The sequence below is a fragment of the Pseudoalteromonas sp. Z9A5 genome, from assembly GCF_011378875.1.
Taxonomy (GTDB): Bacteria; Pseudomonadota; Gammaproteobacteria; order Enterobacterales; family Alteromonadaceae; genus Pseudoalteromonas.
Genome location: NZ_WTLC01000034.1, coordinates 1 through 56,520, shown reverse-complemented (window position 1 = coordinate 56,520; position 56,520 = coordinate 1). Strand labels below are relative to the sequence as shown.

The 56,520-nt window shown below is 38.4% G+C and carries 53 protein-coding genes; 31 read left to right on the top strand and 22 right to left on the bottom strand.

The features are described from left to right. Positions 1–104: 104 nt before the first annotated feature. The 5 genes from GQR56_RS16070 to GQR56_RS16050 all read right to left on the bottom strand — a co-directional run bounded on the left by GQR56_RS16070 (position 105) and on the right by GQR56_RS16050 (position 6,682). On the bottom strand, positions 105–1,946 hold the full coding sequence (locus tag GQR56_RS16070; RefSeq protein ID WP_166113268.1) for a methyl-accepting chemotaxis protein: 1,842 nt from the start codon (positions 1,944–1,946) through the stop codon (positions 105–107). A 170-nt stretch (positions 1,947–2,116) separates the two neighbouring features. After that, positions 2,117–3,397, bottom strand: a complete 1,281-nt coding sequence (gene hemL, locus GQR56_RS16065; protein WP_166113265.1) for a glutamate-1-semialdehyde 2,1-aminomutase — start codon at positions 3,395–3,397, stop codon at positions 2,117–2,119. Between the two features lie 35 nt (positions 3,398–3,432). Then, a complete protein-coding gene (locus GQR56_RS16060) occupies positions 3,433–4,449 on the bottom strand; it encodes an aspartate carbamoyltransferase (RefSeq protein WP_024611927.1) in 1,017 nt (338 codons plus the stop codon). A gap of 98 nt (positions 4,450–4,547) precedes the next feature. Then, a complete protein-coding gene (locus GQR56_RS16055) occupies positions 4,548–4,982 on the bottom strand; it encodes a CopD family protein (protein WP_024611928.1) in 435 nt (144 codons plus the stop codon). Positions 4,983–4,999: 17 nt separating this feature from the next. Next, positions 5,000–6,682, bottom strand: coding sequence for a chloride channel protein (locus tag GQR56_RS16050; RefSeq protein ID WP_024611929.1), 1,683 nt, complete (start codon positions 6,680–6,682; stop codon positions 5,000–5,002). A 324-nt stretch (positions 6,683–7,006) separates the two neighbouring features. On the opposite strand from GQR56_RS16050, the gene erpA reads away from it, so the two are divergent. Next, entirely contained in the window at positions 7,007–7,345 is a 339-nt protein-coding gene (erpA, locus tag GQR56_RS16045) for an iron-sulfur cluster insertion protein ErpA (RefSeq protein WP_007376119.1), read from the top strand. A gap of 48 nt (positions 7,346–7,393) precedes the next feature. On the opposite strand, the gene GQR56_RS21535 is transcribed toward erpA, so the two are convergent. Further along, positions 7,394–7,582, bottom strand: coding sequence for a hypothetical protein (locus tag GQR56_RS21535; protein ID WP_166113261.1), 189 nt, complete (start codon positions 7,580–7,582; stop codon positions 7,394–7,396). Between the two features lie 437 nt (positions 7,583–8,019). Between GQR56_RS21535 and GQR56_RS16035 the strand changes: the two genes are divergently transcribed. Further along, a complete protein-coding gene (locus tag GQR56_RS16035) occupies positions 8,020–8,259 on the top strand; it encodes a helix-turn-helix transcriptional regulator (RefSeq protein ID WP_024612650.1) in 240 nt (79 codons plus the stop codon). Between the two features lie 69 nt (positions 8,260–8,328). On the opposite strand, the gene GQR56_RS16030 is transcribed toward GQR56_RS16035, so the two are convergent. The 4 genes from GQR56_RS16030 to GQR56_RS16015 are packed head-to-tail and all read right to left on the bottom strand — an operon-like array spanning position 8,329 to position 12,072. Beyond that, complete coding sequence (locus GQR56_RS16030; RefSeq protein WP_166113257.1) at positions 8,329–9,708, bottom strand: MFS transporter; 1,380 nt, start codon at positions 9,706–9,708, stop codon at positions 8,329–8,331. Positions 9,709–9,753: 45 nt separating this feature from the next. Continuing rightward, complete coding sequence (locus GQR56_RS16025; RefSeq protein WP_024612648.1) at positions 9,754–10,374, bottom strand: peptidylprolyl isomerase; 621 nt, start codon at positions 10,372–10,374, stop codon at positions 9,754–9,756. Between the two features lie 2 nt (positions 10,375–10,376). Further along, a complete protein-coding gene (locus GQR56_RS16020; protein WP_166113254.1) occupies positions 10,377–10,931 on the bottom strand; it encodes a YajG family lipoprotein in 555 nt (184 codons plus the stop codon). Between the two features lie 7 nt (positions 10,932–10,938). Next, positions 10,939–12,072: a methyltransferase gene (locus GQR56_RS16015; protein WP_166113251.1), complete on the bottom strand. Its 1,134-nt coding sequence runs from the start codon at positions 12,070–12,072 to the stop codon at positions 10,939–10,941. Between the two features lie 45 nt (positions 12,073–12,117). On the opposite strand from GQR56_RS16015, the gene GQR56_RS16010 reads away from it, so the two are divergent. The 11 genes from GQR56_RS16010 to nqrM all read left to right on the top strand — a co-directional run bounded on the left by GQR56_RS16010 (position 12,118) and on the right by nqrM (position 22,043). Continuing rightward, positions 12,118–12,720 carry an alpha-ketoglutarate-dependent dioxygenase AlkB gene (locus tag GQR56_RS16010; RefSeq protein ID WP_166113248.1) on the top strand — a complete coding sequence of 201 codons (603 nt, stop codon included), beginning with the start codon at positions 12,118–12,120 and terminating at the stop codon, positions 12,718–12,720. Between the two features lie 68 nt (positions 12,721–12,788). Continuing rightward, positions 12,789–13,094, top strand: a complete 306-nt coding sequence (locus GQR56_RS16005; protein ID WP_024612644.1) for a BolA family protein — start codon at positions 12,789–12,791, stop codon at positions 13,092–13,094. 130 nt (positions 13,095–13,224) lie between these two features. Further along, positions 13,225–14,418, top strand: a complete 1,194-nt coding sequence (gene fabV, locus GQR56_RS16000; RefSeq protein ID WP_166113245.1) for an enoyl-ACP reductase FabV — start codon at positions 13,225–13,227, stop codon at positions 14,416–14,418. A 371-nt stretch (positions 14,419–14,789) separates the two neighbouring features. Further along, on the top strand, positions 14,790–16,133 hold the full coding sequence (locus tag GQR56_RS15995) for a Na(+)-translocating NADH-quinone reductase subunit A (RefSeq protein ID WP_024612642.1): 1,344 nt from the start codon (positions 14,790–14,792) through the stop codon (positions 16,131–16,133). A gap of 4 nt (positions 16,134–16,137) precedes the next feature. Beyond that, on the top strand, positions 16,138–17,340 hold the full coding sequence (locus GQR56_RS15990) for an NADH:ubiquinone reductase (Na(+)-transporting) subunit B (protein ID WP_024612641.1): 1,203 nt from the start codon (positions 16,138–16,140) through the stop codon (positions 17,338–17,340). Continuing rightward, positions 17,333–18,085 (top strand): Na(+)-translocating NADH-quinone reductase subunit C, encoded by a 753-nt coding sequence (locus tag GQR56_RS15985; RefSeq protein ID WP_024612640.1) that lies wholly within the window; start codon positions 17,333–17,335, stop codon positions 18,083–18,085. The genes GQR56_RS15990 and GQR56_RS15985 overlap by 8 nt, the downstream gene beginning before the upstream one ends. Further along, complete coding sequence (locus GQR56_RS15980) at positions 18,085–18,717, top strand: NADH:ubiquinone reductase (Na(+)-transporting) subunit D (RefSeq protein WP_008169732.1); 633 nt, start codon at positions 18,085–18,087, stop codon at positions 18,715–18,717. The genes GQR56_RS15985 and GQR56_RS15980 overlap by 1 nt, the downstream gene beginning before the upstream one ends. A gap of 10 nt (positions 18,718–18,727) precedes the next feature. Next, a complete protein-coding gene (nqrE, locus tag GQR56_RS15975) occupies positions 18,728–19,336 on the top strand; it encodes an NADH:ubiquinone reductase (Na(+)-transporting) subunit E (RefSeq protein WP_024612639.1) in 609 nt (202 codons plus the stop codon). A 19-nt stretch (positions 19,337–19,355) separates the two neighbouring features. Beyond that, complete coding sequence (nqrF, locus tag GQR56_RS15970) at positions 19,356–20,585, top strand: NADH:ubiquinone reductase (Na(+)-transporting) subunit F (protein WP_024612638.1); 1,230 nt, start codon at positions 19,356–19,358, stop codon at positions 20,583–20,585. Positions 20,586–20,695: 110 nt separating this feature from the next. After that, on the top strand, positions 20,696–21,727 hold the full coding sequence (locus GQR56_RS15965; protein ID WP_024612637.1) for an FAD:protein FMN transferase: 1,032 nt from the start codon (positions 20,696–20,698) through the stop codon (positions 21,725–21,727). 103 nt (positions 21,728–21,830) lie between these two features. Further along, positions 21,831–22,043 (top strand): (Na+)-NQR maturation NqrM, encoded by a 213-nt coding sequence (gene nqrM, locus GQR56_RS15960; RefSeq protein WP_007376137.1) that lies wholly within the window; start codon positions 21,831–21,833, stop codon positions 22,041–22,043. An 899-nt stretch (positions 22,044–22,942) separates the two neighbouring features. On the opposite strand, the gene GQR56_RS15955 is transcribed toward nqrM, so the two are convergent. Then, on the bottom strand, positions 22,943–24,505 hold the full coding sequence (locus GQR56_RS15955; protein ID WP_166113242.1) for an alpha/beta hydrolase-fold protein: 1,563 nt from the start codon (positions 24,503–24,505) through the stop codon (positions 22,943–22,945). Positions 24,506–25,274: 769 nt separating this feature from the next. Between GQR56_RS15955 and GQR56_RS15950 the strand changes: the two genes are divergently transcribed. From GQR56_RS15950 to cyoE, 6 genes are all read left to right on the top strand, one after another. Further along, positions 25,275–25,694, top strand: a complete 420-nt coding sequence (locus tag GQR56_RS15950; protein ID WP_024610683.1) for a hypothetical protein — start codon at positions 25,275–25,277, stop codon at positions 25,692–25,694. Positions 25,695–26,005: 311 nt separating this feature from the next. Beyond that, positions 26,006–26,965 (top strand): ubiquinol oxidase subunit II, encoded by a 960-nt coding sequence (gene cyoA / locus GQR56_RS15945; protein ID WP_024610682.1) that lies wholly within the window; start codon positions 26,006–26,008, stop codon positions 26,963–26,965. Between the two features lie 2 nt (positions 26,966–26,967). Continuing rightward, positions 26,968–28,986: a cytochrome o ubiquinol oxidase subunit I gene (gene cyoB, locus GQR56_RS15940; protein ID WP_024610681.1), complete on the top strand. Its 2,019-nt coding sequence runs from the start codon at positions 26,968–26,970 to the stop codon at positions 28,984–28,986. After that, positions 28,983–29,618: a cytochrome o ubiquinol oxidase subunit III gene (gene cyoC, locus GQR56_RS15935; protein ID WP_166113239.1), complete on the top strand. Its 636-nt coding sequence runs from the start codon at positions 28,983–28,985 to the stop codon at positions 29,616–29,618. Before cyoB ends, cyoC begins: the two co-directional genes overlap by 4 nt. After that, positions 29,618–29,968 carry a cytochrome o ubiquinol oxidase subunit IV gene (gene cyoD / locus GQR56_RS15930; RefSeq protein WP_024610679.1) on the top strand — a complete coding sequence of 117 codons (351 nt, stop codon included), beginning with the start codon at positions 29,618–29,620 and terminating at the stop codon, positions 29,966–29,968. Before cyoC ends, cyoD begins: the two co-directional genes overlap by 1 nt. Positions 29,969–29,977: 9 nt before the next feature. Continuing rightward, on the top strand, positions 29,978–30,862 hold the full coding sequence (gene cyoE / locus GQR56_RS15925) for a heme o synthase (protein WP_024610678.1): 885 nt from the start codon (positions 29,978–29,980) through the stop codon (positions 30,860–30,862). A gap of 100 nt (positions 30,863–30,962) precedes the next feature. Here cyoE and GQR56_RS15920 read toward each other — a convergent pair whose 3' ends face one another. From GQR56_RS15920 to GQR56_RS15905, 4 genes are all read right to left on the bottom strand, one after another. After that, complete coding sequence (locus tag GQR56_RS15920; RefSeq protein ID WP_010555183.1) at positions 30,963–31,628, bottom strand: hypothetical protein; 666 nt, start codon at positions 31,626–31,628, stop codon at positions 30,963–30,965. Positions 31,629–31,835: 207 nt separating this feature from the next. Next, positions 31,836–33,818 (bottom strand): phytase, encoded by a 1,983-nt coding sequence (locus GQR56_RS15915; RefSeq protein ID WP_166113236.1) that lies wholly within the window; start codon positions 33,816–33,818, stop codon positions 31,836–31,838. Positions 33,819–33,829: 11 nt separating this feature from the next. Further along, complete coding sequence (locus GQR56_RS15910; protein WP_024610676.1) at positions 33,830–34,804, bottom strand: metallophosphoesterase; 975 nt, start codon at positions 34,802–34,804, stop codon at positions 33,830–33,832. A 61-nt stretch (positions 34,805–34,865) separates the two neighbouring features. After that, a complete protein-coding gene (locus tag GQR56_RS15905; protein ID WP_166113232.1) occupies positions 34,866–37,169 on the bottom strand; it encodes a TonB-dependent receptor in 2,304 nt (767 codons plus the stop codon). 297 nt (positions 37,170–37,466) lie between these two features. Between GQR56_RS15905 and GQR56_RS15900 the strand changes: the two genes are divergently transcribed. Beyond that, positions 37,467–38,387, top strand: coding sequence for a GGDEF domain-containing protein (locus GQR56_RS15900; protein WP_166113229.1), 921 nt, complete (start codon positions 37,467–37,469; stop codon positions 38,385–38,387). After that, complete coding sequence (locus GQR56_RS15895) at positions 38,371–39,372, top strand: AraC family transcriptional regulator (protein ID WP_024610673.1); 1,002 nt, start codon at positions 38,371–38,373, stop codon at positions 39,370–39,372. The genes GQR56_RS15900 and GQR56_RS15895 overlap by 17 nt, the downstream gene beginning before the upstream one ends. 1 nt (position 39,373) lies before the next feature. Here the strand turns inward: GQR56_RS15895 and GQR56_RS15890 are convergent, their stop codons facing one another. From GQR56_RS15890 to ettA, 4 genes are all read right to left on the bottom strand, one after another. After that, a complete protein-coding gene (locus GQR56_RS15890) occupies positions 39,374–39,877 on the bottom strand; it encodes a TlpA disulfide reductase family protein (RefSeq protein ID WP_024610672.1) in 504 nt (167 codons plus the stop codon). A 62-nt stretch (positions 39,878–39,939) separates the two neighbouring features. Next, entirely contained in the window at positions 39,940–40,848 is a 909-nt protein-coding gene (locus GQR56_RS15885) for a histone deacetylase (RefSeq protein ID WP_166113226.1), read from the bottom strand. A 53-nt stretch (positions 40,849–40,901) separates the two neighbouring features. Next, entirely contained in the window at positions 40,902–41,270 is a 369-nt protein-coding gene (locus GQR56_RS15880; RefSeq protein WP_024593523.1) for a PilZ domain-containing protein, read from the bottom strand. Between the two features lie 156 nt (positions 41,271–41,426). Next, a complete protein-coding gene (gene ettA, locus GQR56_RS15875; RefSeq protein ID WP_024610671.1) occupies positions 41,427–43,100 on the bottom strand; it encodes an energy-dependent translational throttle protein EttA in 1,674 nt (557 codons plus the stop codon). Between the two features lie 340 nt (positions 43,101–43,440). Here ettA and GQR56_RS15870 point away from each other — a divergent pair, with 340 nt between their 5' ends. From GQR56_RS15870 to metH, 4 genes are all read left to right on the top strand, one after another. Next, positions 43,441–44,094, top strand: coding sequence for a porin family protein (locus tag GQR56_RS15870; protein WP_166113223.1), 654 nt, complete (start codon positions 43,441–43,443; stop codon positions 44,092–44,094). A 215-nt stretch (positions 44,095–44,309) separates the two neighbouring features. Continuing rightward, the gene (metA, locus tag GQR56_RS15865) at positions 44,310–45,257 is read left to right on the top strand and encodes a homoserine O-succinyltransferase (protein ID WP_010555178.1); all 948 of its coding nucleotides are present in this window, start codon (positions 44,310–44,312) and stop codon (positions 45,255–45,257) included. After that, positions 45,247–46,320 carry a homocysteine S-methyltransferase family protein gene (locus GQR56_RS15860; protein ID WP_101163016.1) on the top strand — a complete coding sequence of 358 codons (1,074 nt, stop codon included), beginning with the start codon at positions 45,247–45,249 and terminating at the stop codon, positions 46,318–46,320. The genes metA and GQR56_RS15860 overlap by 11 nt, the downstream gene beginning before the upstream one ends. Positions 46,321–46,329: 9 nt before the next feature. Further along, on the top strand, positions 46,330–48,960 hold the full coding sequence (gene metH / locus GQR56_RS15855; RefSeq protein ID WP_166113220.1) for a methionine synthase: 2,631 nt from the start codon (positions 46,330–46,332) through the stop codon (positions 48,958–48,960). Positions 48,961–49,049: 89 nt separating this feature from the next. Here the strand turns inward: metH and GQR56_RS15850 are convergent, their stop codons facing one another. Next, positions 49,050–49,601: a hypothetical protein gene (locus GQR56_RS15850; RefSeq protein WP_166113217.1), complete on the bottom strand. Its 552-nt coding sequence runs from the start codon at positions 49,599–49,601 to the stop codon at positions 49,050–49,052. A 181-nt stretch (positions 49,602–49,782) separates the two neighbouring features. On the opposite strand from GQR56_RS15850, the gene GQR56_RS15845 reads away from it, so the two are divergent. From GQR56_RS15845 to GQR56_RS15835, 3 genes are all read left to right on the top strand, one after another. Continuing rightward, positions 49,783–50,550, top strand: coding sequence for a hypothetical protein (locus GQR56_RS15845; protein ID WP_166113214.1), 768 nt, complete (start codon positions 49,783–49,785; stop codon positions 50,548–50,550). Positions 50,551–50,748: 198 nt separating this feature from the next. Next, positions 50,749–51,231 (top strand): hypothetical protein, encoded by a 483-nt coding sequence (locus GQR56_RS15840; protein WP_166113211.1) that lies wholly within the window; start codon positions 50,749–50,751, stop codon positions 51,229–51,231. 322 nt (positions 51,232–51,553) lie between these two features. Continuing rightward, positions 51,554–52,003 carry a hypothetical protein gene (locus tag GQR56_RS15835; protein WP_166113208.1) on the top strand — a complete coding sequence of 150 codons (450 nt, stop codon included), beginning with the start codon at positions 51,554–51,556 and terminating at the stop codon, positions 52,001–52,003. Positions 52,004–52,090: 87 nt separating this feature from the next. Here GQR56_RS15835 and GQR56_RS15830 read toward each other — a convergent pair whose 3' ends face one another. Continuing rightward, positions 52,091–52,288, bottom strand: coding sequence for a hypothetical protein (locus tag GQR56_RS15830; RefSeq protein WP_024610635.1), 198 nt, complete (start codon positions 52,286–52,288; stop codon positions 52,091–52,093). A 442-nt stretch (positions 52,289–52,730) separates the two neighbouring features. On the opposite strand from GQR56_RS15830, the gene GQR56_RS15825 reads away from it, so the two are divergent. Then, on the top strand, positions 52,731–53,228 hold the full coding sequence (locus GQR56_RS15825; protein ID WP_166113205.1) for a (2Fe-2S)-binding protein: 498 nt from the start codon (positions 52,731–52,733) through the stop codon (positions 53,226–53,228). After that, positions 53,225–55,486, top strand: a complete 2,262-nt coding sequence (locus tag GQR56_RS15820; protein ID WP_166113202.1) for a molybdopterin cofactor-binding domain-containing protein — start codon at positions 53,225–53,227, stop codon at positions 55,484–55,486. The genes GQR56_RS15825 and GQR56_RS15820 overlap by 4 nt, the downstream gene beginning before the upstream one ends. 68 nt (positions 55,487–55,554) lie before the next feature. Here GQR56_RS15820 and GQR56_RS15815 read toward each other — a convergent pair whose 3' ends face one another. Beyond that, positions 55,555–55,752 (bottom strand): CsbD family protein, encoded by a 198-nt coding sequence (locus tag GQR56_RS15815; protein WP_007581220.1) that lies wholly within the window; start codon positions 55,750–55,752, stop codon positions 55,555–55,557. A 279-nt stretch (positions 55,753–56,031) separates the two neighbouring features. On the opposite strand from GQR56_RS15815, the gene GQR56_RS15810 reads away from it, so the two are divergent. Next, a complete protein-coding gene (locus GQR56_RS15810) occupies positions 56,032–56,490 on the top strand; it encodes a group II truncated hemoglobin (RefSeq protein WP_166113199.1) in 459 nt (152 codons plus the stop codon). Positions 56,491–56,520 lie beyond the last annotated feature (30 nt).

Here is a 56,520-nt window from a genome sequence, read left to right as displayed (position 1 = left end):
TGCTTTTGGGATAGATAGTGGTTTGGCGATTACTATCAGATCAAATTCAGAGCATGTTTTCAAGTTTTATTCCTTAAGATCCAACCTATGAACTGTTGCTAGTTTTACGACTTAAAAAAGCTCATTGATCTTGTCAAATCACTCGATAAGCGAGAAAGTTGCTGCGCATCTTGTAACGTTGATTGAGCAGAGACGAGTGTATGATCTGCTAATGAACTTACTTCTTTCGAGTTGCTTAGTGCATGTGTTGTTGCATCAGACTGTTGCTTAACACGTTCTGCAATTACTTCACCTTGATGTTTTATATCACCCATACTAAGTTCAGCGCTTTGTAATACGGTATTTGTTTCTGTTGCGGCTTTTACAGATTGCTCCATTTTGCTAACGCTAGAACGCATTTTTTGTTGCGTATCGTCAGACGCTTGCTGTAAAGAACTAATAATTTGGTGAATTTCTTGAGTTTGAATTTGAGTACGCTGAGCAAGCGTCCTTACTTCATCGGCAACAACGGCAAAACCTCTACCATGCTCACCGGCTCTAGCTGCTTCAATGGCTGCATTAAGTGCGAGTAAATTTGTTTGATCGGCAATTTCGCTAATACCTTTACTTACTTTGCTGATTTCTTGGCTATCTTGGGCAAGTTTATCAAGAGCTTGTTGGCTTTCAGCAAATTCAATTTGTAGATCTTGCATATATTTAGCAAGCTCCATCGTATTGTCTGATCCTTGTTTAACATGTATAGCAGCATCTTGAGCCGTTATGGTCGCTTGATGAGCCGATTCTTCCACTGCGTGTGCACTTTGCGCCATATCACTTAATGAATTATGGATAGCATTTACAAGCGCTTGTTGTTTAGTAACATCATCACTTGTTTGACTGCTTGCGTGTGATAGTGATTTAGTTGCATCACAAAGCTCTACTGTACTTGCCTTTACATCAGATAGCAGATCAGAAAAAGCGTTAAGCAAAGCGTTATATTGCAATGCAATAATGCTCATTTCATCATTACCACTTGAGTGAAGCGTTGCTTTTAAATCACCGTTGGCAGCTTTATTAGCCGCTTCTGAAAACCGATTAATTGTATCAACTACGGCAAAGTAAAAACCGACCATTAAGTAAAAAGCAAAGGTTAAACTAAGTACTGAGGCTATTAAGACAATGTTACGAGTCCATTGTTGAGTTTGTAATTTGTTTTTTACTAAGGTTTCTAAAGTTGGAATACTTTTATTAATTAGAAGGCTTATATTATTATTTACGTTTTCAGTTAGTTGTGTAAATTCATTTTTATTTAATTCTATGTTGTCGGGTTCAAGTAGTTTTTTATCTATAGCATTTTTAAAGGTATATACCGCATTTTGTAATTGCTTTAAAAGAGGGTTAAGTTCTTTATGAACGGATTTTTCTGCTGTTATTGCTACATTTAAAGTGTTACTTAATTGCTCTTCATATAATGGTAGTGATTTACTTAAATTTGAGAGTGCGATAAATGTATCCGGTGTAAATCGGTTATTGGTAATTACCGTGTTTGCACTTTCAGTCGTTAAATTTATTTGCATCATTAATGCTGGAATTGGTGTGACGAGAGCGCGGTTAACATAAGCGCTGGCAAGTTGACTATCGAGTGCTAAGTTTGATTGAATAGAAATAAGCTCGAGTATATCGTCTGCCTGATTATCTTTTATTGTGAATCCTAATGTACGAGCTACTTTAATGTTTTGACCGTTTATTCCCTGCATTTGATTGTTAAATATAGCTTTGTAACCTTTTAAGCCTTGTTGCTGCATTTTTGAAACGTTAATGCTGTCACCCAGTAGTGACACTAAAAAAAATAAACTCAGAGCAAGAGGGAGTAGCAATATGCCAAACATGAGGCTTATTTTTGTTTTGTATTTTAAGTTTGCCATTAGCTTAATTGCAGGGGCAGTAAACTCTCTTAATCCTGACATTAGACTCTCTTTATTTTTATAATTGTAATAATAAATAGACCTGATTTTACTTAATTATTATTCATTTATATTACTTTACAAATAAAAAAAGCCCAGAAGGGCTTTTTTCAATCTTTAGTCTTAATTACGTTTATTAAAACAAGAGTTTAATAAACGTAAAAGTTAGATTTTTATAGTTTAGCGAAAGAACGCTCAGCTGCTGCAATTGTATCGTTAACTTCTTGCTCAGTGTGTGCAGCACATACAAAACCAGCTTCAAATGCCGATGGTGCAAGGTAAACACCTTCTTCAAGCATAAGGTGGAAAAAGCGTTTGAAGCGCTCTAGGTCGCATTCAGTTGCTTGCTTGTACGTTGTTACTTTTTCAGCATCAGTGAAAAAGAATCCATACATACCGCCAGCATAATTAGTCGTTAATGCAATACCTGCTTTTTTAGCGCCCGCTTCAAAGCCTTCACAAATAGCCTTCGAAATTGCCTCTAATTTATCGTGCAAGCCAGGCTCACTTAATAGTTCAAGTGATTTTAAACCAGCAGCCATTGCAATAGGGTTACCAGAAAGTGTACCAGCTTGGTAAACTGGTCCTACAGGGGCAATGTAATCCATTATTTCGGTTTTACCACCAAATGCGCCAACAGGCATGCCGCCGCCAATTACTTTACCTAAACACGTAAGGTCTGGTTTAATATTGTAATAAGCTTGTGCGCCGCCAAGTGCAACACGAAAACCCGTCATTACTTCATCAAAAATAAGTACTGACTTATATTCATCACATACATCACGCAAACCTTCTAAAAAGCCTGCTACCGGAGGAATGCAGTTCATGTTGCCTGCTACCGGCTCTACAATAATACAGGCAATTTCGTCTGCATATTTTGCAAAAATAGCTTTTACTTCATCTAGGTTATTAAACGATACCGTAAGTGTATGTTTAGCAAAGTCCTCAGGAATACCTGGAGAATTAGGTACGCCCATAGTTAGTGCACCAGAGCCGGCTTTAACTAATAAAGAGTCGGCATGACCATGGTAACAACCTTCAAACTTTAATATTTTATCGCGACCAGTAAAGCCACGTGCTAAGCGAATTGCACTCATCGTTGCTTCAGTGCCTGAGCTTACCATGCGCACTTTTTCGATTGATGGTACGAGTTCTTTTACTTTTTCAGCCATTAAAATTTCAGCTTCGGTTGGCGCACCGTAGCTAAGGCCATTTTCTACTGCGTCATGCACTGCTTTTTTAATCGCAGGGTGGTTGTGACCCATAATCATAGGGCCCCAAGAGCCAACATAATCAATATAACGATTACCATCGGCATCAAATGTAAACGCGCCTTCTGCTTTGGTTATAAAAAGTGGTGTGCCACCTACGCCGTTAAATGCACGTACTGGCGAATTTACGCCACCTGGAATAGACGCTTGAGCGCGTTCAAATAAGTCTTGGCTAATTGTCATGAAAAATCCTATTGTTTGTCACAAAAAAAGTGGGGTTAGCTATCGCGTTTACGGCTAAACCAAGGCACGTCTACTTCATACTTCTCGACTTTATTTTCTACACCGAGAGTTAAAGCAAACAGAGCCATTCGAATTAATACGCCATTTTGTACTTGGCGAAATATAGCTAAATTGTCATTCGCGTTTAAGTCATTATCAAGCTCATTGGCTTCAATACGACTGTCGCGTGGAAGCGGGTGCATAAGAATAGAGTTAGTTTTACAATGTTCGCTGTAAATAGACTGGCTTATTCTAAAACCACCACGGTATTTATTCGCTTCTTCTTGAGAAGGGAAGCGTTCTTCTTGTATGCGGGTTTGGTAAACGATATCGGCCGCTAAATTGCCTTCCATTTTGTTTACTAGTTCAATTTTATGACCCGCATTATCGACGGCATCTAAAATGTAATCGGGCATTTGTAAGCCATCGGGTGCAACCATCGAAAATTTTACATTTTTATAATGGCATAACAGTTTTGAAAGTGAATGTACCGTACGTCCGTATTTTAAATCGCCAACAAGGGCAATATGCATACCGTCGATATTTTGATCAAAACGACTTAACTCACGCTCAATTGTAAGCAAATCAAGCAAAGCTTGAGTTGGATGCTCATTTGGACCGTCACCCCCATTAATAACCGGTACTGTGCACCCTGTAGCAAATTCACTTACTGAACCTGAGTCAGGGTGGCGCATAGCTACCGCGTCAGCGTAGGCTGAAATAACACGTGCTGTATCGTATAACGATTCACCTTTAGCCAGTGCCGAACTTTGCATGCCTGTTGTTTCACGAACTAAACCACCAAGTAAATTAAAGGCTGTACCAAAACTTACTCGTGTGCGAGTACTTGGTTCAAAAAATAAGTTTGCTAAAATTGCACCTTCAAGTACGTTGGTACGCTTTTGTTTTTTTGCATAAGGCTCCATTTTTTTAGCGACTGCAAAAATACGTTCAATACAATCTCGGTCAAGTTGACCTACTGATAGTATATTTTCACCTTGGAAACTTAACATGGGATTATTCCTATTTATTCAAAAGGGCGCGATAACCCATAAAATGGGGCACGCAATCGCGCGTATTATAGCAAATATAAGGTATTCATTGGGCTGATTTACAAGCTTGGTTTTATCACCGCTAATGCAACAATAATAAGTAATGCAATAACGGGAAGCTCATTAAAAATACGGTAAAAGCGATCTGTTTTAGTGTTTCTGTCGTGTTTAAAATCAGCGAGTAATTTAAAACAGTAGCCGTGGTATAGGTATAAAATAATAACGAGTACGAGTTTATAATGTAGCCACATACTGTATCTAAACCAATCACGACCATATTCAACAATTGTTAATACACCAAAAACGGCTGTTAAAACGGCAAATGGAGTGACAAAGTAAAGTAGCCTGCGCTCCATTACTTTAAGCATAGAGTTGCAAGATCTCTCTTCACTCATTGCGTGATATACAAATAATCGTGGTAGGTAAAAAATGCCAGCAAACCAAGCAATCATAAAAAATATATGCAGAGTTTTATAAATTAATAATGCGCTCATAATGTTCTCGCCATTGTTTAAAGTAAGCTATTACGTATAGTCAAAATATTGTTTATTTGATCCCAGCGTAACAGCCCCATAATTTGTTGATCATCTAAAAGGTTATACACATACAATGCACCACTGCGTTTATCTTTTAAAATATCAAATGCATCAGCTAACGTAGCTTGGCTGCTTATTCCTTGCAAGTTTATGTAATTTAAATTAATTGCTTGATCAGACATTAAACTTAAATCATATTCGGCAAGCCTATAGCCATTCTCTTCGTCAAATACAATAAGTGGAGTTTGGCTGTCCATAGCATCAAGCGTGTTTTTTATTTGCTCTTTATCGTCTGAGTAAAGAAGTTTAAAGTCCTCATCCATATCATCCATTATCCCCACTTTTTGCAGTGCTTCTGTAGCAGGGGATACATGATAGGGTAAGTCTTGAAAATCAAGTTGCTGTAAAAATATAGAGCGGTTACCAAATACTTGTAATGCAGTTACATAAGCAGTTGTTATAACAATCATTGCTGGCACTATTATTTCTGGAGAAGAGGTTAATTCCATAACCGTAGTTAATGCAGCAAGTGGCGCATGTAAGGTAGCAGCCATTAATCCTGCCATACCTAAAACAGCGTAAGTTCCTGCTATATCTGTACCTGGGCTAATATATTGTGCGAAAAACGCCATAAGGGTGCCAACTAATACACCTAGCCCGATAACAGGACCAATTAAGCCACCAGGAATACCTAAACCAATCGCAAACAACGTGGCGAGTAATTTAGCAATTAAAATAGTCGTTAGTAGCTTTACGTTATCAGGTGATTCAACTGCAATGGTAATTGCACTCATACCAGAGCCCATAGCTTGTGGAACTGCATAAGCGATTACACTGGCAATGCAGCCTGCAATTAATAAACGAGGAAACATGCTTAAAGGTTTAAATGTTTTAATAATAAGCATTAAGTTTTGGTTAAAACTGTAAGCAATTGCACCTAATGCCATGCCACATAATATTAAGTATGGATAATGCCAACCACTTAACGGAGCAATAGTAATAAGTGCTAGCTCAGAGCCTTCACCAAAAACAAATTGTGTGGCAAGTGCACCAGTAACGGCAGCAAGCATAATAGGTACAAATATATGTACTTTATATTCCCTAAGTACCACTTCCATTACAAAAATAACGGCTGCAAGAGGGGTGTTAAATGAAGCGGCTATTCCTGCTGCAACACCGCAACCACTTAAGGTACGCATGGCATTATAAGGTAAGTGAAGTTTATTCGCTAAGAGGCTTGCGCCCGTTGCACCTAAGTGAACAGAAGGTCCTTCTCTACCAACCGAAAAACCACTAATGAGTGCTAATGCTCCACCAACAAACTGATTTACAGTGTTATAAAGAGGCATTTGTCCGTAATGGCGTTTAATTCGGTGAATAACAAAAGGTATACCTAAGCGGTAATGCTTAAAGCCTGTAAAGGCGGCAAAAGAAGCTATTAAAAATGCAGCAATGAGCGGCATTAATACACGTTCGAGTGTTGGCAGTGTAGTAAAGTCGTCAGGGGTTTCTAAAAATAAGCTTTGAAAAAATAAAATAGTTAAACGAAATAAAATAATAAAAAATGCAGCAATCAATCCGGCACTTACGCCTAATAGGCATAACTGTACAGATGTTTTAGGTTTTGCCAGTCGACGCCTGAGTTGCTCAAGCCACATGCGTTATTTCCTCGCCGTATTTTTCAGCGAGCAGTTTATCAAAAGCGAATCATTAAGTCCTTGCGATTTTGCAAAATTAGTAACTTATATTAACAATTTATATTTATGAGTAATTTCTATCGTTTAAAGGCTGTATTTTAAATGAATTTATACCTAATAAAGGAAATGTTAAACTAAATTAATACTAATCTAAGTTTATATTGCCTCAATGTTTTTTTTTATGAAACTATAGATATAACTTAGTGCAAAGAGTTGTTTTACTATACTTGATTAAAACACTCGGGTATTAGATAATCACGCCATTACGATATTGAGGGTTTTAAAATGTCTGAAGAATTACCAATAAAGTTCAGCGATGCAGCTGCTGTTCGTGTTAAACAGTTAATCGACGAAGAAGAAAATCCAGAACTAAAACTGCGTGTTTACGTAACAGGTGGCGGTTGTTCAGGTTTTCAATATGGTTTTACTTTTGATGAAAAAGCGAACCCAGGCGATTTAGAAATAGTGAAAAATGGCGTAACCTTAGTGGTTGACCCTATGAGCATTCAATATTTAGTTGATGGTGAGGTTGATTACACCGAGGGACTTGAGGGCGCGCGCTTTTTTGTTTCAAATCCAAACGCAACAACAACATGTGGTTGTGGTGCAAGCTTTAGCGTTTAAAAGTAACGACTAAAAATATTAGAGCCGCTTAAGCGGCTTTTTTAATGCCTAAAATTCACTAGGAGTAAATTCGGTTATTTGCATTATTAATACAAAAAATCCAAGCACAAAAACCGAAAAAGCTAAAATATACATAAATCCTTTTTTACCTTGCTTAATATGTACGCCATTTTTACGTAGAAAAAAATACCAGCCTAAACACAAAACAATAGGTAATAAAAAAAGCAATCTGAACATCATCTAACCTTCTTAGCATTAATTATTGTTTAATCATAAACGTGTAACATTAAAATGAAATAAATATTTATTAATATTTTTCATGTGAATGATGTGATTTTTTAATATTTTCTGATAACTTAGGTTGATTGTTCAGCGTTTATAAATGTTTGAGCATGATAAATCTGTACCGAGAATGTAATTAATTATTTAACCCATGTGTTAATAGTATATAATGTATCCAAGAATGAGACGGGCAAAATTTCATTCCCAAAAAAATCTATACCACATTATTAGCATTATTTTTGGCTATGTGGGTGGAGGTAAGTAGCAATACGTGCTTAATTAGCAAGTAGTTTTGCTATTTAAGTAAAGTAGTATCGCTACTTGCTTACCTACAGCTATTGATAGACTGCTACTTTAATTGGTATGTCAAATCATCTAGTAGGAGATGTAAAATGATGGGCAAGACCGTTTCTTCAGAAGAAAACGCAAAGTTAACAAAGTGGCTTAAAAGTAAGCGACATGAAAAAGGGCATACAATGCGCAGCCTAGCACAAGTGCTTGGTACACCTCATTCATTTATCGGCAAAATTGAGAATCAAGAACGCCGTTTAGATGTAATTGAATTTGTTCGTTATTGTACTGCGCTGGAAGCTGACCCGTATGAAGCTTTAAGTTTACTTAAAGTAGATTAACGATAAATTGCTTAGCTTACTTTGAGTAGCACTTAAAATATCTAAGCAATAAATTAATGCAGGGATGCATTAAATATTTTTATGATAATTTCTTTCAAGCTCGTATAGCTTATGCCTAATTAAATACAAAAACACCAGCGATGGTATGACCATTAATGCGGTAAGAATAAAGAATAACGACCAGTTACCATTTAACCAGTCGTCTATAACCACCCCACTGTAACTCGAAAGTAATGTTCTTCCTAAGTTCCCTAATGATGCTAATAAAGCGTAATGCGTTGCGCTAAATGCTCTGTCACATAGCATTGATATAAATGCCACCATAGCCACTAATGACCATGCTTGCGTAAATCCGTCAATAACTATAGCGAAGGCATATAGTCTTAAATCAGGACCCACTAAAGCAATCCATGAAAACACCAAGTTTGAAGCCGCCATTGCAATTCCGCTTATAAATAAGCCTTTAACAATGCCGTACTTTTGATTAAATAAGCTGCCAACAAAGGTAAATATAATAGTAAGTACCGCTGTACCAACTTTTGAAAATGTCGCAATGTCGCTATTACTAAAGCCAATTTCTTTATAAAAAACGATCGACATGCGACCTAAAAAAGCCTCACCTATTTTAAACAAGAAAATAAATGCAAGTAGTGCAAGTGCTGTCTTAACACCATTTTTAGCAAAAAAAGCTCTAAATGGATCAATTACTGTAACAGCAAGCCATGCTACTGTTTTTGTGACTGGGGTGTGTTTTGAAGAGGCTAGCTTTTCGAGATATACACGCTCTAGCTCAGCATGCACAACCTCTCTGTTAGACTTAGGCTCTTTAGCAAATAATACTCCACTCATTAGCAGCAGCATTACAGCAGCTAAAAAGTAATAAATTTGGGGCCAATCGAGCGAGGGGATATCAGCCATGTAAAATGGAATGGCGCCTAAAAGCGCATAACCTGTCCACCAACCAGAGGTTGCCATAGCGGCAGCTGCTGTTGCTTTATGAGATTCGTTTTCGCTTAAGGAGTCTATTCTAAATGCATCAATTGCTATATCTTGTGTTGCAGAAGCAATTGCTATTAATAAGCAAATTGCAGCGACAAGTGCTAAATTTTCTTTTAAATCAAGCCCCGCCAATAGCAGTACACCAATTAATATAAAGCTTTGGCAGAAGAGTATCCAACTACGGCGCTGACCTAATAGTTTGTATAAAAAAGGAAGTTTTGTACGATCAATTAAAGGCGACCACAAAAAGTTAATACTGTATGCACCAAATACAATGCCAAATAAGCCAATCATACTGCGGCTTAAACCTTCATCTTTAAGCCATGCAGACATCACTGAGCCAATGAGTACCCACGGAAATCCGCTGCTCATACCAAATATAAAAATATTGATTAAGCGTTTATCTTTAAAATAAGAAAAGTATTCACGGATTGAGAGTGTTCTGCTCATAGGGCCTTCATTGAGGGCGGGTGCAGTTTAACTGCACCTCATTAATTATAATGGTGTTTGCTCAAGCAATTTAATATTTAAAATAACAACGGGAGTTTTTGGTACAAAATCGTAGCCAATTTTTTCGTTAAAACCGGTTTCTACTGTCATAATTTTATCAAGTGTATCGTAGCCATCCATTACGTTACCAAATACAGCGAATCCCCAATCTTTACCTGGATTTAAATGATCGTTGTTGTCCATGTTAAAAAAGAACTGACGAGTTCCTGAGTGAGGTTGACGGTCTTGATAAGCCATGGCAATGCTGTACATATCATTTTTTAAACCATTGCCGCTTTCATTAAAAATAGGATCATTTTCATGTAAGCCATCATAGTCTTTATCGTACCCACCGCCTTGAATTACAAAGTCGCGGTCGTTTTCTACATCGCGTTCAATACGGTGAAAAACACTGCCTTGATAGCTTTTATCAGACACGTAAGTCAAAAAGTTATTAACCGTAATAGGTGCTTTCGAGCGATCAAGTTCGACCACAATACTCCCCATCGACGTTACAATTTCTACTCGCGGAAAAATATTATCTTTTTGTACAAAGCGGCCTTCTTGGGCTGCTAAGCTACTTACACTAAAAAATAAGCCTAAGCAGATTAAAAAAAGTCGTTTCATAGTTAACCTTCTAAAAATTCGATTAATTCAGGGTCAGATACAATGCGGGTAATTATTTGTTCAGTCAACTTATTGAGTTGGCCTTCTATTTTAGCTCTATCGTGACTAAAAGGGCCTTCTAAATTAGCACTACCTCTGTATATCTTACTAAAGTTGCTGTTAGAGCGAATAACCCTAATACCAAGCTCTATTTTGGCTTCACTCGTGTGGCTCATTAGTTTTTCGGTTACAACAGCTTGAAGCGCGTGGATATCTACTTCAAAGCGCACAGGCGCTAGGTTAGAAATACTGGCACCGTTTCTACTTAATGCACTGTCTAAAACGCTTTTAACTGACTCGGTAATACCTTGGCTTGCAAAGGTTTTAGTTTTATCAGATTCAATAAGCTTAAGAGTTGAAGTATCGCCACGTAAATCAATTACACTACTACTTAAACTCGTGTTTATTGAACTAATTTGACCACTTTTATAAACAGGGTTAAGTATTACTTGATTAGGTTGCTGAGCGCATGCAGATAATATAAATAATGTGCATAGGCTAAAAATAATTTTAATCATTATGTTCCTAATAGTTTTTAGTTGCGCTAAGTACTACAAACTTTTTGTTTGAACCTAGTAGCTTACAGTTACCAAACATACGATTTAGTTTATCGTGATAGTCTAAATGACGGTTTCCTATAATACGCAACTCACCGCCTTCCTTAAGTGTTTCTTTGGCTTGTTTAAACATTTGCCATGCAATGTGGTCTGTTACCGCTTGAGCTTGGTGAAATGGCGGGTTACATAAAACCATGTCTACACTGTCTTGAGTGAAATCGGTTAAACAATCGTTTTCGATAAACTGACAGTTATCAAACTGTTCAGGCATATTTTGTTCTACATTTAATCGTGCAGATTCAACCGCCATGTATGATTCATCAACAAACGTAACAGATGCTTTAGGACAGCGAGCAAGCGCCATTACGCCAACAACACCGTTACCACAGCCTAAATCGATTATACTAGTTTCTTTTTTAGTCTCTGGGAGGTAATTAAAAAAGAATCTCGCACCAATATCCAACGAATCACGCGAAAACACATTTGCATGGTTAGTTATATTAAATTCAGTGCCTTCTAGTTCCCAGCTCACAGGAAAGTCGGCTGCTTTATATCCGCCTTTAGCCGTGCTTAATATAAGGCGTGATTTTTTAACTGCTAAGCTTGTTTTAGTATCACCAATAAATTGCTCGAATGATTTTATTGTTGAATTATGAATTTCTTTTGTTTTACCTGCTGCAATGACTGGTGTGCCTGGTGCAAGTATTTCGCTTAATTCACTTAGCTGAAACTGTAAAAAACCTACGTTACGCGGTATTTTTATCAGAACTAAATCAACATCATTAGGCAATGCTGACAAGCTATCTATTTGGCTAAATTGCGCAGTAGATAGTTTGTTTATTTGTAAGTTATACGCCACAGCTTGGTGGCTAATATAAGAATCATTAACTGAACAAACCGTTAATTGATTAAAACTACAAGCAAGTGCACCAAAGCTATCGTTTAAAATAAGCAGTGAGCGACAATCTGGGTGATGTTCGTTAACATAATTGATAAGGTACTCATCTGCTGAATCCCACGCTTGTAAACTGCGGTTTTTTTGATCCAAAGGAAAGCGTTCAAGAGTAAAGGTTTTATCGCCTAGCTGGGCTTGCGTCGTCATAATGGTTTTTTGATCAGTAAACTAATAATGTAGGTAAATTCTAACATGCAACGGCAAAACGCCAACCCCCAACAGTTACCAAATGGCTTTTCTTATCAAAGTAGGGCACTTAGCGCACAAAAAAGCCTCGATTTATTTTATTATTTGCAAAAAAATCTAATTTGGCAGCAGCCAAACGTAACGGTTTATTCTAAAACAGGTCCAATACCGCGGCTACAATGTTTTATTAGTGAGCATAATATTGAAGATGGCTACTCTCACAGTAAATTAATAGTAGAGCCTTGGCCTGATATTTTATTGGCAATGCGAAAGCGATTAGAGAAGCATTTAAATCAACCATTAAACTCTTTACTCGTTAATTACTACAGAGATGGCAACGATACAATGGGCTGGCACAGTGACGACGAAATAGAGCTTGGTCATCAACCTACAATAATTTGCATATCGCTTGGGGCTGAGCGCGTTTTAAAACTTAAGCAAAAATCTACAAATAAAGTAACGGATTTAAAGTTGCAAAGTGGTAGCTGTTTAATAATGAGTGGCGACAGTCAGCGCGATTACCAACATGCAATACCAAAGCAAACTACATTAGCTCATCCGAGAATAAGTTTAACGTTTAGGTATATTAAGCAAGTTACGCAACGATAATTTTAGTTAGCCAACAGGCTTAGCTACTTGTTATGATAACTATATAAATTAGCTACAAAAATGGTTTTATGTCAATGCAGCAACAAATTCAAGAAAAAATCAGTAATGCTATAGCTTGTAAGCATTTAAATGTAATCAACGAAAGCCACATGCACAGCAAAGGCACTGAGTCACATTTTAAAGTAATTGTAGTAAGTGAAGAATTTGCAGGTAAACGCCTTTTACAACGTCATCGTGAAATCAATGAAATTTTAAAAGATGAGTTAGCAAATCATATTCATGCATTAGCAATCCATACTTATACACCTGATGAATTTACTGAGCAGGGCGGTGAAGCACCTGATTCACCAAATTGTTTAGGTGGATCTAAGTAAGTCTAAGCAGATAGTTAATTTATAAGAATTTGATCAGCTTTAGCATTCACTATTAACTGATCAGATCAGTGTTTTTAGTATTAGCCTTTAAACTAGCGCTAATTTTTATTGTAAAGATATAGGATCATCAATGGTCATTAAGCCTAAAATTCGTGGATTTATCTGTACCAACGCACACCCAGTGGGCTGTAGCGAGCATGTTCAAGAACAAATTAACTATGTAAAACAGCAAGGCGCATTAAAAAATGCACCAAAGAATGTATTAGTTATTGGCGCATCTACAGGCTACGGTCTTGCTTCGCGTATTACAGCCGCATTTGGTGGTGGAGCTAAAACGTTAGGTATTTTCTTTGAAAAAGAAGGCACTGAGCGTAAAACGGGTTCTGCTGGTTGGTATAATACCGCAGCATTTCAAGAAGCTGCTGATGAAGCGGGTCTTTGGTCTAAAAATATTAATGGCGATGCGTTTTCAAACGAAATAAAGCAAAAAGCTATTGATACTATTAAAGCCGATTTAGGCAAAGTAGATTTAATTATATATAGTTTGGCATCACCGCGTCGTACCGATCCTAATACAGGTGAAGTTTTCTCTTCTACGTTAAAGCCAATTGGCAACGCCGTTACAACTAAAAACCTTAACACGTCAAAACGTGAAATTGATGAAATTACAGTTGAAGCAGCAAATCAAGACGATATCGATAACACTATTAAAGTTATGGGTGGCGAAGATTGGGAAATGTGGATTGACGCATTAAAAGAAGCGGATGTATTAGCTGATAACTTTAAAACCACTGCCTACACGTATATCGGCAAAGAGTTAACATGGCCAATATACGGACATGCAACTATCGGTAAAGCAAAAGAAGATTTAGACCGCGCAACTGCTGCAATTAAAGAATCTACAAAAGACTTAAATGGCGAAGCGTATGTGTCGTCACTTAACGCAGTAGTAACGCAAGCAAGCTCAGCTATCCCGATTATGCCTTTATATATCTCTGCATTATTTAAAGTAATGAAGGCTGATGGAACTTATGAAGGCACTATTGAGCAAATTCAGGCTCTATTTAGTGAAAACTTGTATGGTGATACGCCACGTTTTGATGACGGCGGTCATTTATTCCAAAACTATAAAGAATTAGAAGACGACGTTCAAGCGCGTGTTCAAGCAGTTTGGGATAAAGTAGATACAAGCAGTATTGATGAGTTAACAGATTATGTTGGTTACCATAACGAGTTTTTACGTTTGTTTGGTTTTGGCATCGATAGTGTAGATTATGACCAAGATGTAGATTCGGTTAAAGCAATTGCAAATATGATTGATTAATCTTTTCTAAAATATGTAATTAAAAAGTCGCCTAGTGCGACTTTTTTTTGTTTTTTAGGTTTATTAATAAATTGTAATGAAAAACAGTAATCGTTGCCTAAGCTACCACTTTGGTCTAACTTAAATTTTATTAAATGCACTTAACAAATCCAAATAAGCATATCTCTCGTATAATTTTCATAAATACACTCGCATAGTCACCCACAATGGTGTTAAAATTGAGGCAATATGTGAAGAGTTTTTACTGCGTTGCTTGTTTGGTATTCATAGCGAGTTGTTCTTTTATACATTGAAATAACTTGGAATAGCTAAATGGCGACGTGGTTGGTACGATTTTTCAGTTTCTTTCCGTTAATGTAGTGCAAGTGCGTATGATCAACATAAAAAAAGGTCTGGATTTACCCATAGAGGGCGCACCTCAGCAAGTTATTCACGACGGTTCTCCCGTCAAACGTGTAGCTGTGCTAGGTGAAGAGTTTATTGGTATGCGTCCAACCATGCATATCCGTATGGATGACCAAGTTAAAAAAGGCCAGGTACTTTTTGAAGATAAAAAGAACCCAGGCGTCCTATTTACCGCACCAGCTTCTGGTGTTGTAAAAGAAATAAATCGTGGTGCTAAACGTGTGCTGCAATCTGTTGTTATTGAAGTAAACGGCAGTGAGCAAATCACCTTTGACTCTTTCTCTGAAACTGAGCTTACAAGCTTAGATCGTGAAAAAGCCAAAGAAGTACTTATACAATCTGGTCAATGGACAGCACTTCGTGCTCGCCCGTTTAGCAAAGTAGCGGCTGTGGATGCAAATCCTAGTTCTATTTTTGTGACCGCAACCGACACAAATCCTCTTGCTGCAGATCCTGCGGTAATTATTGCCGAAAATGCGCAAGCATTCGAAGCAGGTTTAGCTGTTGTTTCGCGTTTGACCGATGGTAAGGTATTTGTTTGTAAGCGAGCTGGCAGTAAAATCCCTAGTTCATCTATAGCTCAAGTAGAAGTACATGAGTTTAGTGGTGTACATCCGGCTGGCCTTGTAGGCACTCATATCCATAATCTTGACCCTGTATCTGTTAGCAAGCAAGTTTGGCATATTGGTTACCAAGACGTTATTGCGTATGGTCACTTATTCCTTACTGGTGAGATTTACACGACTCGTGTTATTTCGCTTGCAGGTCCACGTGTTAAAAACCCTCGTTTAGTGAAAACACAATTAGGTGCTTCATTGGATGATTTAGTGGCTGGTGAATTAGAAGACGGTGATAACCGTGTTATTTCTGGTTCGGTATTATCAGGCTCTACTTCAAACGGTGTTCATGCATTCTTAGGTCGTTACCACGTTCAAGTTTCAGTATTGCTTGAAGGTCGCGAAAAAGAATTGTTTGGCTGGATTGCACCAGGTAGTGATAAATTTTCTGTAACGCGTTCATTCCTTTCTCACCTTGCGCCAAGTCGTTTATTTAAAATGACAACGTCAACAGGTGGTTCAAAACGTGCCATGGTACCAATTGGTAGCTACGAGCGCGTAATGCCGTTAGATATTTTGCCGACACTATTATTACGTGACTTAATTTCACGCGATTTAGACAGTGCAATTTCATTAGGCGCGCTTGAACTTGATGAAGAAGATTTAGCGTTATGTACCTTCGTTTGTCCTGGCAAATACGAGTATGGTTCTATCCTGCGCGATTGCTTATCAACGATCGAGAAGGAAGGCTAGAGAGATGGGTTTAAAAAAATATCTTGAAGATATCGAGCCGAATTTTGAAGCCGGTGGTAAATATGAAAAGTTTTATGCACTGTATGAAGCAGCTGCAACTATTTTTTATACACCTGGCTACGTAAATAAAGGCGCGACACACGTACGCGATAACATCGACCTAAAACGCATGATGATTTTAGTGTGGATGGCGACGTTTCCAGCTATGTTTTTTGGTATGTTCAATATTGGTCATCAGGCCGCTGGTGCATTAGCACAAGGTTTTGAACTAGCTAATTCTTGGCAGGTTGGTTTGTTCCAGTTATTAGGTGGTGTTTTAACACCTGATGCAGGCTGGGGCGCTAAAATGTTTTATGGAGCGTGTTTCTTCCTACCAATTTACGCAGTAACGTTTGCTGTGGGTGGTTTTTGGGAAGTTATTTTTGCTTCAGTGCGTAAACATGAAATTAATGAAGGTTTCTTCGTTACTTCTGTATTATTCGCACTTATTTTGCCTGCAACAATTCCTTTATGGCAAGTTGCGCTTGGTATTACGTTTGGTGTTGTTATTGCTAAAGAAATCTTTGGTGGTACGGGACGTAACTTCTTAAACCCAGCTTTAGCCGGTCGTGCGTTTTTATTCTTCGCATACCCAGCTCAAATCTCGGGTGATACAGTATGGACAGCAGTAGATTCGTTCTCTGGTGCAACTATGCTAGGTCAAGCATTTGCTGGCACACTTGATTTTGCAAACATGGAATTATGGTGGAATGCGTTTTACGGTTTCATTCAAGGTTCTGTAGGTGAAACATCTACACTTGCATTATTAGTAGGTGGTTTATTCTTAATCTACGTTCGTATTGCTTCTTGGCGCATTGTACTAGGTGTATTCCTAGGTATGGTAGCAACTGCTTTTTTATTAAATGCTGTAGGCTCAGAAACTAACCCTGTATTTGCAATGCCTTGGTATTGGCATTTAGTACTTGGTGGTTTTGCGTTTGGTATGTTCTTTATGGCTACTGACCCTGTATCGGCTGCATTTACTAACAAAGGTAAATTAGCATATGGTCTATTAATTGGCTTTATGGTGGTTATGATCCGTGTTGTGAACCCTGCTTTCCCAGAAGGCATGATGCTAGCAATCTTATTTGCTAACTTATTCGCACCATTATTCGATCACTTTGTTGTGCAAGCTAATATTAAGCGGAGGTTGGCACGTAATGTCTAGTAATAACGAATCAATCGGTAAAACGTTATCAGTTGTTGTAGCGCTATGTTTAGTGTGTGCAATCATTGTATCGTTTGCTTCTGTACAGCTTCGTCCTTTACAGCAAGCAAATAAAGAAAAAGATATTCAAAGTAATATCCTATCTGCAGCGGGTATCGAAAAAGTAGAAAATGTATCTGATACATTTAACGCTAAAATCGAAGCACGTGTTGTAAATATGACTACAGGTGAGTTTGTAGATACAGACCCAACAATCTTTGACTTTGAAAAAAGCAAATATGATGCAGCGCTAAGTGTTTCTCTTAAAGAGAAAGGCGTTAAAGATATTGCTGGTATTCAACGTGTGACTAAAGAGTCGCCGGTGTATATCTCTAAAAAAGAAGATGGCTCTATTGATGCAATCATTCTTCCTATCCAAGGCTATGGCTTATGGGGCTTAATGTACGGTTTTATCTCGCTTGAAAGCGATGGTGAAACAGTTAAGAGCATTATTTTTTACAAGCATAATGAAACTCCTGGTTTAGGTGGCGAAATCCAAAATCCACAGTGGACTGCAACATGGGAAGGTAAAGAACTTCCAATTCAAATTGTTAAAGGTACTGCGGGTAATGATGAGCATAAGATCGATGGTCTTTCAGGTGCTACATTAACGTCTAACGGTGTTGATCATGCAGTTGATTTTTGGACTGGCGAAAATGGCTTTGGCCCTTTCCTTGCGAAAGTACGTAAAGGAGCGTTGAAATAATGGCTGATACTAAAGAAATGAAGGCGGTCCTATTTGGTCCGGTTTTAGCTAACAACCCAATCGCATTACAAGTACTTGGTATTTGTTCTGCGCTAGCGGTAACGTCTAGCTTAAAAAATGCATTAATAATGTCAATTGCTTTGACATTGGTTACCGCGTTTTCTAGCTTCTTTATCTCGCTAATACGTAACCAGATCCCATCGTCAGTGCGTATCATCGTACAAATGACGATTATTGCATCATTAGTAATTGTTGTTGACCAAGTACTACAAGCGTTTTCTTATGCTACGGCAAAAGAGCTTTCGGTATTCGTTGGTCTAATTATTACGAACTGTATTGTAATGGGTCGTGCTGAAGCATATGCGATGAAGTCGCCACCAATCATGTCATTCCTTGATGGTATTGGTAATGGTTTAGGCTACTCTGTTGTTTTACTTACTGTTGGTTTCATTCGTGAACTGTTCGGTAAAGGAACACTATTCGGTGTTGATATTATCCCATTAGTACAAGATGGTGGTTGGTATCAACCTATGGGTCTATTAATATTACCACCGAGTGCATTCTTCATCATTGGTTTATTCATATGGGTACTTCGTACTTATAAGAAAGACCAAGTAGAAGCTAAAGCGTAAGGGGCACACAGTGGAACATTATATTAGTTTATTTGTAAAAGCCGTTTTTATTGAAAACTTAGCGTTATCATTCTTCTTAGGCATGTGTACTTTTTTAGCAGTATCTAAAAAAGTTACTACATCAATAGGCCTAGGTGTAGCGGTTATTGTTGTTTTAGGTATTTCTGTACCTGTAAATAACTTGGTTTACCATGCTGTGTTAGCACCAGGTTCGCTTACGTGGCTTGGTTACCCTGATGCAGATCTTAGCTTTTTACGTTTCTTAACTTTCATTGGTGTTATTGCAGCACTAGTGCAAATTCTTGAAATGGTATTAGATAAGTTTTTCCCAGTACTTTACAACGCGTTAGGTATCTTCCTTCCATTGATCACAGTTAACTGTGCAATCTTTGGTGCGGTATCTTTCATGGTTGAGCGTAACTATGACTTCGGCGAGTCTGTTGTTTATGGTATTGGCGCTGGTGTTGGTTGGGCGCTTGCAATTACATTACTTGCAGGTATCCGTGAGAAACTGAAATACTCAGACGTGCCAGATGGCTTACGTGGTTTAGGTATTACCTTCATCACTGTTGGTTTAATGGGACTTGGCTTTATGTCATTCTCTGGTATTTCACTGTAAAGGGTAGCGAGGATAAATCATGGATTATCAGATTTTCTTAGGCGTTGGTGTTTTTATCGCTATCGTTGTACTACTAGTTTTAGTGATCATTGGTGCTAAATCTCAGTTAGTTGCAAGCGGTGACATCATCATCGGTATTAATGGCGATAAAGACAAAGCCATTACTACATCAGCAGGTAATAAACTTTTAAGTGCATTATCTGAGTCAGGTATATTTGTATCATCAGCTTGTGGTGGCGGTGGCTCTTGTGGTCAGTGTCGTGTACACATTAAAGAAGGTGGTGGCGATATTCTGCCAACTGAACTTGATCACATTTCTAAAGGTGAAGCCCGCGAAGGCTGTCGTTTAGCGTGTCAGGTAAATGTTAAAAATGACATGGAAATTGAACTTGAAGAGTCAATTTTCGGTGTTAAAAAGTGGGATTGTGAAGTTATCTCTAACGATAACAAAGCAACGTTCATCAAAGAACTTAAACTGCAAATCCCTGGTGATGAGTCAGTGCCTTTCCGTGCGGGTGGTTACATCCAAATCGAAGCGCCACCTCACCATGTTAAATATGCAGATTTTGATGTTCCTGAAGAATATCGTGGCGACTGGAACCATTTTGGTTTCTTCGATCTGGAGTCAAAAGTAGACGAAGAAACAATTCGTGCTTACTCAATGGCTAACTACCCAGAAGAAGAAGGCATCATTATGCTTAACGTGCGTATTGCTGCTCCGCCTCCAAGAAACCTAAGCTTACCTTGTGGTAAAATGTCTTCGTACATTTGGTCACTTACAAAAGGCGATAAGGTAACTATTTCTGGTCCATTTGGTGAGTTCTTCGCTAAAGACACAGATGCAGAAATGGTATTTGTTGGTGGTGGTGCTGGTATGGCGCCAATGCGTTCACATATCTTTGATCAACTTAAGCGTTTGAACTCTAAACGTAAGATGAGCTTTTGGTATGGCGCACGTTCTGAACGTGAAATGTTTTACGTAGAAGATTTTGATGGCTTAGCAGCTGAAAATCCTAACTTTGTATGGCATACAGCACTTTCAGATCCACAACCAGAAGATAACTGGGAAGGCTATACAGGCTTTATCCATAACGTGTTATTTGAGAACTATCTTAAAGACCACGAAGCGCCAGAAGATTGTGAGTACTACATGTGTGGTCCTCCAATGATGAACGCGGCAGTTATCACTATGCTTAAAGACTTAGGTGTTGAAGACGAAAATATCTTATTAGATGATTTCGGTGGCTAACACTGATACCAAAAAAACTTAGTTTTGGTTAAAATACCAGCCTCGTAGCACTTTGTGTTACGAGGCTTTTTTTATTCTTTAATTTATTCAATCTATTAAGTAGAGCGGTTATGAATCGAGTAAGTACTCCCCAAGGCATAATTGCCTTATTATTAATTACACTGACTTTATTATTATCAGGGTGTGGTGAAAAGCCAGAGCCAGAAGAGATTTTTCTGGAGGGTAAAACCATGGGTACCACCTATCATATTAAATATTATGATGAGAAAGCGCAGTTAAGCTCACAAAAGCTACAGTCGCAAATAGATGCTGTTTTGGTTAACGTAAACCAGTCGATGTCTACTTACATTGAAAACTCTGAAATAAATACATTTAATCGTTTGCCAGCAAATAATATTATGCCAATAAGTGAGGATTTTAGAGCCGTTGTATCTGAGTCGATTCGTTTAGGTAAGTCTACAAAAACGCTTGATGTAACCATGGGACCACTTATTGATTTGTGGGGGTTTGGTCCAGATAAAAAACCAACTAACCGCCCTAGTGATGAAGAGCTTGCAAGCATGGTTGAAAAAATAGGTATTGATAAACTTATTTTAACCGAACAGGGTTTAGCTAAAACAATAGATGGCTTAGAATTATCGTTTTCGGCTACAGCTAAAGGTTATGGAATAGATAAAGTGGCACAGTTGTTAGAAAGCCATAACATAACTAATTACATGGTTGAGATTGGTGGTGAGCTGCGTATAGCGGGTGAGAAGCCAAATAGCCAAGACTGGAAAATTGCAATAGAGCAGCCAGATGCACAACCAGGAGAGCGTAAAGTACACCGTGTTTTATCGCCAGGTACAAATGGTATTGCTACATCGGGTGATTACCGTATTTTTTATAAAATGGATGGTGAAATTTATACGCATTTAATTGACCCAGTTACGGGTATGCCTATTAAGCACGACTTAGTATCAGTAACAGTGCTTCATCCAAGCGCAATGACTGCTGATGGGCTAGCTACTGCACTTACTGTGATGGGGATGGAAAAAGCCCAAGCATATGCGCAACAGCACGATTTGCCAGTGTATTTAATAGGTAAATCCAAAGATGGTTTAGTTACTTACTCAAGCCCTGCATTTAAGCCCTATTTATAGGATTGGGTAAAGCTTGTTTATTTTCGTATTACTAGGGTATATAATAGCAGTCGCTCAAAAATGTTTTGAGCTTAATTTATTGCTGATCAATAGGGGCTAAGCAATGTCACTTTTTCTTCTTACTTTTGGCTTACTAATTTTGATAGTTTCGGCTATGGCCGTTGGTATGATCGTGCAAAAAAAATCTATGGCGAGTAGCTGTGGTGGTTTGGGTTCGGTTGGTATTGATAAAGCCTGTGATTGCGATGATCCATGTGATAAACGCAAAAACCGTTTAGCTAAAGAGCAAGCCTGGAAAGAAAACCAAATTATTTAAGCCTGCCTTAAATAATACTAATTACATTGAAAGGAAGAACGCTCTATTGAGTTAAATAATAACTTACTAGTGCAATGTAATTAGTGTGAAAAGCGCTTTATAGCGCTTTTTTTGTGTCTATAAAATTACTAACTTGAACTTATTGCTGATAAATTTAATTTTGGCAGTTATTTTTGATACGTGGTCGTCTTTCTGTATTCGAATGAATCCGCATTACAATCAATGTGTTGGTGAGTTTCTCAACCAAACTTTATGTTATTTAGCACCTCCCAAAAGTAATCCAATCTTAATGTATTAGACAAAAGTCTATAGTTTAGTTTTTTTCACCTATTAGGTTTATTTTTCTCGTTTGTCAAATTTGAGCTAACACTCTAAAGTTTAACCATAGACAAAGAGCAAAGCTCTAGTCATAAGCTTGAGGCACTATTAGCCTCGCTTAAAAGAATCTTTATATTGTGTGTGAAGATGTTGTCAGTGTGAAAGGCAACTCAAGTTCGGTGGTGACTGAGTTTGAGTTGTTTTTATTTCCTTTCAATGCCACGTAATGTAAACCAAGAATCTTTATATTGTGTGTGAAGATGTTGTCAGTGTGAAAAGCGGCTCAATTTCGGTGGTGACTGAATTTGGGCTGTTTTTATTTTTGCCTCCACATAGTGTAAATAATAAATCTTTATGTTCTATGTGAAGATGTTGTCAGTGTGAAAGGCAATTCAAGTTCGGTGGGTTTACTTCCATAAAGAATCACTTGAGTTGTTTTAATTTAACTCCCTTTATATATTCCTCAACTTTCAAGTATTTCTAATATTACATCTATTTTTTAAATTACGCTTACCCATAAACTAATAAAATAGAAGGCTATTAATTGCACTTAAGAAATAGCCAACGTCTATTTGAGTAATTTAACTATCAGCTATACTTACTTTATCTTTTGCAAATAGTGCTATTAAGCCATCTATAATTGCACTTTGCCACACGTAATAATCGTGTCCTCCTGCGTATTCTTTATAGTTAACATCGTAGCCTTTCATTCTTAATATATCGCGTAAGTGTCTACTACCATCAAGAATTCCTTTTCCACCATTTCTACTTCCTTCAAAGAGTCCTGCAGTAATGAAAAAGTTGATAGGTAGCAGATCTTTAACCATAAAGTTTTCGGATACATAATATGTATTTAACGATTTTTTATGCTTAGGAGCCCACCAATAAGAACCGCTTAAAGAAATAACGTTACCAAAAATATCAGAGCGTCTAAAAGCAGTTGTAGTCGCACCAATACCACCGTAGCTTGAACCGGCTAAAACTCTTTGCTTTGCAGAAAATTTAACTGGAGAGTTTTTTTCTATGGTAGGTAATAATTCAGATGTTAGCATTTTAGTGAAATTTGGGTTATCTGGTAACTCGTTTCCTCTAGTCTTATTGTCTAAGTTGTCGATAAATATAGCTTCTATTGGAGGAAGAAGTTTATTATTCACCAAGGTATTGAGTTTAGAGTCTAAGTTAACTTTTTCTAGATATTTAGGTCCATCAAACATAAAAATCTGAATAGCATTTGATTTTGTTATATCACCAAAACGATATACTTTTATATTACGTTTATTTTTTAATATATTACTATCTAATTCAAATGATAATGCAGGCACAATGGAGTTGCTCTGTGCATTTTTTAAATATTGGTTCGAGAGATTATTTAAATCTATAACAGAACTTTGTTCGAATTTAGTTTTAGCTGCAATTGGAAAGTAATGCGGGTTATTAGGATCTCTTTGGGCCGTTGCAAGTAACGCAACTCTTTTTTCGTAACGCTCTCCAGTAAATTGGGGTACATCTGGCGCTAATTTATAAGACAGTTGTGTATCATTAGGTACTTTATAGCTTTTATACCAAATATTTGATTTCCCGAGGCGTTCCATCCAACCATGATCATTATCAGGAGCTCCGAAAATCAGCACATTATTTTTTGCTCCCCTGTAAATAAATGTTAGTAAGCTATTATCATCAAGGGGTTCTATTAAAGGGGAGTTGTTCTTAATTAAAATATCCCATACATCGTCAGTTTCTTCTCCAGATTCAAGCATTGAAAATGCTTGATTTATTAATTTACTATCAGTTTTTTGTATATAGTTATTTTGCTCACTCTGACTAACAATCCTGTTAATTGTAACGTTTGGGATTGGTCCAGAATAAATAATTTTTGGGTTGTCGTAATCAGCAATAAAATGAAGCCTAGATTGTTTTAAATTTACATTTAATACCTCTCGTATAGGTTGGGAGTTTTGGTCTATCAAAGAAATTTCAGTATCATTTTCAGCAGCAACAATTGCACTAATATAGCTTCCTTTGTCTGCCAAAAATGTATACGTTTTGTTTGTTTTATCGAGTGTTACTTTACTTTTTTCTTGTCCGTAAACACCACCTGATAACGAGAGGGAAATTGAAATTGCTAATAAAATACTTGAGCGCATAAGTGTCCTTTTATAATACTAATGATAATGCTTTTTATTTGTATCAATTGTGTGTTGATTGCTAAAGTAATGCAAATAATGCCGTATTTTTAAGCCTTATTTAATGTGATTAACGGTAGGGGACTCAAATGACACGAATTTTTTGATTTGTATTTATCTTTTTTCATTTCACTAACGCGCATGCTAATTACTTTCTAACTATTGATGTTAATGAGCAAAACCTGCTTTTTGATAGAGAGTTTTTTACCGTAGGTGATGACTATGGTGCCTGCGTATCAGGGAGGCTCGTGTAGTAGCAATACAAGCTAAGTCAAAATTTAAAATAGAGGGCTTTTATAACAATGACCATTATCGTGTAAGTGATAATATTCATTATTGTATGTGTAAAGCTATTTATGTTGATGGAGTTTATAAAAGTTGCTTTATTTATAATAAATTTAATGTGAATTTGAAATGTTTTTAATAACTAAGTTATTGTTTTTTAATTTGTTATTTTTAATTAACAAAATGGTTTCTAAAGCTTAACTCAAATTTATTGTTTTTTAGTTGAACAGAAAACTCTCTTTGTTATACTCACGTTCGAACTTTCAGTAAGTTTTGAAAGTTTGATTGATACGGATCAATTTTCACAAGGTGAATTTGTGCTAACCGGATTTGATCGTATTCAGCACCTGATTTTTGGGCTTACAGCAGCAATGTTTTTTAAATTTTTCCATTGCTATGTATTAATTTTAATTTTGTTATTAGTCATTTTAGTAGGTTAATGTCTTTGAACACACTTTCTTTACATCATGCAAATGCTGCTCTCGCCCCAAGCGAGCAGGTTACGTGTGAGCGCTTGAATAAAGCGAGTAAAGGCGTGTGTGTCGCTATAACATTGTTAGTGTTTAATACTGTCATGCTGCTAAGTGGTGCACTAGAGGATGCCTTCAAGCTTGAAGCTTTACTAAGTGATGGGTTTATTGTAGAGCCACTGTTACTTACTATTGCTGAATTTTTAGCTCATCCAATCATATCAAGTCAGTTACTTATTGGCCTTTGTTGGTTATTGTTCCATATTTTTCCAGCGCGTCGTGCTGGAATTATCCTCCGTAAAGCAGCCTTTGCTTTTAGCGAGGCTAAAGTTCTTCAGCCAGTGCAAGTTGCACATGGTTGTCGTGCTCCACCTAGCTTTACAGGTTGTCTGTAGGGTTACACCTTGTTGCTGGTTTTAATTATTTTTTCTTGCTGTAAATAATTAAAGTTAGCTAAAACAAAGTAACTCGTGTTTTTTTAACACGTTCAGCCAACCACAACTCACCCAAGTTAATTTTTATTGCGTTATATAAATGCGTTTAAAAAAACTGGGTTTGTTTGCTAGGGGTTTTTACACCTATCATCTAAAGCTTGTTTCATCTTCATTTTATAATTCAGTTCTAATTAACTTGGGTTTTATCGAAAAATCGTTGCTTGGTTTTTTAAAGCAACAAACTCAAACCCTCTAGGTTGTAGGATAGTCCCTTGTTAATTCGTAACCTTTGTAATATTGCTTTAGCTAGTACAGTGCTGGCACTGTCAGGCTGTAAAGGCGGGATACTTGATCCAAAAGGGCAGATAGGCATTGATGAGAAAAATTTAATCATCATCGCGACCGTGCTTATGTTGCTTGTAGTGATCCCCGTTATTGTGATGACTTTATATTTCGCATGGAAATATAGAGACACACAAACTCATGAAATTTACGCTCCAAAATGGGCTCATTCAAATAAAATTGAAGCTGCTGTTTGGGCTGTTCCTATCGTTATTGTGATTATTTTAGGTGTTATTACCTGGGAGTCTACTCAAGCATTAGACCCATACAAGCCAATTGAAGGTAAAGGTAAACATCTTACTGTTGAAGTGGTGTCATTAAACTGGAAGTGGCTATTTATTTATCCTGAGCAAGGTATTGCTACGGTTAATGAATTAGTGTTTCCGGCAAATGTGCCTGTTGAATACAAAATCACTTCAGAGAGCACAATGAACTCGTTTTTCATTCCGCAATTGGGTAGTCAAATATACTCAATGGCCGGTATGGAAACCAAGCTTCACTTAATTGCTAATGAGCCAGGTACATTTAAAGGCTTTTCGGCAAATTACAGTGGTGCAGGCTTTACTGGTATGAAGTTCAACGCAATTGCCACACCTACTCAAGCTGGTTTTGATAAGTGGGTGAGTGATGTGAAAGCGAATTCAAGCGCTAATAATCTTACTCATGCAAATTATGTTGAGCTTGCAAAAGCGAGCGAAAATAATCCTGTAGCTTATTACGGTAAAGTTGAAGACGGCTTATTTCATACAATTGTTATGAAATACATGCAGGCGCATGGCGATATGAATAAAAAGCACAATGCGATGGGCGAACATGGCGAGATGGGTAAACAACATCACGCTATGGACAAGCATTCAGCGAAATCATCACACAGCCAAGGCGAGGAATAATCATGTCGTTTTTAGGCAAACTATCTTTAGATGCAATTCCGTTTCATGAACCAATTCTTGTGGTCACGATGTCGGTTATTGCAATAGCTGGGCTTATTATTGCCGGGCTTATTACAAAGTACAAAAAATGGGGCGTGCTTTGGCGCGACTGGATCACGTCTGTTGATCATAAACGCTTAGGCGTGATGTATATCTTTCTTGCATTAATAATGCTATTTCGTGGTTTTTCTGATGCCATAATGATGCGTACTCAGTTAGCACTTGCTACCAGCGGGGCGCCCGGTTATTTGCCACCAGAGCACTACGACCAAATATTTACTGCCCATGGCGTAATTATGATCATATTTATGGCAATGCCATTTATGATTGGTTTAATGAACATTATATTACCACTACAAATTGGTGCTCGCGATGTTGCATTCCCATTTTTAAATAACTTAAGTTTTTGGTTTACTGCCAGTGGCGCTATTTTAATTAATATCTCACTTGTTTTTGGTGAGTTTGCTAAAACAGGTTGGGTGGCATATCCGCCGCTTTCGGAGCTGACCTTTAGCCCTGGGGTGGGGGTAGATTATTATATATGGGCCTTACAAATATCCGGGCTCGGTACTCTTTTAACAGCTGTAAACTTTTTAGCGACTGTATTTAAAATGCGTGCACCAGGTATGACCCTAATGAAAATGCCTATTTTCACATGGACATGTACTTGGGCAAACATCTTAATTGCAGCATCATTCCCAATTTTAACTGCTGTGTTAACTATGCTAACACTGGATCGTTATCTCGATTTCCACTTCTTTACCAATGAATTGGGCGGTAACGCCATGATGTACATCAACCTGTTTTGGGCGTGGGGTCATCCTGAGGTATATATTTTAGTATTACCAGCATTTGGTGTTTTCTCTGAAATTATTTCGACCTTTGCTGGTAAGCGTTTATTTGGTTATAAATCGATGGTTTACGCCAGCGGTGCAATCTCTATTTTAGGGTTTGTTGTTTGGTTACATCACTTCTTTACTATGGGGTCCAGTGCAAACGTTAACGCGTTCTTTGGAGTAATGACCATGGTTATAGCGGTACCAACCGGCGTTAAGCTATTTAACTGGTTGTTTACTATTTATCGCGGACGTTTGCGTATCAGTGTTCCTGTACTTTGGACGCTTGGCTTTATGGTTACCTTTACTGTAGGCGGCATGACTGGTGTATTACTTGCCATTCCTGGTGCGGACTATGTATTACACAACAGCTTATTCTTAATAGCGCATTTTCATAACACTATTATTGGTGGTGCTGTATTTGGTTACCTTGCTGGTTTTGCATTTTGGTTCCCTAAAGCAATGGGCTTTAAACTGAATGAAAAATGGGGTAAAGCATCATTTTGGTGTTGGATTATTGGTTTCTTCGTCGCATTTATGCCGCTGTACGTACTTGGTTTCTTAGGTATGACACGTCGTTTAAACCACACTAATAATCCAGATTGGAACATATGGTTATACATTGCTGCAGGCGGTGCTGTGATTATTATGTTCGGTATTATTAGCCAAGTTATTCAACTATATGTGAGCTTTAGAGACCGCGAAGCGCTTGACGATACAACAGGCGATCCGTGGAACGGTCATACACTTGAGTGGGCAACAAGTTCACCTCCACAAGTGTATAACTTTGCAACTATTCCACACGTTGATGATATTGATGCATGGACCGACATGAAAGAAAAAGGTCAAGCATATTTAGATAAAGCTAATTACAGCCCTATTCATATGCCTAAAAACACATCTGCTGGTGTGCTAATGGCGGCAAGTTTAACTGTATTTTGTTTTTCAATGATTTGGCATATTTGGTGGTTAGCTGTTGTTGGATTAGTAGGTGGAATTGCCATCTTTATCAAACGTTGTTACACAAACGATGTTGATTACTATATTCAACCAGATGAAATAGCACGAACAGAGCAGGCTTATAATTTAAGTGGCGCTGGTCAAAAAAGTACTATTGCTAACGAGAATAAGGAGCTAAACGCGTGAGTACACTATCTGCAAATGTAGGGTCTGCAAATTTAGACTCAGTATCTCATGATGCTCACGAGCATGAGCATCATGATACGTCTGGCGATACCGTATTTGGCTTTTGGTTATATTTAATGACCGATTGCCTATTATTTGCCTCGTTTTTTGCCACTTACGCCGTGTTATTTATGAACACGGCAGGTGGTGTATCAGGTAAAGATATTTTCGAACTCGATTTTGTAGCAGTAGAAACGGCTGCACTACTTATTAGTAGTATTACTTTTGGCTTTGCCATGCTTGCCGCTCAAGGGCAAAAAAAGGCACTTACCTTAACATGGTTATTTGTTACGTTTTGTTTAGGTGCTGTGTTTATTAGTATGGAAATATACGAATTTCATCACCTAATAGTGAACGGGCATGGTCCGCAACATAGTGCTTTTTTAACATCGTTTTTCTCATTAGTTGGCTTGCACGGTTTGCACGTAACCGCAGGTTTAATATGGATGACAATAATGATGATTGAAGTTGCTAAGCGCGGTCTTGGCAAGCCAACTATTACGCGTTTAAGTTGCTTAAGTTTATTTTGGCACTTTTTAGATGTTGTTTGGATTTGTGTATTTACCGTTGTTTATTTAATGGGAGCAATGTAATGAGCCACAGCGAATCGCATTCATTAAAGCAAAGTGATCATCACGATGAGTCTCACGGCAGTGTTAAAAGTTACCTAATTGGCTTTGTGCTATCAGTTATTTTAACAACTATTCCATTTTATATGGTTATGAGTGGTGACTTTTCAAAAGTAACAACGCTTTGGAGCATTGTTACTTTAGCTATCGTACAAATTTGGGTGCATTTAAAATACTTTTTACACCTTAACTTTACGACTGCAAATGGTCGAGCAAGTACTTTCTCATTCCTATTCAGTGCCCTGATTATCGTAATGGTTGTTGGGTTATCTGTTTGGATCATTTATGAATCTAACGCAATGATGATGTACTAGGAGTTGAAGATGTTTCGTCGTTATTTATCAGTGACAAAGCCAGGTATTATTATGGGGAATTTAATCAGCGTAGCGGGTGGGTTTTTACTTGCCTCGCGCGGTGACATAGATCCATGGTTAATGGTTGCCACGTTAATTGGCTTATCGCTCGTAGTTGCATCGGGTTGTGCTATCAATAATGTAATTGATAGAGATATAGATGTAGCAATGGCACGTACTCGTACACGTGTAACTGTAACTGGCGAAATGTCTGCTAAGGCTGCACTTAGCCACGGTGTTTTATTGGGTATTGTAGGTTTTGGGTTATTAATTGCTTTTACTACTCAAGCCGCCGTGTTTTTTGCAGCCTTTGGTTATGTTATTTATGTAGGGGTTTATAGCCTCTACATGAAACGTAACTCAGTATATGGCACTTTTGTAGGCAGCCTTTCTGGCGCTGTACCACCAGTAGTTGGTTACTGCGCCGTGACAGGGCAGTTCGATATGGGCGCATTAATACTGCTAGTTATGTTTAGCTTGTGGCAAATGCCGCACTCTTACGCTATCGCTATTTTTCGCTTTAAAGATTACCAAGCTGCAGGTATTCCTGTATTACCAGTAGCGCAAGGTATCGACAAAGCAAAACGCCACATTGTGCTTTATATTGCTGTATACGCATTAGTGGTGATGTTACTGCCAATTACTGGCTACACAGGTGCTGCTTTTATGGCTGTTGCTTGTATTACCAGCTTTTGGTGGTTGCTAATGGCGCTACGTGGTTATCGTCGTAATATTGATATGAGTAGCTGGGCACGTAAAGTGTTCGCATTTTCAATTATTAATATTACAGCGTTAAGCATTGCTATGGCTGTTGACTATCATAGCGTTGCTCCACAGCTATTAACGCTGACCTAATTTAAAATTTTTGACTATTCCAAAGTTAATCCAAAGGCTCGAAAGAGCCTTTTTTTATGCCTAAATATTAAAATAATTGAACATTCGTATACTCGCTCTTTTACTTTTTAAAATCATCAGCATTGTAATAAAGTGGTTTAAGTGTGCCGCAATTAATAAATTTATAGGTAAGCTCATTTTCAGCTGGGACACGTTTTGAGGTACGAAGCTTTTGCATACACGCATTAACTAAATCGACAAAAATAAGATGGTTATAGCTCGGCGCTTTTTGAATTTTATGAATATAAATACGCTCAGTGCCGCTTAGTGTAATCATGTCGTAGTCTTGCCATTGCGATGATTCACTTAAATCTTTTAGTTCTCTGGCATACAGCTGCTTACTCAAGACCAACTCTTTTTTTGAATAAATTAAACTACCACCTTGTTGATAATCACCCTCGTAAATATCGGCAATAATCGTAATTTCTTCACCACGCATTAAATGCTGAATATTAAACGCTTGTGGCTTTACGGTGATTAACTCGGCATTTCTAACAAAGCCTAAAAATGGAACATCGGGGTTTCCTATTTTATAAACAACTTGCACATCATTGGGTAAATTATAGGTGGGTAAATTCATTGCAATAATAGACGAGCCTTGATTAACCAAAGCCATAGGGTGCTCAGCATTGTAAGCGGGGTCTACCGGTGGAAGTTCTGCTTTTTCTTCTTCAGCTGCGGCAAAGCCACTTAAAGTGATTAGTAATAAAGTAAGTAGTAAGCGCATTATAATCTCAATTAATTTATGAGCTTAAATTGTAGTATAAAAATATATATTACATTGAGTTAATTACACTTAATGCTTAACTGCAAAGGATTGTATAAAAGGCTCAAGTGAGCCTTTTATACAATTTCAAGGTAATTTCAAGGTGATTTCAAGATAGTTTCAAGGTAATCTCAAAGCGACATTAAAATAATGGCGACTAAATAAGCACTACTTAATTGCTTTTTTTACTTCTCGCCAATCTATTATTTTAAAGTTTTGAGGCTGCTGTGGCATACGGTTATAACCATCTTGTACAACTAAAATACCTTCTGGATAACCCGGAAGAGACTTAGATGTTACTGTTAACCCGTCGGTTTCTGATGAGCCATCAATACCATTAACCAAATCACTTATTACACTAAACTTACCTGCAAACTCTAAGCTAGGTGTTTTAATGCCCGCAGTACCATTCTTTATTTTATACAGTACGTAGCTGTTATCACCTTGGCTCGAAACAACTAAATAACGTGTTTTGTCGCTGTGGTAAATTTCCATACCTTCAACATCATCAACAAGTTGCTCATTTATGTCTTGTAGCATAACCGGTGTACTTCCTGCCGTTGGCTCTGCACCTATAAACCAAATACCGGCATCTTCTTCGCCTACAAATAATTGTCCTAGTTCATCATCTGCACTACAGCCTTCTGGTTGGCTTGGTAGGTTAAACTCGCGAACAAGTTTGCCTGTTATTTTTTCGTTATCCTCACTGATTTTATATTGCTGATACAGCCCCGATTTATCATTTACAAATACATAGTTCCCCGTATTTGACGAGTACATACATAAGCCATAAATTTCATCAAGATTGGTAGGAATATCAGTAATGTACTTCACATTATTATTAGCTTGTACTGTAAATACACTAATACCGTTAAGTGTTCGGTTACTGGCGGTTATTAATGTATTGGTACTGTTTTTAATGGTGCTATTTTGTCGCAGGTCCACGTTATTTAAACGACCAACTTCAAGTGACTGTTCAAGCTTGCCATTTAGGCTATATACCATTAGTCCACGGCGTTTATCGGTGCCTAAAATTAAGCTGTTTGCTGCATCTTTAGGGTTAACCCAAATTGCCGGATCGTCTGCTGCATCACCAAATGCTTGAACGGGGGCAGTTTGTGCACTTGCCTTTATTTGAGTAATTGATTGGGTGCTGGTTTTTAATGATTTTTTGATAGGTGTTACAGGTAATGTACTTTTAATATAAGCGCCTGTTTCGTCGTTATACAGCACTGCCGTTGCCGTGTTGTTACTTGTGTAATTTACCGCTACCGATTCCAAGCTCAAGTCACCATTTAACATCCAGTTATTAAACGCTTTGCCAATTGGATCATAAGCATACACAGTATTGTTTTTGGTACTAGTAAACCAAATCATACCATCTTGCGAAGCCGAAATAGCTCCTAGTTCACTGTGTAACTTTCCAAAGGGTGCGACTAAAGCAATCGGTTTTTTATCTGCTTGCGATTCCGCGTTCGCGTTTATTGCCCAAATGCCTACTTCGCTTTCACTTACATATAAGGTATTTGTTGTTGTACTTACAGCACAACCCGACGCCTCACTAACGCCAGAAAATTCACGTAAATTTACGTTAACCGCTTTATTATTCGCTGTATCAAAAACAATAGTTTCAGTAATTAGCCCGCGTACATCAGGTACAAATGCTGATATTGATTCACTCGCTTTATTAGCAAATAAACACACTGTATCGGGTTGTGCTTGTGGTGGATTAATACGTGTTAGTTCAGTTGTATTCCAGCCACTTTGAGTGTGTTCAAGATTAAATATAACAACGTTATCTTGATTGTTATCAATAGTTGCAACCAAAAATGAGTGTGCTGTTAGCTTAGTGACAGCAAGCGCTTCAAAGTTACCTTTTTTTATAATGCTGCTTTGTTGCGTTTCACTTTCAACTAACACTAAGCCTTTGCTTTCGCTTGCTAGCAACCAATTGTTATTATTTAACCATGCCGCTTGTGAGCCTTGCATGTTATCTGTTGGACCAAATTCAGTACTATTAATGACTACTTTATCGGGTGTGTTTTTTACTGCCGTATTTGTAGTCACGTTACTATTGCTACACGCACTTAATGTACTGAGCACTAAGCTACTTACAATTAAGCTAATAGATGTTTTTAATTTAAAGTTCATGTTGTAACCTTTTATTGGTCAAAGCGCTTTTGAGTGCTGTAACGCACTTCGCCTTTATAGTTAATAGCCGTTGCTTTTAGTGCTTCATTGTTAATCGAAAAGCTTAAAAGTCCTGGTGTAGCTTCTGCAAAACGCGTAAATTCACGTTGTTTTACGTAACGCGCTTCGCTACCGCCACCAGATACAAAGTGGTCGAGTTTACTGCCATCTATTTGGTTATGTTGCAGGTCATGTTCGTGTCCTGCTATGTATGCTTGCACACCATTTTGCTCAAATATGGGCTCGAGTAAATTACGTAAACCTTCAGTAAGTCCGTAACGTTTTCCACTGCTATAAAGTGGGTGATGACCAACCACTATTTTCCATCGTGCTTGGCTATTTTCGAGCTGGCTATTTAACCATGTTAATTGCGCTTGGCTGTTTTGCCCTTGAGTTGCTTTGTATTTTTCGCGTGTTTTGTATTCAGGATTTAAAGTATTAGTGTCTAAAAACACCATTAATATCTGCTCGCCACCTTTTAAAGTAAAGGTTTTGCTGTAATAGCGTGCAGGTAAATTCCAGCGCTGACTTTTTTTACTGTAATCAAGTTGTGCTTGCGCATTACCTAAATAATCATGATTACCCAGTACTACATACCAAGGCTCGAATGTATGTGGACCATGGTAAATATCTTCATAGGCACTTTGCCAAAGCGGGTCGTTAACACTTGCCACGCCATTGGGATAAAAGTTATCGCCAGTTGAAATAGTAAAATCACCATCCGTTTGAAACATCGCTATTTCTAACTGGTGTGCTACGTCTTTTTGATAAAAGTGCCCGTTATGACCCCAATCACCAATAACCGTAAAATTTAAGCTCTTAGGCAGGACCGTCAAGTTGGCAATTTTTTGTTGCTCGTATAATACATCGGTGTACGTTACGTTTGCCAATACGCTTTGTATACTGCATAAGCCAAGTGTTATTAGCAGTAATGTTTTTTTTATCATTATTGTTCTCCCATGTTTGGTAGCGCTAAATAAAGTGATTAGCACTACCTCATAAACTTATTTAAAACGCGTAACGCAGCATAAGTTGATAAACTGGTCCCGCTTCTTCAGACTCAATTTCGTACTCATCAAAGCTTCTACTAAACTGATCTTCAACGGTATCAAATTTATTGAAGGTTTCGTCTTTACTTGCATCAAGTAGGTTTGAACCCACCAAGCGTAGCGTTACATCTTCCCAACGTTTTTCTAAAAACACTTCAAAGTCGGCACTGTAAGACGTAGTGATTTCTTCACCTACAATACGTCCATAGGCATCACCTTGCTTGCGGTAAGTTACGCCAAATGCAGCTTTGAGTTCGGGTAAGTCTTGAATAAACCCAACGTTATAAACGTAGTCTGATTGGTCGTTAAATTTGCGAGTTCCAAAAAAATCGGTTACTTCACTATCAAGCCATGAGTAGTTTAAAAATACACCCGTATTAGGCATGCTAAATGCGCCAAGTGGAGTAGATAAATCAAGCTCAACGCCTTTAACATTACCATCGCCTGTGTTGCGTGGTTGCAGTACAAATGTACCTTCGCCCTCAGAGCCTTCTTGTCCTGTATTTGCTATTTCTATTAGGTCATTTACTTTGCGATAAAATAAATTAATACCTACGACGCCACTTTTTCCTAAGCGATACTCGTAGCCTAAGTCCATACCCCAAGCTGATTCTGGTTTTAATTCAGGGTTCCCTAGTTGGTCGTTATCGCCAAGCTCTTTTTCGATAAGTGCCGGCGTTAAAAAATCAAACTCAGGGCGGCGTAAACTACGCGCAATCGATGCACTTATACGCCCATTTTCGCTAACGTTATAACGAAAGTGTGCCGAGGGGAGGATAAAGTCGTAACTATTATTTTCGGTCACGCCAATTGTTTTATCATTAATTTTAGAATCGGTAGACTCCCAGCGAACGCCCAGCTCCCAAGCAAATAAATCATCTTTGTGCTTAACAAGGGCAAATAAGTCAAAGCGATCTTCTTCTAAAGTATTTACACCACCAGTAACCGCTTCGTACTCGCTATTAAATGCAGCAAGCGTTAAAGGTGTTGCTGCGTATTGATCCCAACTGGTAAGTGCAAGTTCTAATTCGTTTTGCGATTCTAAAATTTCACTGTCGCGTTTTTTATTTTGTAAAAATGCACCAAACTGAATTTCTTTGCTGTCACCCCAAGGTTGGCTGTGTTGCCACTGTAGAGTCCATTCTTTATCATCTATTTCACTTTTAGTTTGCTCTTCTTCAAATATCATGGGCAGCTCTGAGGTATCTAATTCGACTTCTTCCTCATATACCGACTCTTCAAACCGAGCAAAGCCAAATTTAAACTTACTTGTGCCGCTTAGTAGTGGAAATTCATAAGCGGTATTGATGTTGTAATTAGTTTGGTCAATATATTTAACATTGGCATTATCTGTTTCTAAGTTACCGCCATTTACAATATCGTTATTGGTTGCAGTTGGGTCGTTGTATTCAAATGAACGTTCATCCTCAGTACGCTCTGTATCAACCCACATAGCGCTAATATTAAACTGACTATCGTCGTCAAAAACAATTTCGTAGCTGGAGTTAAGTGACGTGTCGTCGCCATCGCGAGTGTCAGATTGGTCTTCGCGGTTATCAAATTCTTCTGTTTGAAAATTTATATTGTTTTCAGGGCTATCGCCGTAGCGCAAACTAGTTTTTTGTTTTGGGTTATATCTGCCTTGTAAATTTGCACCAAGTAATAAGCGCCCACCAGCAAATTCAGTACCGTACACTGCAGCTAAGCTTTCTTTAAATTCACCATCATCATAAAGCAAGCCACCAGCACGCAAGTAACCGCCATCTAAACTGTAACCATCGCGCAATACAATATTTAATGTGCCCGCAATAGCATCGGCTGAGCGGTTAGCACTTGATGAGCGAATTATTTCAACGCGTTCAATTAACTCAGCCGGAATTCGGTCAACAAAAAATGAACGATCGGCACCAGCGCCAGGTACTTCTTCACCGTTTATAAGCACCTTTGTATAAGCAGGGCTTAACCCCCGCATACGTGCACCATCCGATTCAAGTACATCCGATAAAAATGTAACACTGGGTACTCGTTTTAATGCATCGCCTGCGGTTAAAGGTTCAAAACGTTGAAAATATTCTTGTGAATATTCTAAGGTTGGTGCGAGTTCGTCAGAACGGTTTCTGTAACCAATTTCACCATATACAACAATTTTGTCAGAAACTTCGATATCTTTTTTTGTGGTTTCTTTTGCATCATCTTCTGCATAAGCCGTTAAATTGCATAAGGTTAATGCGGCTACCAGTACTTTTATTTTAAAGTGTTTCATTGTATTTGCTCTTGGTTATTACTGGGTTGTTTCTTGGTATGGCGAGCAAGCTAAAGATATTTGGTTACGTAAATGTGACAGTGTTTAGTTTAAATACATGTATTTAGAGGTATTTGAGTAATATGTAGAGCGTATTGAGCTTTTATCACTCCTCGTAAAGTCAGGTGTTATGTACCGTGCAGGGCTGTTTTTAAAGTAGGTATCATCTCGTTGTCATATAGCTGAGCTAATATGACCCTGCTAACAAAAACTTGTATGAACTAACTTCAAAACTCATTTATAAACGAGATACCGCACATGCGATTTAACCCCTTTATCAGCCACCGATTATTAATAAACGCTATTATTGCGATGTTTTTTAGCGCTGTGTTTTTAAGTAGTTACTTAGGTGTATTAAAAACTTACGCCAGTATTCAGTGGCTCGATATTATGGGGGAGGGCGGTATTGTATTAATGACCCTTGTATGGATTGCCGCGTTATTAATTTCAAGACCACCGAGTAAAGTAACCACTTACTTAGTGATAGGTGTTGGGCTATTTATGTTCTCGGCAACTCTAGATTTACTTGATGAATGGTTAATGCATCCAGCGCATCAATGGCTCAGTTGGATTGAATCTCTGCCAGCACCTTTAGGCATGTTGTTAACGAGTGTGGGTTTGTATTATTGGCATCAAGAGCAGTACGTATTAAATCTTCAGCTACGCCGCCGTGAAGCGCATTTACGTGAGCACGATAAGGTGTGCTCAGTTACAGGTCTTTATAAGGCGCAGTATCTAGATTCAGCAATTAAAGAGCAACTTACGAGCAAACAACCACTATGGCTTGGGGCTATTGATATTCGTGATTTTTCGCATTTTAATAGTGAGTTTGGCTTTAGTGAGGGCGACCGGTTACTGCGTGAAATTAGCGAGCTATTGTTAATGAATTGCCGACTAAGTGATGTAGTGTGCCGCTACGCAGGAGATTGTTTTATGGTATTGATGCCAGCCACCACAGAGCAGCAAGCTAAAGAGCTGATGGCACAAATTAAAGGAGCTCTAAAGCATTGTGCATTTAAAGTTGAAGCATCTAAAAAAGCAAAGTTTCAATATGTCACTACCGCCTTAATACAAGGTAATAAGCATAGCAGTACAGGTAAACTAACAAGCCAACTGCATAGTCAATTACAACAAAAAAAGCATCAACAAAAAGTAGCGCACCGTGCACATGTTTGTTAGCCAAGACGACAAATATTTAAGCGCTCAAGGGCTTATTACGTCAGCTGTAGAGCTTGCTCAAAGCCGAAACATAAATTTACATAAGCTGCTACGCGGTACCGGTATTTTTGAACAAGACTTACTTAATTTTCAGCATACATTTAGTGTGTCTCAGCAGGTGCGTTTATTAGCTCAATTTAAGTTGTTGATGAAAAGTACTGACAGTGGTTTTTTACTCGGTAGCCAACTTATTAACGACACTCGAGCCGAAGCTCAGGCATTAAAATATAGCGATAATTTAGCTCAAGTATTAAAGCAATTATCACTTTTAAGAATGCAATTAGCGCCTTTATTGTTTAGCCAAACGTATATTAAAAACGATAATGTTTATATTTATATTCAGCCAGCACATGGGCTTGATGAAAGCCTTTACCACTATGTGCTAGAGATATACAGCACTGCATTTTATAGTTTACTTAAACGAGTGAGCGAAAGTTACCCGCATTGTCAGTTCGACTTTGCTTTTAAACGCCCTCGGCATATTCAAGAGTACGAACAAAATTTAGGGCTAAAGGTAAGTTTTGATAAGCCATGTACTCGCTGGGTATTAAATAAAACCATGTTAAGGGCTAAAAACCCGCATGCGAGTCAATTACGATTTATGCAAGCGCAGTCGCAGCTACATAATAAAAGCGTAGTTAGCATGACTTTTATTGAAGCCGTCTGCAGATACTTATACTCCCACCCAAGTGCTAATTTAGAGTGTACCGCAAAGCACTTTGCTATGAGCTCAGCTACATTTAAGCGCAGACTTAAACTCAATGGGGTACGCTTTTCAGCGTTAATAGATGAGCAAAATAAGCACAAAGCTATTTACCTACTTACTCTGTGCGCTAAACATAACGAACAAGTCGCTGAACATTTAGCTTTTTACGATATACCTAACTTTCGGCGCGCCTTTAAACGCTGGACAGGCTTAACACCTAATCAGTTAAAAGCGCAATAAGTTACTCAGTTGCCATGTCGATGGAGTGCAACAATGTTCGTGCCTTTAAATGTAGGTTTGCGTCCTCTGGATTTGACGTATTAGTCAGCCAAATTACATTGCCTTCTTTATTTACAAACAATGTAGTAGGTGTGCCTCGTATACCTAATTGCTGTGCTATTGCATCGGCTTTTACGGCTGTTTTAAAAGTATAGCCTCTGTCGCTAAGCGCTTTAGCGGGAGTAGCATCGTCATCTTCTTTAAAGCTCACGGCAATAACTTTTAAGCCCATATCATCAATTTTTTGAAGTGCTGGCTGAAGCTTTTTACAGTACGGACACCACGTTGCCCAAAAGTGTAAAACGTAAGGTTGACCTAATAAATCTTGAGTATTGAGTGCAGACCCATCAGCCATTTGTAAATTTAATGTAGGCAGCTTAGGGTATGTTTCTTGCGTACTTTCTTCTTGCGAATAGCTTGTAAAGCTTATAAAAATTAGTGCGATGGCAATAAATAGTTGCTTCATAATATGTTCGTTCTTATTTTACATATTAAATAAGAACGAGAATTTAACATTTTTATTTCAAACTAAAAGCGAGCTGCTTGCTCAACAACAATAGCGTGGCGTTTAGCGAGCCGAAGGTGGTCTTTATCGTAGCCACCACCTATTACTGTGGCAACGGGTGTGTTGTGTTCAAGGCAGCGTTTTAGCACTAAATGGTCGCGCTTAACTATGCCATCCCAGCTAATATCTAATTTACCCAAGCCATCGCCTTGCCAAATATCAACGCCAGCATCGTAAAGTACCAAGCTTGGGTTTAGCTCTTTAAGTAAATAACTCAAGGTGTCGTCAACTATGGCAAGGTATTCGTCGTCTTTCATATTATCGGCTAAGCCAATATCTAAATCGCTAGCGGATTTTCTAAAAGGGAAGTTTTTTTCACAATGAATAGAACAAGTATAAGCGTATGCTTGATGCTCTAACATTGCGGCTGTGCCATCACCTTGGTGCACGTCTAAATCAAAAATAAGTACGTTAGTTACTTCACCCGATTCAATTAAAGTTTGCGTGGTAAAGGCTAAATCGTTAACCATGCAGTAGCCTGAGCCAAAATCGGTATGCGCATGGTGTGTACCACCGGCTAAGTGGCACGCTATACCATGTTTAAGTGCTAAACGAGCTGTTTGTAACGTACCTTGAGGAGCTGTAAAGGTACGTGCCATAAGCTCTTTTGACCAAGGTAAACCAATGCGGCGCATTGCTTTTTCATCTAAGCGGTTATTCCACAAATCGTGTATGTAATTTTCGCAGTGTATTAGCTCAAGTGGCTCTGGCGTGCCTAATATTGGCTCAACCAGGTTATCGCCAATCAAGCCCAGCTCTGCTACATGCTGATATAAATGTGCAAACTTACTCATTGCAAAACGATGCTTTGGATCGAAATTAAACGAGTAGTTAGGGTGATACACCAAAGGTAAATGTGGATTTAAAGTCATGTTTACACAAGTTGAAAAGTTTGCACCATGGTAATCAACTAATCCAAATGAGTCTATTCTTGTGTGTCGTGAATCAACATAGCGAGTTCGCGATGTAATAGTTCGTCATCAGCTAAGTTTAGCTCTATTAAACGCTTTAAATAAGTAATGCTGTCTATATCAATATGGTGGCATTTTAAACCAATATGATCGGCTTCTATATGGCACACCACAACCTCCATTTTTATTTCTATTTCGCTTTGAGGAAGTATAAAACGCAGTATTGCATTAGAATTAGTGTTACTTATAAAAGCATCGCATTTAGTGATTAATGCGCCATGCAAAGATACATCAAGTAATTTACATGGGTATTGGTGATCATTAAAAATTACTTGTGCATCGGTTGAAAATAAAACACGAGAAAACTGACGACGATTTTGCATAACCTAATTTAGCCTTACTGTTTTTATAATAAATTAAGCATAGCGGGTAATTCTCTACATGCTAGCAGGATATGCTCCTGTAATGCTGGTGGCATAAAAAAGCCCCGCATAAATGCAGGGCTTAGTATTACTGTAATAAATTAATTACGGTAAATATTAACCAATTTTTTTGTACTTAATACGTTTAGGTTCAGTTGCTGCTGCACCAAGTGTCTTTTTAAGCCACTCTTCGTATTCAGTATAGTTACCATCAAAAAAGTTAATTTGACCTTCGTCGCGGTAATCTAAAATGTGCGTAGCAATACGGTCAAGGAACCAACGGTCATGCGAGATACACATTACACAACCAGGGAACTCTAAAATAGCGTTTTCTAGTGCGCGTAGTGTTTCAACGTCCAAGTCATTGGTTGGCTCATCGAGTAGTAACACATTACCGCCAGCTTTTAATAACTTAGCAAGGTGTAAACGGTTACGCTCACCACCTGATAGGTCTTTAACAAACTTTTGCTGATCGTTACCTTTAAAGTTAAAGCGACTTACATACGCACGGCTTTGGAACTCAAAGTTACCAATTTTCAGTACGTCTTGACCGTCTGATATTTCTTGGAAAACAGTTTTGCTTTCGTCCATACCGTCGCGGAACTGATCAACGGTAGCAATGTGTACGCTTTCGCCAATAGTAATGCTACCGCTGTCTTGCTTTTGCTCACCACTGATCATTTTAAACAGCGTTGATTTACCCGCGCCATTCGCACCAATAATGCCCACAATGGCACCTTTTGGCATGCTAAAACTTAAATCGTCAATTAAAACGCGATCGCCAAAACTCTTACGAAGATTAGTTACTTCAAGTACTTGGTCGCCTAAACGCGGACCAGGTGGAATAAACATCTCGTTAGTTTCGTTACGTTTTTGGTAATCAGACTGCTGCATTTCAGTAAACTGAGCCATACGTGCTTTTGACTTAGCTTGACGACCTTTAGGGTTTGAACGAACCCATTCAAGTTCTTGCGCAATTGATTTTTGACGTGCCTTTTCAGATTTTTGTTCTTGCTGTAAGCGCGCATCTTTTTGTTCAAGCCAAGAAGAGTAGTTACCTTCCCATGGAATACCTTCACCACGGTCGAGCTCTAATATCCAACCAGCTACATTATCAAGGAAGTAACGGTCATGCGTTACCGCCACAACAGTGCCTTCGTAATCGTGTAAGAAGCGCTCAAGCCATGCAACCGACTCAGCATCCAAGTGGTTAGTTGGTTCATCGAGAATAAGCATGTCTGGTTTTTCAAGCAATAATCGACATATAGCAACACGACGACGCTCACCACCTGAAAGGTGCTCAATTTTAGCATCCCATTCTGGCAGGCGAAGTGCATCAGCTGCACGCTCTAAAACGTTATCAATGTTGTGACCATCGTGTGCCTGGATAACAGCTTCAAGCTCGCCTTGCTCTTTTGCAAGTGCGTCAAAGTCAGCGTCTTCCATGGCGTATTCGTTATACACTTCGTCAAGGCGTTTAAGTGCGTGTTTAACTTCGCCAACAGCTTCTTCAACAATTTCACGAACTGTTTTGCTTTCGTCTAAAACAGGCTCTTGCGGTAAATAACCAATTTTTGTACCAGGCTGAGGATGTGCATCACCTTCAAAATCTTGGTCAACACCGGCCATAATACGTAGTAACGTAGATTTACCAGAACCGTTTAAACCAAGCACACCAATTTTAGCGCCAGGAAAAAAGTGTAACGAAATATCTTTTAAGATAGTGCGCTTAGGTGGCACAACCTTAGATACTCGACTCATCGAGAATATAAATTTATCAGGTAAAACCATGGAGGAAAGCCTTCAAATAATAATAAAAATTTCAATGTTGTATTGTAGTGGCTGACGGGTGAAACAGTCAACGAATGCTGTATAGAACTATACACTTGTGTTGGTAATGGATGCGTTTATAGCTTATTAAAAGCTCATTAAAATGCGGTTATTACAAAGTCCGTAATGTGTAAGATAATGTAATGCATTGTTTTATATTGTTCGAAGATATTTCAATTTGAGTAAAAAAGAGACAAGATGTTTACAGGTTACAAAAAAGAAACAAATTTTAAGACTTAGTCTAAAATTTGTTTTAAATCATAAGTAGTCATCTAGTATTAATTACGTTTAAGGAATGAACATGAAAACAACAACAGTTATAAAATTAAGCGCGTTACTTTTAGGTTTATATTCATTTTCGAGCCACGCAGACATGCTCCGTGTAAGCGGCTATTACCATGGAGTAGGTATGGGCTCAACACAGATTGATGTTCATGAAAGTGATAGCTTACAATTTACAACGCTTTACGGACGGTTTGGTTATCAGTTTTCGCAATACTTTGCATTAGAAGGGCGTGTAGGGTTTGGATTAAATGATGAATTAGCACCTTTAAATGGAGTTGTTTTTACTCAAAACCCACAAGACGGCTCGCTCACCTCAGAACCCATTCAGAGCCAAATTGATTCAAGCCTTGATTTGCAAACAAGTATATTTGTAAAAGCTAATTACCCAATTTCATCTCGAGCTGATGTGTTTTTATTTGGGGGCTATGGCAGAAATAAATTAAGTTATAATGAAGGCGACTTAAGAAACCTGGCAGAATCAATAATTGGTACAGATTCACAAACTTCGCTTATAACTGAGCAAAACTATGATGAAGGCGGCGTAACTTACGGAACTGGAGTTGACTATATGTTAAGTCAACAATGGCAAGTAAGTGCAGAGTATCAATATTTTGATGCAGATCAAGGCGATATTTACGCACTTAATTTATCTGTGATTTACCGTTTTTAACTGCATATGCGCTACTCGTTTTTAGTAGCGCTAGTTCAAAATATTAAAGCTGGTTGTTTTATAATAAAGGTGTTTTTCCTCATACACATCATCTCGGTAAATCCTAATTTAATAGAATGAATAAATTTCATTTAGACATCTATACATCTAGAGGTTGATATTTTTTACTTTCAGTTCATAATTAACTTTCGGTTTTTATGAGCAGGAGTAAAAATATGCCAATTACAGTAAAAGACGAGTTACCGGCTATTGCACGTTTACGTCAAGAAAACGTATTTGTAATGCCAAAAACACGTGCAAAAACGCAAGAAATACGCCCAATGCGTTTGGCTATTTTAAACTTAATGCCTAATAAAGTAGAAACCGAAGTTCAGTTTATTCGTTTGCTTGCCAACTCGCCTTTGCAAGTAAATGTAGAACTACTGCGCCTCGACACTCACCGCAGTAGCAGTAATTCTGAAGAGCACCTTGATACCTTTTATCGTTATTTTTCTGAGGTTAAAGACAACAATTACGATGCGTTAATTGTAACCGGTGCGCCACTTGCCCATTTAGAATACGACGATGTAGCGTATTGGGATGAGCTAAAGGTCATTATTGATTGGGCTGAGCAACATGTTACCTCTACGTTATTTTCGTGCTGGGCAGCACATGCAGCGTTATATCACCGTTACAATTTAAAGCGTGATTTAAAAGACGACAAACTGTGTGGTGTATTTACCCACCAATGTTACTTTGATCACGGCGCACTGACTCGCGGGTTCGACGACACCTTTTTAGTACCGCACTCACGCTATGGTCACATTGATATAAATAAAATAAACGCCTGCGATGAGCTAGTTGTACTGGCAGGTTCTGAGCGAGTAGGGGCTTACTTACTTAAAAATAAATCGGGTAGCCAAGTGTTTATAACCGGTCACCCTGAGTATGACGCCGACTCGCTAAAAGCAGAATACGACCGCGATTGTAAAAAAAGCCCTAATGCACCAAAACCCGAAAATTATTTTCCGGATGACGATGCAACCAAACAACCTTCAAAAACGTGGCAAAGCCATGCTTTTTTACTTTTTTCGAACTGGTTAAATTACTACGTGTACCAAACCACACCGTATGATATTAATTTAGTTAGCCAAGACGTGAGGACTAACAACTATGCCGAATAACGCTCCTACAAATAATAAGCAAGCCGAAATAAGCGCCGCATTAAAAGAACGCATTTTAATTTTAGATGGCGCTATGGGCACCATGATCCAAGATCATAAGCTAGAAGAAGAAGACTATCGCGGAGAGCGTTTTAAAGACTGGCATGTATTAATTAAAGGCAATAACGATTTATTAAGCCTAACCAAGCCCAATTTAATCACTGATATTCATCGTGGTTTTTTATCAGCGGGCGCCGATATTATCGAAACCAACACGTTTAACTCGACCACTATTTCGATGGAAGATTACGACATGGCAAGCCTAAGCCGTGAAATAAACCTAGAGTCGGCTAAATTAGCACGCGCCATTTGTGATGAATTTACGGCTAAAACGCCAGAAAAACCGCGTTATGTAGCCGGTGTTTTAGGGCCGACATCTAAAACGTGTTCAATTTCGCCAGACGTAAACGATCCGGGTTACCGAAATGTCACCTTTGACAAGCTGGTTACTGCGTATATTGAATCAACACTTGCATTAATGGAAGGCGGCGCCGATTTAATACTAATCGAAACTATATTCGACACCCTTAACGCAAAAGCCGCCTCGTTTGGCGTTGAAGAAGCCTTTGAGCAAGCAGGGCGTAAATTACCAGTTATGATTTCGGGTACTATTACCGATGCCTCAGGCCGTACGCTTTCGGGGCAAACAACCGAAGCATTTTATAATTCTATTCGCCATATTAAGCCTATTTCTATTGGTCTAAACTGTGCGCTTGGTCCTGATTTACTGCGCCAGTATGTAGAAGAGTTATCGCGCGTGTGCGAAACCTTTACATCGGTACACCCTAATGCGGGCTTACCCAATGAGTTTGGTGAATACGACTTAGAAGCGGGCGATATGGCAACCGAAATTATCGATTGGGGTAAATCGGGCTTTATTAATATAGTAGGCGGATGCTGTGGCACCACGCCTGCGCATATTCGCGCTTTTGCAAAAGGTTTAGCGGGCGTTAAACCACGCCAACTGCCAGAGCTTGAAGTACGCATGCGTTTATCAGGCCTTGAAGCCTGTAACTTAAATTAAGGAGCCAGCATGACCCAACAAATAGCAGTATTTACTAATGTCGGCGAACGTACCAATGTAACGGGTTCTGCCATGTTTAAACGTTTAATCATGGAAGAAGACTTTGAAGCTGCACTAACAGTGGCACGCGAACAAGTAGAAAATGGCGCACAGGTTATTGATATTAATATGGACGAAGCCATGTTGGACTCAAAAGCCGCCATGGTTAAGTTTTTAAACTTAATAGCCTCAGAGCCTGATATTTCTCGCGTACCAATTATGGTCGACTCCTCAAAATGGGAAGTAATAGAAGCAGGCTTAAAGTGTATTCAAGGCAAGGCAATTGTTAACTCAATATCGCTAAAAGAGGGTGAAGAACCGTTTATTCGCCAAGCTAAAATAATAAAACGCTTTGGTGCAGCCGCTGTTGTAATGGCGTTTGATACCGACGGGCAAGCCGACACGGCAGACCGTAAGTTCGCAATATGTGCGCGCAGTTATAAAATATTGGTAGAAGACATTGGCTTTGCGCCAGAAGATATTATATTCGACCCTAATATATTTGCCGTAGCCACCGGTATTGAAGAGCACGATAACTACGCCGTAGAATTTATTGAAGGCACACGCCGCATTAAACAAAATTTGCCGCACTGTAAAGTGTCGGGCGGTGTATCAAATGTATCGTTTTCGTTTAGGGGTAATAACCCCGTACGTGAAGCCATTCACTCGGTGTTTTTATATCACGCTATTCAAGCTGGTATGGACATGGGTATTGTAAATGCGGGGCAACTAGCCGTTTACGATGATATACCAGAAGAACTACGTAAAGCCGTTACAGACGTAATACTTAACGCAGACCCAGGTGCAGGCGAGCGTTTAGTAGAGCTTGCACCAAAATACTCGGGTATGGCGCAAGCCGAGCGAGTAGAAGATTTAGAGTGGCGCACATGGCCTGTTGCAAAACGCCTTGAGCACGCGCTTGTAAAAGGTATTACTACTTTTATAGATGAAGATACCGAAGAGTGCCGCGCTGCTGCCGATAAACCTATTCACGTAATTGAAGGGCCGTTAATGGACGGCATGAACGTAGTAGGCGACTTATTTGGCGCAGGTAAAATGTTTTTACCACAAGTTGTTAAATCGGCGCGCGTAATGAAGCGAGCCGTAGCCTACCTAGACCCATACATTGAGCTTGAAAAAGAAGAAGGCTCAACTAACGGTAAAATAGTGATGGCGACCGTAAAAGGTGACGTACACGACATAGGTAAAAATATTGTGGGTGTTGTACTGCAATGTAATAACTATGAAGTAATCGACTTAGGTGTAATGGTACCGGCTGATAAAATATTACAAACCGCAATCGACGAAAAAGCCGATATTATTGGATTATCGGGCTTAATTACCCCATCGCTTGACGAAATGGTACACGTAGCAAAAGAAATGAAACGCCGTGGCTTTGAACTGCCGCTGTTAATTGGTGGAGCTACTACTTCTAAAGCGCACACCGCAGTAAAAATTGAGCCGCAATATGACAAAGGCGTAGTGTATGTAAGTAATGCCAGCCGTGCGGTAGGTGTAGTATCTAATTTATTATCAAAAGAGCATAAGCCTGGTTTTTTAGAAAAAACCCAAGCTGAATATGTAAAAGTACGCGAGCAACAAGCGCGTAAAAAACCACGCTCTAAGCCTGTTACAATTCAGCGCGCACGCGATAATGCAGCACAACTCGATTGGGATAACTACACGCCACCAGTACCTAAAAAGCTTGGCGTGATCGAGTTTAAAAACGTATCAATTGCCACTTTACGTAAATACATAGATTGGACGCCATACTTTATGACGTGGTCAATCGCCGGTAAATACCCGCGCATAATGACCGATGAAGTAGTAGGCGAGCAAGCGCAAAGCTTATTTAAAGACGCTAACGATATGTTAGACGACCTTGAAAAAGCAGGCAGTTTGCAACCACTTGGCGTAATTGGTTTATTCCCAGCAAACCGCGTTGGGGACGACATAGAAATATACACCGACGAAACACGCAAAGAGCTGTTAACTACCTCATGCCATTTACGTCAGCAAACCGAAAAAACCGACTTTGCTAATTACTGCCTAGCCGACTACATAGCACCCAAAGGCACACCAGACTATTTTGGTGCGTTTGCAGTAACGGGCGGTTTAGAAGAAGACGACTTAGCAAATGCGTTTGACGCACAGCAAGACGACTACAATAAAATAATGATTAAAGCGGTTGCTGACAGGCTCGCAGAAGCGTTTGCAGAATACTTACACGAAAAAGTACGTAAAGAGTATTGGGGTTTTGCACCAGACGAAAACCTAGCAAACGATGAGCTAATACGCGAAAACTACCAAGGTATTCGCCCAGCGCCAGGTTACCCTGCGTGCCCAGAGCACACCGAGAAAAAGAAAATTTGGCAATTGCTCGATACCGAAAAACGCATTGGCATGCAGCTAACCAGCTCATACGCCATGTGGCCAGGTGCTGCTGTTTCAGGTTGGTACTTCTCACACCCCGAAGCTAAATACTACGCCGTAGCCGCAGTACAAAAAGATCAAGTAGAAGACTACGCTAAACGAACCAATATGACGCTAGCAGAAGCTGAAAGATGGTTATCGCCTAATTTGGGGTATGATCCGGAGTAATAGCGAAGCGGTAAGCTATAAGTTAAAACAAAAACGAGCCTAATTAGGCTCGTTTTTTTGTGCGTTTTAAAAAGTCATTAGGGATTATTTTAAGGACTATTCGCGAGTAGTTCATCTACTTTTTTTATGACATCTTCTGGTGTTGGCTCATTAGTTTGTTGTTGTAACCAATCTATTATTTTTGAGCTGACTCTATAACCTTTTTTAATGCAGTAGCTTTGGGAGGTAACCCATACATCTGATCCCCTAGAGCCACCAGTGTACGAATTACAAATAGTGTAACCTTCACTTTTAATTTTACTTTCAATAAAGTAAGTATAAGTAGGAACTAAAAATAATATCAAAATTATAGTAGCTACACAGACCTTTAACAATTTAATTATAAGCTCAGGCTCTATTTCAATATTTCTTACTTTTAATAATAGTAATCGAGTGAGCATTACAGATGCTGGAGTATATAAAATAAAGATCGCAGCAATGCTCTTCTCATTAAAAACTAGCTGGTGCTTATTTAACGCCTCTAAGACTAATATCACTTCACGGTATGATGTAAAGGGCAAAGCTATGGTGAACACAAAAGACAGAGCAAATAAAAAGATATGTTTTATATTTTCACTTAACGTTAATTTTTCAGGTTTCATTAAATTCCCTTTAATCACCTGTTTAAGGTGTACCTCAATTTGGTATGTACAAGATTGGCTGAGTTTTATACATTTTGTTGTATGTTATTAGTTATATTTGCATTCGCGACCCGTTAAAGTCAAATTACAGTATTCAATTTAAATGTATTATTCATAAGTTATTTTAAATAAAGGACTATAAATGAAGTTTTTAAGTTACACCGCATTATGTTTATCTCTATTTTTAACCGCGAACACATTTGCGCTTGAGCAGAAATATCACGAGAGTGTTTCACCTGTTATTACTGCATTTGAAGCTCATGATAAAGCCGCAATTGCCTCGCTTGTACGTTACCCGCTAAAACGACGATACCCGATACCTGACATTAAAGATGAGGTTGAGCTTATTAACCGCTTTGATGAAGTATTTAATGATGAGCTAGTGACAGTTATTGCCAGTTCAAACATTGATACTGATTGGGAGAAAGTAGGTTGGCGCGGCATTATGCTAAATAACGGCGTTATGTGGGTAGATACCGAAGGTAAAATTATTGCTGTAAATACACAAAATACTAAAGAGCAGGCACTTGCTAAAAGCTTAATTGAAGACGATAAGCAATCTTTGCATTCAAGTATTAATACTTTTGAAAAACCAGTACTCGATTGGAAAACAGCTAAATACCATATTCGTGTTGATGATTTAGGCGATCATGATTTTAGGTATACATCGTGGAGTATTAATAAAAAGCCTAGCGATAAGCCCGATGTGGTTTTATTAAATGGCGATATAAAGTTTAGTGGCAGTGGCGGAAATCACAGTTATACGTTTAAAAATGGTCGTTATAGTTATGTGTTACAGGTAACTATTATTGGTTGCGATACATCACCGCCAGGTTGGCTTGAAGTATACAAAGACGATGAACTGCTTTTATCTGAAGATGTAATAAGTGCTGTAGGTACAGATACATAAAATTATGATCAAGCTAATAAAAACGAGTCATTATATAAGGCTAAATATAAATAAAATCAAAAATACAGACTCTGTTCAGGCTTATTGCCCCAAAATTAATACTCGGCTAGAGGCTGTATATCGATAGATATAACTTTTAAATGAGTAAATACAGGCTCTCGATATATTTTAATAATAAGTAGTAATAGGCAGTAAATAATGAGCAAATCTTTAAAAAGTATACCTCCTTTAATTCAAGAACAACTTAATACGGTGGGTGGTTACGATGATCCATGTTTTATTCTTATAAGCGCAGAGAAAGATATTACGCCATTTATTAGTGCTATTGATACGGCTATCGATTCTGAAATTGAACCTGATGATATTAAATATAAAAGAAATGTTAAAGCGACAGATAATTTATATTTTATTATGCTTTATTCTGAACATGAAGAACTTCTAAATATGGCGAATAAGGTTTTAAACGTTATGAGTGAATCAGAGGTAGTTACTCATATTTCAGTTTTTCGTCATAATTGTTTAGGTGAATCCAATAGAACGTTTTTGTGGAGTAGTTTACTTTTAGATGAAACTCGCGAAGAATTTGGTGCTAACAGTGGTTTTAAAATTAACGATCCTCAAAATATGGATACTTGGCCAGGGCTTGAAAAATATAGAACCGCTGCATGGCCTCAAGCGTAACGTTATGCTTAAATTTAGCTTTTTAGCTTTTTAGCTTTTTAGCTAAGTAGTTAAATATTAATTTACACTACAGTAAAACGACCTAAATAAACTAAACCGCCAAACAGCGGTTTTTTATTTATGGTAAAAAGCCGGTAACCCGCTTTTAAATAAAGATATTACTATGTTATTTCCCTCATTATTTATGCATTTAGTGATTCTGTAAATGCAGCGCTAGTATGTTCTATCGCAACTTATAAAATTAGAAAACTTCAAAGTGTAAACTAATAACTAAAATTAAATATTATTTAACCCACCAAATTATTATGTATTAAGGTCTGTTATGAAAATAGAAGACATAAAATTTAAAATTGAAAACTCTGAATTTTATAAAAATAACGATACTGAGCAGCTAATAAACCTTGTTATTGATTTATACGAGGGCGATCGTATTGAAAACACGGTGATGGAGAATGATGGCGATATGCTTCTTTTTCAGTGTGGGCGAGATAGTTTAAGTAAAGACTATTTTATAGTTGATATTACACGCCAAATAATCCCTGATTTAGAAGACGTAGATGACGCAACAGATGCCATGCAGCAACTTAGTACGACCTTTAAGTTTTTGCCAAGTGAGACTGCGTTTGCGCTTGCGCTTTCAACAACGAGTAAGTGGTGTTCTGCGTTAAATGAAGTTAATAGTTTTAAAGCTTTTATTGAAAACAGTCCTGCATTCCAATGGGCTACTAAAAATAACGTAGTAAAAATAGATGTAGAACTATCTTATATATAAATTTAAACCGTTGTTACTATGTAATACGCAATATAAAACCGCCAACATTGGCGGTTCATGATTTATAAAAGTGTAAAATGCATTTAACTAATGACCTTTTTCAAAATCATTTACTTCGGTTTCTGCCTCTAGCTTGGTTTTATCGTACCTTTGCTGAATTTTAGCAACAAGTTCTTTGCGGTTATCTTTTACTTCATCTAAATCATCGCTCGTTAGTTTGTCCCATTTTTGCTGGGCTCTATCTTTAAGCTCTTTTAAATTACCTTCGATACGATCGCTGCTCATGAGTGACTCCTAATTATTGGATCTTTTAGGTTGAAATAAACCTACACATATAAAGTAGCAAGCCCTGTACCAAAAAGTCATTTATTCACTAATTTAATAAATATTATAGGGTTGCGTAATTTATGTTGTGTGGGCTAATTTTGAGGCTGAGCTTTTATTAAAAAATATACATAACAGGCTGCAATTATTACTGGCATGAGTTTGATCACTTTAATGTAATAACGTGTTTAGATAGAGCTATTTCATGCTTTGTTTTAGGTAGTACTCGATTTTTTGTTTTTATTCAATAAGGTGAAAATTTAAACGTTCTAATAATTAGTATTTTTATAAAACAGATCTAAGTGGTAGGCTAAAAGTAGTAAGTATAAAATAGTAAGTAATTAAAAATAGTTCTCGCGCAACAAGGAACCGTTTTTTAAAGCGCTTTGCCAAGGAGTTTTGTATGATCACGCTTACCATAAATGGTAATAAACATGAGTTTTCTGGCGATCCGTCAACGCCAGTATTATGGTATCTCCGAGACGAATTGAATTTAACCGGACCTAAATTTGGCTGTGGCATGGCACAGTGTGGTGCGTGTACCGTGCATATTGATGGGGTAGCTCAACGCTCGTGTATATTACCTGTAGCGGCAGTAGCGGGTCTTTCAATTACTACAATTGAAGGGTTAAGCGAAGATGGCGACCACCCAGTGCAACAAGCATGGGTTGAGCATAAAGTGCCGCAATGTGGTTTTTGTCAGTGTGGTCAAATGATGCAAGCTGCGAGTTTATTAGCAGCAAACCCAACCCCAACCGACGATGAAATAGTAAGTAATATGTCGGGTAATATTTGCCGTTGTGGTACATACCCGCGTATTCATAAAGCAATTAAGTCGGCTGCTAAAACAATGGCGAGTGTTCAGTATTTTGACCCAAATGAACAAGGGGAAGAAGTATGAGCCAAGATAACAAATATTTTGATTTAAACCGCCGTAAGTTTTTAAAAACCAGTGCAATAGGTGCGTTGGTACTCGGTACTTATTTTGTAGGCAGTGCGCCAAGAGCGATTGCTGGTGTGTTAGAGCAGCCATCTGAGCTGGCAAAACGTGCAAACTTATTTATTGCACTGCGCCCAGACGGCATGGTTGAAATAACGTGCCATCGCTCTGAAATGGGGCAGCAAATTCGCACCGCGATTGCACAAATAGTTGCCGATGAAATGGAAGCCGCGTGGGATAAGGTAATCGTTATTCAGGGTAAGGGCGATCCTAAATACGGCGATCAAAATACCGATGGCTCGCGCAGTATTCGCTACAACATGCAGCGCCTGCGTGAAATGGGCGCAAGTGTGCGTTACATGATGCAGCATGCTGCCGCTAAGCATTGGGGTGTAAAACCAGAAACATGTACCGCAGTCCAGCACGTTGTTACTCACAGCTCAGGTAAATCGCTTACTTATAAAGATTTAATCGACTTAGCATTTACAATAACGCCACCAGAAGCTGACAAACTAACACTTAAAACACGCAAAGAATGGCGCTACATTAATACCGGCATGGCGCACATAGATTTAGCCGATTTAGTAACAGGCAAAGCTATATTTGCAGCTGATGTACGCGAACCACAAGCGCTGGTGGCTATAATTGAACGCCCACCTGTAGTAGGCGGTGTTGTTAAGTCATTTGATGCCAGTGCTACAAAAGCGATAAACGGAGTTATAGATGTTATTGAAATTCCTGCACCAAAAGGCGCGCCGCAGTTTCAGCCAAAAGGCGGAATTGCGATTATAGCTAAAAATACATGGGCTGCATGGCAAGGGCGTAAAGCATTAAAAGTCGTGTGGGATGATGGCAAAAATGGCGATTACAATTCAGAAGAATTTAAAAAGTCATTATTAAAAACAGTACAAACTCCACAGGCAAACATACGTGATAAAGGCGATGCCATGGGCGTGTTGGCTAAATCGAGCAATAAATTGGTAGCTGATTATTACGCGCCGCATCTTGCTCAAGCCCCAATGGAGCCGCCTTGTGCAACAGCTATGTACAACAAAGACAGTGTTGATATATGGGCTGCTACGCAAAATCCACAAGCCGATATGAAAACAGTGGCGGCAATGCTTGGCATGGATGAGAGAAAAATTAACGTTAACGTTACCATGTTAGGAGGCGGTTTTGGGCGTAAATCAAAACCTGACTTTTCAGCAGAAGCAGCTTACCTTTCAATGAAAGTAGGCAAGCCTATTCGTGTGCAATGGACGCGTGAAGACGACATACAACATGGTTTTTACCATGCAGTTTCGGCTCAGCACATTGAAGCATCGCTAGATAAAAATGGCGCAATAGAATCGTATTTACACCGCACCGCGTTTTCACCAATTACCTCTACCTTTTCAGAAGGGGCGACTACGCCAGGAAGCTTTGAACTGCGCTTAGGATTTACCGATAACCCTATTAACACACCTAACATGAAGTTAGAAAACGGTGATGCGCCTGCCAAAGCACGAATTGGTTGGATGCGTTCTGTATCAAATATTTTTCATGCCTTTGCTATTCAGTCATTTATTGGCGAAGCAGCGCACAAAGCCGGTCGCGACCAAAAAGACTATTTACTAGACACTATAGGTCCGAGTCGTATTGTTGATGTAACTGAGCAAAATGCCACATACGATAATTATGGTGGCGATAAAGCGGTTTATCCTTTAGATATTGGCAGACTGCGCCATGTTATTGAAAAAGTAGCTGACATGAGTAAATGGGGTCGAGAACTTCCTAAAGGTCGAGGTTTAGGCATAGCAGCACATAGAAGCTTTTTAACTTACGTAGCTACGGTAGTTGAAGTAGAAGTGTCGGATGCTGGCGATTTAAAAGTAATTAAATCTTGGGTTGCCATTGATGCGGGTACGGTTGTAAACACCGACACTGTTAAAAACCAAACCCAAGGTGGCTCTATTTACGGTATTACAACTGCAATCAGCGATGGTATTACCTTTGATAAAGGGCGCGTACAGCAAAGTAATTTTCATGATTATCGCGTACCGCGTATGAGCGACGCACCTCTTGAGATTGAAGTTGAAATTGTACAAAGCGATGCACCACCAGCAGGGGTAGGCGAGCCATCTACACCGGTTTATGCGCCAGCATTATGTAATGCTATTTTTGCAGCGTGCGGAAAGCGTATTAGGCAGTTACCGATTGGTAACCAATTAAAAGCGTAGCTAAATAACCTACAGCTTAAACAAAAAAACCGCCAAATGGCGGTTTTTTTAAAAGCGGTTAACGCGGTTTAACGACCTTTTTCAAACTCATCAACTTCACGCTCTGCTTCTTCTTTAGATTTACCGTATTGCTGCTGGATTTTACCAACTAGCTCTGTACGGCTACCTTCAATTTTATCTAAATCGTCGTTGGTAAGATCGCCCCATTTTTGTTGAGCCTTACCTTTAAGTTCTTTCCAATTACCTTCGATACGATCGCTGTTCATAAGTTTATCCTTACTTTAGGTTAGTGAATTAACTGTCAGTTATAAAGTAGCAAGCCTTATACCAAGAGATAATAATTAATTTATTGCTTTTATTATCAACTGGTTATACTTTTAGATTGAGTTTATTTGTTTTCAATACTGCGTTTTTATTAAAAAATATACATAGCAGCCTGTAATTATTGCTTACCTAAGTTACGCCGCTTTGATGTAACTCATTCTTAAACTTTTGTTTTAAGCTAATATGCAGGTATTAAATAAAGTAGTTAACCTGAGTGAGTTATGAATACAAAAACGTGTGAATACGGAGTGGATGACTGCTCGTACAAAATGGCAGGTGAGTTAGCAGGTATTACACAATTGGTGAATGCGTTTTACGATAATATGGACGCTTTAAAAGAGGCTGAAAATATAAGGAGTATGCATTCAAAAGACTTATCGGCATCGCGTAAAAAGCTCACTTATTTTTTGTCGGGCTGGTTAGGTGGTCCTAAATTATACGCTGAACATTTTGGTAGTATTAACATACCTCAAGCGCATAAACATTTACATGTAGGAATTGAGCAAAGTGATGCATGGCTTTTGTGCATGCAAAAAGCGGTTGATGAGCAACCTTACGAAGCACCATTTAAAATTTACTTAATGCAGCAATTACGAGTGCCTGCAGAGCGAATTAGATTAGGGGCTGTTGATCTTTGTAGTATATATATTAATCAGCCCACATTGGTAGCCACATCATAGTAAATGCTAAAGCGAGCATGGAATGATAAT

Bases quoted from the DNA above. Each gene is read 5' to 3' on its own strand.
- GQR56_RS16070 (WP_166113268.1), bottom strand. From the start codon at position 1,946: ATGTCAGGATTAAGAGAGTTTACTGCCCCTGCAATTAAGCTAATGGCA.
- hemL (WP_166113265.1), bottom strand. From the start codon at position 3,397: ATGACAATTAGCCAAGACTTATTTGAACGCGCTCAAGCGTCTATTCCA.
- GQR56_RS16060 (WP_024611927.1), bottom strand. From the start codon at position 4,449: ATGTTAAGTTTCCAAGGTGAAAATATACTATCAGTAGGTCAACTTGAC.
- GQR56_RS16055 (WP_024611928.1), bottom strand. From the start codon at position 4,982: ATGAGCGCATTATTAATTTATAAAACTCTGCATATATTTTTTATGATT.
- GQR56_RS16050 (WP_024611929.1), bottom strand. From the start codon at position 6,682: ATGTGGCTTGAGCAACTCAGGCGTCGACTGGCAAAACCTAAAACATCT.
- erpA (WP_007376119.1), top strand. From the start codon at position 7,007: ATGTCTGAAGAATTACCAATAAAGTTCAGCGATGCAGCTGCTGTTCGT.
- GQR56_RS21535 (WP_166113261.1), bottom strand. From the start codon at position 7,582: ATGTTCAGATTGCTTTTTTTATTACCTATTGTTTTGTGTTTAGGCTGG.
- GQR56_RS16035 (WP_024612650.1), top strand. From the start codon at position 8,020: ATGATGGGCAAGACCGTTTCTTCAGAAGAAAACGCAAAGTTAACAAAG.
- GQR56_RS16030 (WP_166113257.1), bottom strand. From the start codon at position 9,708: ATGAGCAGAACACTCTCAATCCGTGAATACTTTTCTTATTTTAAAGAT.
- GQR56_RS16025 (WP_024612648.1), bottom strand. From the start codon at position 10,374: ATGAAACGACTTTTTTTAATCTGCTTAGGCTTATTTTTTAGTGTAAGT.
- GQR56_RS16020 (WP_166113254.1), bottom strand. From the start codon at position 10,931: ATGATTAAAATTATTTTTAGCCTATGCACATTATTTATATTATCTGCA.
- GQR56_RS16015 (WP_166113251.1), bottom strand. From the start codon at position 12,072: ATGACGACGCAAGCCCAGCTAGGCGATAAAACCTTTACTCTTGAACGC.
- GQR56_RS16010 (WP_166113248.1), top strand. From the start codon at position 12,118: ATGCAACGGCAAAACGCCAACCCCCAACAGTTACCAAATGGCTTTTCT.
- GQR56_RS16005 (WP_024612644.1), top strand. From the start codon at position 12,789: ATGTCAATGCAGCAACAAATTCAAGAAAAAATCAGTAATGCTATAGCT.
- fabV (WP_166113245.1), top strand. From the start codon at position 13,225: ATGGTCATTAAGCCTAAAATTCGTGGATTTATCTGTACCAACGCACAC.
- GQR56_RS15995 (WP_024612642.1), top strand. From the start codon at position 14,790: ATGATCAACATAAAAAAAGGTCTGGATTTACCCATAGAGGGCGCACCT.
- GQR56_RS15990 (WP_024612641.1), top strand. From the start codon at position 16,138: ATGGGTTTAAAAAAATATCTTGAAGATATCGAGCCGAATTTTGAAGCC.
- GQR56_RS15985 (WP_024612640.1), top strand. From the start codon at position 17,333: ATGTCTAGTAATAACGAATCAATCGGTAAAACGTTATCAGTTGTTGTA.
- GQR56_RS15980 (WP_008169732.1), top strand. From the start codon at position 18,085: ATGGCTGATACTAAAGAAATGAAGGCGGTCCTATTTGGTCCGGTTTTA.
- nqrF (WP_024612638.1), top strand. From the start codon at position 19,356: ATGGATTATCAGATTTTCTTAGGCGTTGGTGTTTTTATCGCTATCGTT.
- GQR56_RS15965 (WP_024612637.1), top strand. From the start codon at position 20,696: ATGAATCGAGTAAGTACTCCCCAAGGCATAATTGCCTTATTATTAATT.
- nqrM (WP_007376137.1), top strand. From the start codon at position 21,831: ATGTCACTTTTTCTTCTTACTTTTGGCTTACTAATTTTGATAGTTTCG.
- GQR56_RS15955 (WP_166113242.1), bottom strand. From the start codon at position 24,505: ATGCGCTCAAGTATTTTATTAGCAATTTCAATTTCCCTCTCGTTATCA.
- cyoB (WP_024610681.1), top strand. From the start codon at position 26,968: ATGTCGTTTTTAGGCAAACTATCTTTAGATGCAATTCCGTTTCATGAA.
- cyoD (WP_024610679.1), top strand. From the start codon at position 29,618: ATGAGCCACAGCGAATCGCATTCATTAAAGCAAAGTGATCATCACGAT.
- cyoE (WP_024610678.1), top strand. From the start codon at position 29,978: ATGTTTCGTCGTTATTTATCAGTGACAAAGCCAGGTATTATTATGGGG.
- GQR56_RS15920 (WP_010555183.1), bottom strand. From the start codon at position 31,628: ATGCGCTTACTACTTACTTTATTACTAATCACTTTAAGTGGCTTTGCC.
- GQR56_RS15915 (WP_166113236.1), bottom strand. From the start codon at position 33,818: ATGAACTTTAAATTAAAAACATCTATTAGCTTAATTGTAAGTAGCTTA.
- GQR56_RS15910 (WP_024610676.1), bottom strand. From the start codon at position 34,804: ATGATAAAAAAAACATTACTGCTAATAACACTTGGCTTATGCAGTATA.
- GQR56_RS15905 (WP_166113232.1), bottom strand. From the start codon at position 37,169: ATGAAACACTTTAAAATAAAAGTACTGGTAGCCGCATTAACCTTATGC.
- GQR56_RS15900 (WP_166113229.1), top strand. From the start codon at position 37,467: ATGCGATTTAACCCCTTTATCAGCCACCGATTATTAATAAACGCTATT.
- GQR56_RS15890 (WP_024610672.1), bottom strand. From the start codon at position 39,877: ATGAAGCAACTATTTATTGCCATCGCACTAATTTTTATAAGCTTTACA.
- GQR56_RS15885 (WP_166113226.1), bottom strand. From the start codon at position 40,848: ATGACTTTAAATCCACATTTACCTTTGGTGTATCACCCTAACTACTCG.
- GQR56_RS15880 (WP_024593523.1), bottom strand. From the start codon at position 41,270: ATGCAAAATCGTCGTCAGTTTTCTCGTGTTTTATTTTCAACCGATGCA.
- ettA (WP_024610671.1), bottom strand. From the start codon at position 43,100: ATGGTTTTACCTGATAAATTTATATTCTCGATGAGTCGAGTATCTAAG.
- GQR56_RS15870 (WP_166113223.1), top strand. From the start codon at position 43,441: ATGAAAACAACAACAGTTATAAAATTAAGCGCGTTACTTTTAGGTTTA.
- metA (WP_010555178.1), top strand. From the start codon at position 44,310: ATGCCAATTACAGTAAAAGACGAGTTACCGGCTATTGCACGTTTACGT.
- GQR56_RS15860 (WP_101163016.1), top strand. From the start codon at position 45,247: ATGCCGAATAACGCTCCTACAAATAATAAGCAAGCCGAAATAAGCGCC.
- metH (WP_166113220.1), top strand. From the start codon at position 46,330: ATGACCCAACAAATAGCAGTATTTACTAATGTCGGCGAACGTACCAAT.
- GQR56_RS15850 (WP_166113217.1), bottom strand. From the start codon at position 49,601: ATGAAACCTGAAAAATTAACGTTAAGTGAAAATATAAAACATATCTTT.
- GQR56_RS15845 (WP_166113214.1), top strand. From the start codon at position 49,783: ATGAAGTTTTTAAGTTACACCGCATTATGTTTATCTCTATTTTTAACC.
- GQR56_RS15840 (WP_166113211.1), top strand. From the start codon at position 50,749: ATGAGCAAATCTTTAAAAAGTATACCTCCTTTAATTCAAGAACAACTT.
- GQR56_RS15835 (WP_166113208.1), top strand. From the start codon at position 51,554: ATGAAAATAGAAGACATAAAATTTAAAATTGAAAACTCTGAATTTTAT.
- GQR56_RS15830 (WP_024610635.1), bottom strand. From the start codon at position 52,288: ATGAGCAGCGATCGTATCGAAGGTAATTTAAAAGAGCTTAAAGATAGA.
- GQR56_RS15825 (WP_166113205.1), top strand. From the start codon at position 52,731: ATGATCACGCTTACCATAAATGGTAATAAACATGAGTTTTCTGGCGAT.
- GQR56_RS15820 (WP_166113202.1), top strand. From the start codon at position 53,225: ATGAGCCAAGATAACAAATATTTTGATTTAAACCGCCGTAAGTTTTTA.
- GQR56_RS15815 (WP_007581220.1), bottom strand. From the start codon at position 55,752: ATGAACAGCGATCGTATCGAAGGTAATTGGAAAGAACTTAAAGGTAAG.
- GQR56_RS15810 (WP_166113199.1), top strand. From the start codon at position 56,032: ATGAATACAAAAACGTGTGAATACGGAGTGGATGACTGCTCGTACAAA.